The sequence below is a fragment of the Barnesiella sp. WM24 genome (genome assembly GCF_004570975.1).
In the GTDB taxonomy this organism is placed as follows: Bacteria; Bacteroidota; Bacteroidia; order Bacteroidales; family Muribaculaceae; genus Muribaculum.
Map to the genome: position 1 here is coordinate 1 of NZ_SPPC01000003.1, position 57,104 is coordinate 57,104.

Annotated in this window: 55 protein-coding genes and 2 pseudogenes (1 of these 57 running past the window's edge); 21 read left to right on the forward strand and 36 right to left on the reverse strand. The window is 48.2% G+C overall.

The window, feature by feature from the left end; translation table 11 throughout:
* Positions 1-593: phage integrase SAM-like domain-containing protein (locus E4T81_RS03195; protein WP_209308145.1), on the reverse strand; the 593-nt coding region annotated here is incomplete at its 3' end.
* Positions 594-1,198: 605 nt separating this feature from the next.
* Here E4T81_RS03195 and E4T81_RS03200 point away from each other — a divergent pair.
* Both E4T81_RS03200 and E4T81_RS03205 read left to right on the forward strand, forming a co-directional pair.
* On the forward strand, positions 1,199-1,546 hold the full coding sequence (locus E4T81_RS03200; RefSeq protein WP_135041346.1) for a hypothetical protein: 348 nt from the start codon (positions 1,199-1,201) through the stop codon (positions 1,544-1,546).
* Between the two features lie 57 nt (positions 1,547-1,603).
* Positions 1,604-1,840: a hypothetical protein gene (locus E4T81_RS03205; RefSeq protein ID WP_135041348.1), complete on the forward strand. Its 237-nt coding sequence runs from the start codon at positions 1,604-1,606 to the stop codon at positions 1,838-1,840.
* Here E4T81_RS03205 and gpmA read toward each other — a convergent pair.
* The 9 genes and pseudogenes from gpmA to E4T81_RS03250 form a co-directional block, all read right to left on the reverse strand.
* Positions 1,831-2,517 (reverse strand): 2,3-diphosphoglycerate-dependent phosphoglycerate mutase, encoded by a 687-nt coding sequence (gpmA, locus tag E4T81_RS03210; protein ID WP_135041350.1) that lies wholly within the window; start codon positions 2,515-2,517, stop codon positions 1,831-1,833. The genes E4T81_RS03205 and gpmA overlap by 10 nt on opposite strands.
* Before the next feature lie 5 nt (positions 2,518-2,522).
* On the reverse strand, positions 2,523-3,500 hold the full coding sequence (locus E4T81_RS03215) for an urea transporter (protein WP_135041352.1): 978 nt from the start codon (positions 3,498-3,500) through the stop codon (positions 2,523-2,525).
* A 28-nt stretch (positions 3,501-3,528) separates the two neighbouring features.
* Entirely contained in the window at positions 3,529-4,470 is a 942-nt protein-coding gene (locus tag E4T81_RS03220) for an urease accessory protein UreD (protein WP_245206999.1), read from the reverse strand.
* A gap of 26 nt (positions 4,471-4,496) precedes the next feature.
* Positions 4,497-5,126 (reverse strand): urease accessory protein UreG, encoded by a 630-nt coding sequence (ureG, locus tag E4T81_RS03225; protein ID WP_135041354.1) that lies wholly within the window; start codon positions 5,124-5,126, stop codon positions 4,497-4,499.
* A gap of 36 nt (positions 5,127-5,162) precedes the next feature.
* The gene (locus tag E4T81_RS03230) at positions 5,163-5,858 is read right to left on the reverse strand and encodes an urease accessory protein UreF (RefSeq protein WP_245207000.1); all 696 of its coding nucleotides are present in this window, start codon (positions 5,856-5,858) and stop codon (positions 5,163-5,165) included.
* 41 nt (positions 5,859-5,899) lie between these two features.
* The gene (ureE, locus tag E4T81_RS03235) at positions 5,900-6,526 is read right to left on the reverse strand and encodes an urease accessory protein UreE (RefSeq protein WP_135041356.1); all 627 of its coding nucleotides are present in this window, start codon (positions 6,524-6,526) and stop codon (positions 5,900-5,902) included.
* Between the two features lie 71 nt (positions 6,527-6,597).
* A complete protein-coding gene (locus E4T81_RS03240) occupies positions 6,598-8,316 on the reverse strand; it encodes an urease subunit alpha (RefSeq protein ID WP_135041358.1) in 1,719 nt (572 codons plus the stop codon).
* 143 nt (positions 8,317-8,459) lie between these two features.
* Positions 8,460-8,738: pseudogene (locus E4T81_RS16060) on the reverse strand (urease subunit beta); the annotation flags it as partial.
* Positions 8,739-8,966: 228 nt separating this feature from the next.
* The gene (locus E4T81_RS03250; protein WP_135041360.1) at positions 8,967-9,269 is read right to left on the reverse strand and encodes an urease subunit gamma; all 303 of its coding nucleotides are present in this window, start codon (positions 9,267-9,269) and stop codon (positions 8,967-8,969) included.
* Between the two features lie 99 nt (positions 9,270-9,368).
* Here E4T81_RS03250 and E4T81_RS03255 point away from each other — a divergent pair, with 99 nt between their 5' ends.
* Positions 9,369-10,262 carry a C40 family peptidase gene (locus E4T81_RS03255; RefSeq protein ID WP_167761622.1) on the forward strand — a complete coding sequence of 298 codons (894 nt, stop codon included), beginning with the start codon at positions 9,369-9,371 and terminating at the stop codon, positions 10,260-10,262.
* Here the strand turns inward: E4T81_RS03255 and E4T81_RS03260 are convergent.
* From E4T81_RS03260 to E4T81_RS03315, 12 genes are all read right to left on the reverse strand, one after another.
* On the reverse strand, positions 10,241-10,960 hold the full coding sequence (locus E4T81_RS03260) for a C40 family peptidase (RefSeq protein WP_135041364.1): 720 nt from the start codon (positions 10,958-10,960) through the stop codon (positions 10,241-10,243). The genes E4T81_RS03255 and E4T81_RS03260 overlap by 22 nt on opposite strands.
* A gap of 106 nt (positions 10,961-11,066) precedes the next feature.
* Complete coding sequence (locus E4T81_RS03265) at positions 11,067-11,681, reverse strand: DUF4923 family protein (protein ID WP_167761624.1); 615 nt, start codon at positions 11,679-11,681, stop codon at positions 11,067-11,069.
* Positions 11,682-11,772: 91 nt separating this feature from the next.
* Positions 11,773-12,435, reverse strand: a complete 663-nt coding sequence (locus tag E4T81_RS03270) for a carbohydrate-binding family 9-like protein (protein WP_135041368.1) — start codon at positions 12,433-12,435, stop codon at positions 11,773-11,775.
* Positions 12,436-12,447: 12 nt separating this feature from the next.
* Positions 12,448-13,092, reverse strand: coding sequence for a LysE family translocator (locus E4T81_RS03275; RefSeq protein ID WP_135041370.1), 645 nt, complete (start codon positions 13,090-13,092; stop codon positions 12,448-12,450).
* Between the two features lie 77 nt (positions 13,093-13,169).
* On the reverse strand, positions 13,170-14,639 hold the full coding sequence (gene rodA / locus E4T81_RS03280; protein ID WP_135041371.1) for a rod shape-determining protein RodA: 1,470 nt from the start codon (positions 14,637-14,639) through the stop codon (positions 13,170-13,172).
* On the reverse strand, positions 14,620-16,485 hold the full coding sequence (locus E4T81_RS03285; protein WP_135041373.1) for a penicillin-binding transpeptidase domain-containing protein: 1,866 nt from the start codon (positions 16,483-16,485) through the stop codon (positions 14,620-14,622). The genes rodA and E4T81_RS03285 overlap by 20 nt, the downstream gene beginning before the upstream one ends.
* A 15-nt stretch (positions 16,486-16,500) precedes the next feature.
* Positions 16,501-17,010 carry a rod shape-determining protein MreD gene (locus E4T81_RS03290; protein ID WP_135041375.1) on the reverse strand — a complete coding sequence of 170 codons (510 nt, stop codon included), beginning with the start codon at positions 17,008-17,010 and terminating at the stop codon, positions 16,501-16,503.
* An 11-nt stretch (positions 17,011-17,021) separates the two neighbouring features.
* Positions 17,022-17,867 carry a rod shape-determining protein MreC gene (mreC, locus tag E4T81_RS03295; protein WP_135041377.1) on the reverse strand — a complete coding sequence of 282 codons (846 nt, stop codon included), beginning with the start codon at positions 17,865-17,867 and terminating at the stop codon, positions 17,022-17,024.
* A gap of 121 nt (positions 17,868-17,988) precedes the next feature.
* Entirely contained in the window at positions 17,989-19,008 is a 1,020-nt protein-coding gene (locus E4T81_RS03300; RefSeq protein WP_135041380.1) for a rod shape-determining protein, read from the reverse strand.
* Between the two features lie 27 nt (positions 19,009-19,035).
* On the reverse strand, positions 19,036-20,562 hold the full coding sequence (purH, locus tag E4T81_RS03305; protein WP_135041382.1) for a bifunctional phosphoribosylaminoimidazolecarboxamide formyltransferase/IMP cyclohydrolase: 1,527 nt from the start codon (positions 20,560-20,562) through the stop codon (positions 19,036-19,038).
* Between the two features lie 104 nt (positions 20,563-20,666).
* A complete protein-coding gene (locus E4T81_RS03310; RefSeq protein WP_135041384.1) occupies positions 20,667-22,235 on the reverse strand; it encodes an NAD(P)/FAD-dependent oxidoreductase in 1,569 nt (522 codons plus the stop codon).
* A 7-nt stretch (positions 22,236-22,242) separates the two neighbouring features.
* Positions 22,243-23,631 (reverse strand): MATE family efflux transporter, encoded by a 1,389-nt coding sequence (locus E4T81_RS03315; protein WP_135041386.1) that lies wholly within the window; start codon positions 23,629-23,631, stop codon positions 22,243-22,245.
* A 169-nt stretch (positions 23,632-23,800) separates the two neighbouring features.
* Between E4T81_RS03315 and E4T81_RS03320 the strand changes: the two genes are divergently transcribed.
* Positions 23,801-24,454 carry an HAD family phosphatase gene (locus E4T81_RS03320; RefSeq protein WP_135041388.1) on the forward strand — a complete coding sequence of 218 codons (654 nt, stop codon included), beginning with the start codon at positions 23,801-23,803 and terminating at the stop codon, positions 24,452-24,454.
* Here the strand turns inward: E4T81_RS03320 and nadC are convergent.
* Positions 24,438-25,286 (reverse strand): carboxylating nicotinate-nucleotide diphosphorylase, encoded by an 849-nt coding sequence (gene nadC, locus E4T81_RS03325; protein ID WP_135041390.1) that lies wholly within the window; start codon positions 25,284-25,286, stop codon positions 24,438-24,440. The two genes, E4T81_RS03320 and nadC, sit on opposite strands and share 17 nt — an antisense overlap.
* Positions 25,287-25,375: 89 nt before the next feature.
* Between nadC and rlmH the strand changes: the two genes are divergently transcribed.
* Together rlmH and E4T81_RS03335 are read left to right on the forward strand one after the other, a co-directional pair.
* A complete protein-coding gene (gene rlmH, locus E4T81_RS03330) occupies positions 25,376-25,849 on the forward strand; it encodes a 23S rRNA (pseudouridine(1915)-N(3))-methyltransferase RlmH (RefSeq protein WP_135041392.1) in 474 nt (157 codons plus the stop codon).
* Positions 25,842-27,149, forward strand: coding sequence for a Na+/H+ antiporter NhaC family protein (locus tag E4T81_RS03335; protein WP_245207001.1), 1,308 nt, complete (start codon positions 25,842-25,844; stop codon positions 27,147-27,149). Before rlmH ends, E4T81_RS03335 begins: the two co-directional genes overlap by 8 nt.
* Before the next feature lie 81 nt (positions 27,150-27,230).
* Here E4T81_RS03335 and E4T81_RS03340 read toward each other — a convergent pair whose 3' ends face one another.
* The 6 genes from E4T81_RS03340 to E4T81_RS03365 form a co-directional block, all read right to left on the reverse strand.
* Positions 27,231-28,562, reverse strand: coding sequence for an NADP-specific glutamate dehydrogenase (locus E4T81_RS03340; protein ID WP_135041394.1), 1,332 nt, complete (start codon positions 28,560-28,562; stop codon positions 27,231-27,233).
* A 111-nt stretch (positions 28,563-28,673) separates the two neighbouring features.
* On the reverse strand, positions 28,674-31,643 hold the full coding sequence (locus tag E4T81_RS03345; RefSeq protein WP_135041396.1) for a glycoside hydrolase family 3 N-terminal domain-containing protein: 2,970 nt from the start codon (positions 31,641-31,643) through the stop codon (positions 28,674-28,676).
* A 25-nt stretch (positions 31,644-31,668) separates the two neighbouring features.
* On the reverse strand, positions 31,669-33,123 hold the full coding sequence (locus E4T81_RS03350) for a bifunctional UDP-sugar hydrolase/5'-nucleotidase (protein ID WP_135041398.1): 1,455 nt from the start codon (positions 33,121-33,123) through the stop codon (positions 31,669-31,671).
* 335 nt (positions 33,124-33,458) lie between these two features.
* A complete protein-coding gene (locus E4T81_RS03355) occupies positions 33,459-35,066 on the reverse strand; it encodes a tetratricopeptide repeat protein (RefSeq protein WP_135041400.1) in 1,608 nt (535 codons plus the stop codon).
* A 58-nt stretch (positions 35,067-35,124) separates the two neighbouring features.
* Positions 35,125-36,111, reverse strand: coding sequence for a PstS family phosphate ABC transporter substrate-binding protein (locus tag E4T81_RS03360; protein ID WP_135041403.1), 987 nt, complete (start codon positions 36,109-36,111; stop codon positions 35,125-35,127).
* Between the two features lie 18 nt (positions 36,112-36,129).
* Positions 36,130-36,369 (reverse strand): hypothetical protein, encoded by a 240-nt coding sequence (locus tag E4T81_RS03365; RefSeq protein WP_135041405.1) that lies wholly within the window; start codon positions 36,367-36,369, stop codon positions 36,130-36,132.
* Positions 36,370-36,644: 275 nt separating this feature from the next.
* On the opposite strand from E4T81_RS03365, the gene E4T81_RS03370 reads away from it, so the two are divergent.
* Genes E4T81_RS03370 through E4T81_RS03385 form a run of 4 tightly spaced genes read left to right on the forward strand, consistent with a single transcriptional unit; the run spans position 36,645 to position 39,464 of the window.
* Positions 36,645-37,922 (forward strand): replication-associated recombination protein A, encoded by a 1,278-nt coding sequence (locus E4T81_RS03370; RefSeq protein ID WP_135041407.1) that lies wholly within the window; start codon positions 36,645-36,647, stop codon positions 37,920-37,922.
* A 51-nt stretch (positions 37,923-37,973) separates the two neighbouring features.
* Positions 37,974-38,468 (forward strand): RNA polymerase sigma factor, encoded by a 495-nt coding sequence (locus tag E4T81_RS03375; RefSeq protein WP_135041409.1) that lies wholly within the window; start codon positions 37,974-37,976, stop codon positions 38,466-38,468.
* Positions 38,465-39,016 carry a hypothetical protein gene (locus E4T81_RS03380; RefSeq protein ID WP_135041411.1) on the forward strand — a complete coding sequence of 184 codons (552 nt, stop codon included), beginning with the start codon at positions 38,465-38,467 and terminating at the stop codon, positions 39,014-39,016. The genes E4T81_RS03375 and E4T81_RS03380 overlap by 4 nt, the downstream gene beginning before the upstream one ends.
* Positions 38,991-39,464, forward strand: a complete 474-nt coding sequence (locus E4T81_RS03385; RefSeq protein ID WP_167761626.1) for a DUF4252 domain-containing protein — start codon at positions 38,991-38,993, stop codon at positions 39,462-39,464. Before E4T81_RS03380 ends, E4T81_RS03385 begins: the two co-directional genes overlap by 26 nt.
* A 116-nt stretch (positions 39,465-39,580) precedes the next feature.
* On the opposite strand, the gene E4T81_RS03390 is transcribed toward E4T81_RS03385, so the two are convergent.
* The 5 genes from E4T81_RS03390 to E4T81_RS03410 form a co-directional block, all read right to left on the reverse strand.
* Positions 39,581-40,276 (reverse strand): LrgB family protein, encoded by a 696-nt coding sequence (locus tag E4T81_RS03390; RefSeq protein WP_135041415.1) that lies wholly within the window; start codon positions 40,274-40,276, stop codon positions 39,581-39,583.
* Complete coding sequence (locus E4T81_RS03395; protein WP_135041417.1) at positions 40,257-40,622, reverse strand: CidA/LrgA family protein; 366 nt, start codon at positions 40,620-40,622, stop codon at positions 40,257-40,259. Before E4T81_RS03395 ends, E4T81_RS03390 begins: the two co-directional genes overlap by 20 nt.
* A 90-nt stretch (positions 40,623-40,712) precedes the next feature.
* Positions 40,713-43,028, reverse strand: coding sequence for a patatin-like phospholipase family protein (locus E4T81_RS03400; protein ID WP_209308147.1), 2,316 nt, complete (start codon positions 43,026-43,028; stop codon positions 40,713-40,715).
* 4 nt (positions 43,029-43,032) lie between these two features.
* Positions 43,033-44,286, reverse strand: coding sequence for a phosphoserine phosphatase SerB (serB, locus tag E4T81_RS03405; RefSeq protein WP_135041423.1), 1,254 nt, complete (start codon positions 44,284-44,286; stop codon positions 43,033-43,035).
* Between the two features lie 7 nt (positions 44,287-44,293).
* A complete protein-coding gene (locus E4T81_RS03410; protein ID WP_135041425.1) occupies positions 44,294-45,142 on the reverse strand; it encodes an ATPase in 849 nt (282 codons plus the stop codon).
* Positions 45,143-45,610: 468 nt separating this feature from the next.
* On the opposite strand from E4T81_RS03410, the gene E4T81_RS03415 reads away from it, so the two are divergent.
* Positions 45,611-47,674: a TonB-dependent siderophore receptor gene (locus E4T81_RS03415; protein WP_167761629.1), complete on the forward strand. Its 2,064-nt coding sequence runs from the start codon at positions 45,611-45,613 to the stop codon at positions 47,672-47,674.
* Between the two features lie 66 nt (positions 47,675-47,740).
* Positions 47,741-48,547 (forward strand): DUF4249 family protein, encoded by an 807-nt coding sequence (locus E4T81_RS03420; protein WP_167761631.1) that lies wholly within the window; start codon positions 47,741-47,743, stop codon positions 48,545-48,547.
* Positions 48,548-48,565: 18 nt separating this feature from the next.
* On the opposite strand, the gene E4T81_RS03425 is transcribed toward E4T81_RS03420, so the two are convergent.
* On the reverse strand, positions 48,566-49,471 hold the full coding sequence (locus E4T81_RS03425) for an AraC family transcriptional regulator (RefSeq protein ID WP_135041430.1): 906 nt from the start codon (positions 49,469-49,471) through the stop codon (positions 48,566-48,568).
* Between the two features lie 145 nt (positions 49,472-49,616).
* Here E4T81_RS03425 and E4T81_RS03430 point away from each other — a divergent pair, with 145 nt between their 5' ends.
* The 7 genes and pseudogenes from E4T81_RS03430 to E4T81_RS03460 all read left to right on the forward strand — a co-directional run bounded on the left by E4T81_RS03430 (position 49,617) and on the right by E4T81_RS03460 (position 54,704).
* A complete protein-coding gene (locus E4T81_RS03430) occupies positions 49,617-49,847 on the forward strand; it encodes a hypothetical protein (protein ID WP_135041431.1) in 231 nt (76 codons plus the stop codon).
* Positions 49,848-49,944: 97 nt separating this feature from the next.
* Positions 49,945-50,295: pseudogene (locus E4T81_RS03435) on the forward strand (putative quinol monooxygenase); the annotation flags it as partial.
* A gap of 75 nt (positions 50,296-50,370) precedes the next feature.
* Positions 50,371-51,186 (forward strand): helix-turn-helix domain-containing protein, encoded by an 816-nt coding sequence (locus E4T81_RS03440; RefSeq protein WP_135041435.1) that lies wholly within the window; start codon positions 50,371-50,373, stop codon positions 51,184-51,186.
* A 94-nt stretch (positions 51,187-51,280) separates the two neighbouring features.
* Complete coding sequence (locus tag E4T81_RS03445; protein ID WP_135041437.1) at positions 51,281-51,847, forward strand: DapH/DapD/GlmU-related protein; 567 nt, start codon at positions 51,281-51,283, stop codon at positions 51,845-51,847.
* The gene (locus E4T81_RS03450) at positions 51,844-52,998 is read left to right on the forward strand and encodes an aldo/keto reductase (RefSeq protein WP_135041439.1); all 1,155 of its coding nucleotides are present in this window, start codon (positions 51,844-51,846) and stop codon (positions 52,996-52,998) included. Before E4T81_RS03445 ends, E4T81_RS03450 begins: the two co-directional genes overlap by 4 nt.
* Before the next feature lie 87 nt (positions 52,999-53,085).
* The gene (locus tag E4T81_RS03455; protein WP_135041441.1) at positions 53,086-53,808 is read left to right on the forward strand and encodes a flavodoxin; all 723 of its coding nucleotides are present in this window, start codon (positions 53,086-53,088) and stop codon (positions 53,806-53,808) included.
* Positions 53,805-54,704 (forward strand): carboxymuconolactone decarboxylase family protein, encoded by a 900-nt coding sequence (locus E4T81_RS03460; RefSeq protein WP_135041443.1) that lies wholly within the window; start codon positions 53,805-53,807, stop codon positions 54,702-54,704. Before E4T81_RS03455 ends, E4T81_RS03460 begins: the two co-directional genes overlap by 4 nt.
* A 20-nt stretch (positions 54,705-54,724) precedes the next feature.
* On the opposite strand, the gene E4T81_RS03465 is transcribed toward E4T81_RS03460, so the two are convergent.
* On the reverse strand, positions 54,725-55,621 hold the full coding sequence (locus E4T81_RS03465) for an AraC family transcriptional regulator (RefSeq protein ID WP_135041445.1): 897 nt from the start codon (positions 55,619-55,621) through the stop codon (positions 54,725-54,727).
* Positions 55,622-55,852: 231 nt separating this feature from the next.
* Between E4T81_RS03465 and E4T81_RS03470 the strand changes: the two genes are divergently transcribed.
* Both E4T81_RS03470 and E4T81_RS03475 read left to right on the forward strand, forming a co-directional pair.
* Positions 55,853-56,413: a DapH/DapD/GlmU-related protein gene (locus E4T81_RS03470; protein ID WP_135041447.1), complete on the forward strand. Its 561-nt coding sequence runs from the start codon at positions 55,853-55,855 to the stop codon at positions 56,411-56,413.
* Between the two features lie 4 nt (positions 56,414-56,417).
* A protein-coding gene (locus tag E4T81_RS03475) for a flavodoxin (RefSeq protein ID WP_135041449.1) crosses the window boundary here: on the forward strand, positions 56,418-57,104 show its 5' end (the start). 792 nt of this gene lie beyond the right edge of the window; 687 of the gene's 1,479 nt are visible here — the first part of the coding sequence; it begins with the start codon at positions 56,418-56,420; its stop codon lies off the right edge, out of view.

The following is a 57,104-nucleotide window of genomic DNA, read 5'->3' on the forward strand; positions in this document are numbered from 1 at the left end:
ATCACATTCTTTACACAGCGCACATAGCGGACAGCGGCATTGTTGGCACATCCTTTTCTCATGCGCAGAAAATGCTCGAAGTCGTCAATTATGCCGGAGGTCACATCCTTTATCGGAATATCATCCATTTTATGCGTCAGTTTGAAAAACTCCGCAAGGTAATCAACACAGCGCACCCAACGCTGATAAGTGGCTTTCACAATGTCGCCACGTTCCAGTTCCTCCTTGCGTTTCTCGTTGGTTTCATGGAACACATCGCAGAGCATTTTGGGCTTCTCGACAGTGCCGAGGAAATGGTCTCGCAGTATTTTCGGATTTACCATCTTCCCATCGCGCACAAGCATATTGTGGATTTCGAGGAAACGGGCTTTCACAACCTCGATATACTTGTTAAGTTCGAGGTCTCGGCGCGAGCGACCTTTGGACATGGCGCGCTTCTGATCCCAGTTCTCAGGGGCGACACTGCGTCCGAGGTTCATTTCCGAAATCTGACCGCTCACGGTGATGCGGACGAAGATTGGATATTCGCCGTTGCGGAGGGCGCGGGCTTTCCTTGCTATAAAAGACAAGGTGAAATAAGAATCATGTAACATAGTTTGAAATTGTGGTTTAATGGTTACATAAATATAATCATTTTTGCCCAATTTCACAACAGGCAAGAGCAAGGAAATCAACGCCGTATCGCAAATCCGGTGAACATTTCCGTGAACAGGAAGAAACTTCCGGACATTGTTCACGAATTAATGTTCGACAATTTCATGATAATTCACCGTTCTGCCACCTTGTTCACGATTGAACACAATCCCAAACTCGGCTGAACAGACAGAAAAGAGTTAAAAACAAGGCTATATTAACTGTCGCGTAGTTAAAAACTTCAATTGATGTTAAATTTTGCCCGAAATCAACTCATAATTCCCGAAAAGTGGGGTTTTGAACCCGGCGGAGAGTATGCGAACCCCACTTTCAAGTTGACAAATCGCAGAAAAGCGCAGAAGATTAGGATGTTATGTTCATCGGCGTTGTCATCGTGAACAAACTGTTCACGATTTTAGCTGTTCACGAATTGTACACCGCCATACCTCACAATGTTCACGATTCTGCCGGATAGGGGTATTACAAAAATCGCTGAAACTGTCTTAGTTTCAGCGATTTGCAGCGTTTTACCGCTTTGTCTTGTGACCTCGGAGAGGTCAGAATTTTGGAATGTTACCGTCTGCCGAATGTGCAGGTTGGTATTGGGGGGAATGAAGTCGTTATCCCACACATCACCGTTAATACCGAATTAAACCCTCTTGCAAGTGATTACGAGTGTAATCTTGGGCTAAAATCACTGATGCAATTCGGAAAAATCCGCTTTAACATGATTGATTTTACCCTTACAACATATCCTGTGGAATTGTCGGCTATCGTTTCATCAAGGCGTAGTGTTCCAACATTTAAGTTTACCCAAGTGAAACCATTATTTTTAGATTATACCGGAATTGTGGCAATGTCAATAGCTAACGGTTTGCTCAATGTGAATGCTCCAAATGCTCCTGACCTATAACACGTCTTTTCGCTAACCTCATAAGGTCCATAACTTTGCCGAAAAATCAGCATTGTTATGGACTTTCTTAATTATAACTCCGTTGAGACGCTGCCGGGCTATGAAGCCCGCGCCGCGTTCACCGTCAACTCGGCTTCCGTGTTCAAGGAGGACGTGGATATTATGCCGACCATCGTAGATGATACGCTCTCTTATGTGCCAGGGGGCGGCGACAATCAGATGCCTTTCGACTTGCTCGCGCTCGTCGAGAAAGACGAAACGGCGGGATTAACCCGCCGTTTTTATTATAGGTAATAGTTCTTCAGGACGCTGAACCTGTCATCAAGTTCAAATACCCAGGGCGACCCGGTAGGTATCTCCACCTCCATTATCTCTTCAGGAGAGAGATGCAGCAGCATCATGGCGAGTGCCCGCAGGCTGTTGCCGTGGGCGGCAACAAGTACAGTCCCGTATAGATGAATCTTTGGCGAGATAATCTCTTCCCAGCATGCCCTCACGCGTTCAATCGTGTCTTTCAATGACTCAGTGAGCGGAATGTCTTCATATGCGAGATTCATGTAGCGGTCGTCATTGCCGGGATATCTCGGGTCGTCAAGTGACAGCGCCGGTGGCTGTACGTCGTAGCTGCGGCGCCATATGTGTACTTGCTCGTCGCCATACTCCTTTGCTGTCTCCGCTTTATTTAATCCCTGCAAAGCCCCGTAGTGGCGCTCATTAAGGTGCCAGTCCTTTTCGACAGGTACCCAGTCGCGGTCAAGAGCCTCTGCTGCTATCTGCAGAGTGTGGATTGCCCTTTTCAGATAAGAAGTGAAGTAATATTCAGGTAAAATGCCTGCATTAAGCATTTTTTCTCCGGCATTGCGTGCCTCCTCCTTTCCCTTGTCGGTAAGATCCACATCAGTCCATCCGGTAAATCTGTTTTCCAGATTCCACTGGCTCTCTCCATGTCTTAGAAGAACAACTTTTTTCATAATGGTCATGATTTGGAATTGAGTTTATACATCGGAAGCATGAAAATCCATGTCGCTATACAGAAGGGCGCTGTCAGTGTAGCTATTCCTACAGGTGACAGGAACACGTCCAGTCCGGCCTGTACAAATACGGTAAAGACAACTGCGGCAAGCGCGTAGAAGAAAGATTTTACACTCGGTTTATAGAATGTGCATCCTATGGCTATACCTGTCAGTACAGGTGAAAATCCGAATAGTCCGTTTACGATGTCGGCGTGGTCGGCATTGAATATGATGGCGACAGCGAGTGACACGGCTGATGCAATCATCGCCCAAGCTGCCGCCCAGCGGCTGCATAGGGCAAGAGCAACTATGAAGAATATTCCGGTAACCCATGAATTTACCAGAAACACCTGTGAGATGCCTTTAAGCCAGTATATGATAAGGTCGCCGAAAGTGTAGGTGAAATGTTCGGGTGACACTGATGTCGGCAGAGAGGCTATGGACTCTGACACAGGAGGGAGCTGTCCCATCATACGCGCCGACAGCAGTATGAACCACGAGATTACGATGAACGGGAATGTGTAGGATGTGGTATTGAACGGGGCAAACACATTGTTTAACCCTCTTCGGGCTATTACCGTTAGTGCCGAGCCGAGAATCATTGCCACCCATGCCCACACGGTGTTGCCGAGAAACGTGAAAACGGCGCATCCTACAAGGATGCCGTTAAAGCCCCATAATCCCTGGTCGCCGTCGCTCTTTGACTCAAAGATGTAGCCTGTTGCCGTCGACACGATTAGACCGGTGAGTGCGCCCCATGCCACAAGAGGCATGCTTTCCCCGTCAGGACCGTAACAACCCCAGAATATTCCGGCAAGTATCAGCAGACCTGTCCAGGCACTTCCCTGAAACATCACCTGTCCTGCTCCCTTGAGAGTCCCCGAGATATAAGTCATCAGGGTGCGCTGTTGAGTGCTTCCTGATCTAACATTAGTTGCCATATCATTATTTTTTATTATTAGTTAAACATTATCGCCATGGGAAATCAGGAAGCACCGGTTTGCCCTTTACAGCCTGCCTTACGGCGGAGCAAAATTCTCTTACCCGTGTCTTGACCGGTTGAGTCTCCATTCCGAGAACCTTATATAATAGTCCGGAATTATTGGGCAGCCGTGTTAGTCCTGTAGCAACTTTCCCGTTTTCAAAAAATCCCACCTCCGTGGCTTCATATATCTTTTCGGCTTTATCAGGCGGTGTAAGCACTATCACGTTGGCATACATGTCATACTTGCCCATAAGACCAAGATTGCGCAGCGGGTAGTCGTGGGGCTCGATTATGAATTTTTCTCTAAACAGGCGTTGCCCGTCGGGGCGTCGTGCATCACACGTGACCGAGAGGATGTCGTATTTAAATATCTCGTTGTCGCGGTGTTTCCTGCCACACATGAACAGCTCGCTGTAAAACATCGTTGCCGTAGGATGACAGATTATGTCAGTATATGTGATATAGCGCGAATTCAGACACGGGATGGTTGCCTCCGGCATAAATTCAAGATAACTGTCCTCTTCCAGCGTAATTTTCTGATACAGTGCGGAAAAATTATCTTTCATTTCCGCAATCTTTGTCGCGGCGCCTGTAGTGACATGTCCGATTGAGCCGCGTCGCATTTCGATTTCCTGCTCGTAGCGGTCACCGTCGACATTCGGTCCTCCTGATGAAAGGATATAGACGACCGGCATCTCCGGCATTGCCTCGTCGCAGTAAAGTTCCTGCTGTACAATCAACGGCGCGATACGTTCATGATCTCTAAGTATGCTCTTTCCGTCGGAGTCTAATTCAAAGCCAAGACGCAGGTATCCTACCTTTCCCGGCGCGCCAAGATACATGGCGCGCGTAGGATTGTTATATGGCTGCATCTCGCGCATTGCAACGATGCGTTGCATTTCCGGTGCGTTATATACATCTTTCATCAGGGATTCCGTTTAGTCAGTTATGTTCAGTCCTGTGCCTTCTCGTGGTCGAAGAGCGCCATAGCCTTGATTAAGGCGACAAGTTCTTCGATGCCTTCTCCGGTCATGCAGTTGGTAAATACAAACGGTTTGCCGGGACGCATCAGTTTTGAATCGTGATCCATTACTTCCAGTGAGGCATGGACATATGGCGCAAGGTCGGTCTTGTTGATTACAAGTATATCGCTTTGCGAGATACCGGGCCCGTCTTTACGTGGAATCTTGTCGCCAGCCGCGACATCAATTACATAAATGAAGAAGTCCACAAGGGCGGGGGAGAATGTCAGTGTCAGATTATCGCCGCCCGATTCTATCAGTACAATGTCAGTGTCAGGGAATTTCGCTTCCATCTCTTCCACCGCCGCTATGTTCATGGACGGGTCCTCTCTGACCGCTGTGTGAGGGCATGCCCCTGTCTCGACACCGATTATGCGGTCTTCAAGCAGCACTCCTTTCAACATTCGGCGCACATGTTTGGCGTCTTCAGTGGTTACAATATCATTGGTTATGATAAGGACTTTGAATCCTTCTTTAAGCAAGTGGGGGGTTATCGCCTCGATTAAGGCGGTTTTTCCCGACCCTACGGGTCCTCCTATTCCAATTCTGCAGGTGCTCATATAATAAAGAGTTTTTTTGTTGAAATTTTTTTGTTGTCAATTCATGAACATACGCATATTTCCTTTCTCATGAAGCGACGCCATTATGTCCATTCCGGGAACAAAGGCTCTCATGTCCTCGTAGCCCATTTCTTTTACGTGCATGTAGTCGTCGGCGATGCGCGGGGCAAGGTCATATGCTATTTTCTGGGTGTCATAGTGTGACACGCGCACACATCGCAAAGCGGCTCCGAGTATCATGTTCACCACTCCGAATTGCTGTGATGTAAACATCTCCTCCTCCGATATGCCGGCGTGTTGCATCGCTATCGCCTGTGCTATAGGATATGTACCGGCCGTGACCCCCTGGTTGATGTCTTTTAAGAAGCGTGTCATCATAGGGCAATCCGTTATGTGGACCATGAGTTCAGCCATTTTCTTACCCATGCGTAATACCATCTGGCGTGCCTCGTCGTTCATTTTGCAAAGTATGACTTCCTCGTCGGCATGAAGCACTTCTTCGTAGTTGCCGGCTGCCGCCGCGCGGTAGGCAAGTATTGACGCGATTCCGTCGCTGAACGCTGATTGTATTGAAGCCGCTTCTACATATTGCCGCAAGGTGTCGGCGTTGTGAACGATTTTTTCATAAGACGCAGTCTCCAGTCCGTTGGAAAATGAGAAGTTTCCGACAGGAAATTGCGAGTCACTCATCTCAAGAAGCCGCATGGTTGATATAATGGATGTCAAACTCATACTGATGACGTAGAAATATGGTGTTTATGTATGGTGATATATCAGTGGCAGTGGGTAGTGCCGTCAGGATGGGTGTGCATGTGCCCGTGTTCGTGGTGATGCATCGGGTCGGCATGTACATGAGAGTGGCTTTCCTGAGCGGTGCCACCAAACAGGTTGCGTATCTCATGAGGCGCGAGATAGGGTATCACCTCTTTGCCGGCTTGAAATTCATAGGTCACCCCGGGAATGGAGTGGGTGTACATGACGCTTTCCATCACCTTTTTGTCAACGGTGAGCGGTATGTATACCTTGGTGCCTTTTATGACTGCAGGCCAGTGCTGATTGCCGATTGCATGCCCGAGTTCTATACAAGTCTCTATGATTTTCAGCTTGTCTTCTTTTTCTACGGCGGCAAGGTCAATCACAAATACTGGGCTGAGTTCGATGCGTGCCACGATGGCTCTTTTTGTCTCCGGGTCATATTCAAGCACGTCGCCTTCGATAAGCTGATGATTGCGCTTGAGGGCGACTGCACATTGTGTGCCTTTGTCGCCGGTCACGATAAATCGGCTTTTCTGGGCAGTCCATTGGTCAAGATCCAGATACTCTATATCGGCATCCGATAGTTTTTTTGCAAGTTCGGCGTTGCCGTGAATGTTACCGATTACCTCACTGAATATTTTCATAAATAAGAGTTGTTTGTATGGGTTAAATATTCACTGCACGCCTATAAAGAGCGTGCAGTGAGTATAATAATTTAGCTGAACCAATATAATTGGGCGAGTGAGAAGCTTGGTGCCGGTGGAACGTAGGCGAGCTCTCCGTCGACATAGACATAGAATGTTTCAGGATTTATCTCTATGTGCGGCATGGCTGTGTTACGTACCATGTCATACTTGGAAATCTGACGGGTTCCGTGGACAGCATAACATTGACGCTGAAGCCCGAGCTTATCAGGCACACCTGCCTCGATGGAACAACGTGACATAAGATTTACGCAAGTTGCACCGATTGCTTTTCCGAAAGCGCCATACATAGGTCTCATGTAAATAGGCTGCGGGGTTGGCAGTGACGCGTTCGGGTCGCCCATCTGTGCCCAGTTGATAAAGCCTCCCTTTATGACCATCTTGGGCTTTGTTCCGAAGAATGCCGGTTCCCAGAGCACGAGGTCGGCAATTTTGCCTTTTTCAATAGAACCGAGTATGTCGGAACATCCGTAGGTGATAGCCGGGTTTATGGTCACCTTGGCGAGATATCGCAATACACGGAAGTTATCGTTGCTGTCGCTGTCTTCGCGGAGCTTACCGCGTACATCCTTCATGTAGCTTGCCATCTGGAATGAGCGCATAAACGATTCGCCGACACGACCCATTGCCTGAGAGTCACTTGACACCATTGAAAGCACACCGAGGTCGTGAAGAATATTTTCGGCTGATTGTGTCTCCGGGCGCACACGGCTCTCGGCAAATGCGACATCACTTGGAATATTGGGATTCAAGTTGTGGCACACCATAATCATGTCAAACAACTCTGCCTTTGAATTAATACCGAATGGCAGGGTGGGGTTGGTTGATGAAGGCAGTACATTTGCCATTGACGCCACTTTCAGAAGGTCGGGTGCGTGACCTCCGCCGGCACCTTCAGTGTGGTAGGTGTGGATTGTACGTCCGTCCATAGCCGCGATGGTGTCTTCCACATATCCGGCTTCGTTCAGTGTATCAGTGTGGATTGCCACCTGTACGTCAAGACGGTCGGCTGAATCAAGGCAGGCTCTGATGGCTGCAGGGGTTGAGCCCCAGTCTTCGTGAATCTTATATCCGCAGCTTCCTGCATAAATCTGCTCGTCAAGTGTCTCTTTTACCGAACTGTTACCCTTTGCGAGACATCCGTAGTTGATAGGTATTCCCTCAAATGATTCCAGCATCTTATACATGTTCCATACACCGGAAGTGATGGTGGTGCCGTTGGTTCCGTCGGTCGGACCGATACCACCGCCGATAAGTGTGGTTATACCATTGGACAGGCAGTCATATGCCTGCTGCGGGGAGATATGGTGAACGTGACCGTCAATAGCGGCTGCTGTAAGGATTAGATGCTCGCCTGAAATGGCATCGGTCGACGGACCTGTCACCAGGTCGGGAGATACACCGTCCATCACATCAGGGTTACCTGCCTTGCCTATGCCTGCGATTTTGCCGTCCTTGATGCCGACATCGGCTTTGACGACTCCTAAGATAGGGTCAAGGATGGTGACATTGGTTATCACGAGGTCAAGAGATCCACCCTTGACCGAGTAGCGGTTGGCAAGTCCCATGCCGTCGCGAAGGGTTTTACCGCCACCATAAACAGCCTCGTCACCGTAGACGCGAAGATCCTTTTCAATCTCGACATACAAGTGAGTGTTGCCAAGACGTATTTTATCACCTACAGTAGGTCCGAAGAGGTTGTTATTTTCTTGTCTGGAAATAGTTGCCATAATTTAAAAATTTGAGAGATTTACTTGGATGTTTCAGCCTCAGCCTCATCTTCGCTTACGTTTTTGAATCCATACTCCTGCATACGGCGTATCGCACGTATTCTTTCAGGGAAGTAGGTCGGGGTGTCTTCACCGCCTGTGTATCCGTCAACAAGTCCATTGAAGCCAAACACCTTTCTCTTGCCGCCGTAGCTTACTACTTCGACCACCTTTTCATCACCGGGTTCAAATCGGATGGCGGTTGTCGCAGGGATATTCAGGTGGCATCCGAAAGTCTTCTCTCTGTCAAATTCCAGATAACGGTTTACTTCAAAGAAGTGGAAGTGAGAGCCTACCTGTATAGGTCGGTCGCCTGTATTGTGTACTGTCACTGTCGCTGTGTACCGGTCGGTGTTATATTCAATCGGGTCGGCGGCAAGGATAACGCCGCCTACCGGAGGTTCTGTAGCCGGGGTGAATCCCGGAGTGACAGGGTCATAGATAGGGGGCACTCCATTGTACACTGCCATAGGGGTGTCACTTGACTTTGGGGGATTGGATTTGCTGAATCCCTCATTATTCATAGGCGGGTTGCCCGGTGCCTGTGCATCGGTAGCTTGAATTTTGGTTTTGTCTGTAGCCATGATTTTCTACTTTTATGAGGGGGTGGGTTACTTGATAGGATGATGGATGCTGACCAATCGTGAGCCGTCGGTAAATACCGCTTCTACCTGAAGAAGGTGAATCATGTCGGCAACGCCTTCCATGACATCCTCTTTCTTCAGCACATTGGCTGCCTCTACCATCACTTCTTCTACTGTCTTACCGGCACGGGCTTCTTCAAGGGCTGCCGATGTGATGTAAGCCACAGCTTCCGGATAATTAAGCTTCAGCCCTTTGTTTTTGCGGCGTTCGGCTATGATACCCAAGTTGAGCAACATCAGTTTGTCGATTTCTTTAGGAGTAAGATGCATAACTAAATATGTTTATGTTATAATTTTAACATCTTCTATATTCAAAAGTTCATCTTTAATCAGTAAATATTTATAAATTTACAGGACAAAAATATGCTTATGGAAAAGGTCTGGTTATCAATATTGTTTTTTCTTTTCTGTTGTCCGGTTTACGGGCAATGGGCGTTACCCCACATCTCGGTTGCTCACGTAAGGACCGAGCCTCGCCACGGTGCGGAAATGTCGACTCAGGCGTTGATGGGCAATCCTCTCAGGGTTGATTCGCTGACCGTAAATGGCTGGGCTGCGGTGACAATGCCCGACGGATATACGGGATATATCATCGAAAATTCTCTTACTTTGCTTGATGATAGATCGCTGGATGATTGGCGTAAGTCAGACAGAGGGATTATAGCCTCTCTACATGAGGTATGTGGCTACGCTGACTCTTTAAAGTGTAGTCCGGTCACTGACTTTGTCGCCGGCGACATTGTCGTGTTTACCGGTGCTGTCGCACACGGATGCTCCAAAGTGCTCCTTCCCGACAGTAGAGAGTGCTGGGTGGACGACGGTTATATAATGAGTCTTGATGAGCTTGCATTTACCGGAATGGATGCCGTGCTTGAAATGGCATATGCTCAGATGGGAGTGCCTTATCTTTGGGGCGGACTCTCGACAAAGGGCATGGACTGCTCGGGGCTTACCAAGCTTGCGTTCTTCTCTTCGGGAATTATTTTGCCGAGGGACGCTTCGCAGCAGGTATCTGTCGGCTTGCCGGTCAGGATTGCTGAACTTATTCCGGGCGACCTTGTGTTTTATGGAAATCAGTCGACCGGGCGCGTGAACCATGTCGCGCTATATGAAGGCGAAGGCATGGTAATCGAGGCGGCGGGAAGAGTGCGCCGGAATAAAGTTGAGGCTGCCGGTGCTGTTATCACTGCCCGCAGGCTTGATGTGGGGTCATTGCCTTCCGTTGCCTCTCATCCGTGGTATTATTCTAAAAATGTAGAGTAGATTGAGTCTATTTTTGATTCGATAGCTTCATCAAGCTCAATGCTGATGGGCTCGGTTTCGAGACGTTTTGGAGCCTCTTGTCTTACCGGTGATGGGCTTGGCGATGATTTCTTTGTCTCTTCCGGTGCTTGCCGGCTCTTGCTTTTATTGCGGTTTTTATCGCTTTTCCTTGACACATGCCCCGACGAGTGATAATTGGATGTGTAATATCGCTCGTTTACGTTGCTTATAATTACTCCCCGGCTTGCCGAAGCATGGATAAATTGCCCGTCACCGAGATATAGCCCGACATGTGACACCTTTTTCTTGTCTTTACCCGTCGCAAAGAAAAGTAGGTCACCTGTAGTCAGCGCCCCCTTCTTTATCGCCTTACAGAATTTCTGCTGTTGGGCTGAGTTGCGCGGAATGGAGAGTCCGAGGGCTTTAAAATATACTTTCATAGTAAGTCCGGAGCAGTCAGTGCCTGAATAGTCGGAGCCACCATATCGGTAAGGTGTGCCAAGCCAGGTCAAGGCTTCTTCAACAATGCGCTTGTCCTCTCCTTTAAGATGCTCGGGGTTGAATGTCAGTCCACCGAGATATTCCGACTTGTCTTTACGTTTTGTTGCAGACTTTGATGACTTACAGCCGCTTAACATGGATGTAGCAGCTATAAGCATAATCATTATGATGTTTAGATACCGGACGCTTTTTCTCATGTCTGCAAATTTAATAATTAAATCATCGTCCTATCCCTATTTTAACATCATATAATAAAAAAGCCGGATGTCAATCCGGCTTTAGATATTGAAACGTGATTAACGGCTACTTGCCCTCCTTTTTCAATCTGAATCCTGCTTGAAGTCCGTCGTAACTCTGTAAGAGAGAGTTTACGCCTTTCAGGGTTGAATTTCCGGAAATGGACGAGATTGTATTTACGAGAGTCATAAGCTTTGACACATCGAAGGTTATCGACAGCTGATTGCCGGCTTTGCTCACTGCCGCGTTAAGACTGCCCATATTCATCTTGCCCATGGCCTTGAACTGGAATTTCATGAATCCTGCCTCTTCCCCCTGGGAAAGGGTGCCTGAGAGGGAGCCACGGTTAAACTTCATTGTAAAGGTGCTGTCGGCATTTACCGTGAGCACGAGTTTGTCAAGACCCGCGCGCTGATAATATGGCGCAATCTTGTTTTCGATAGTTGCTGATGCAGCTGCACCGCCCGCTTTTTTTAGCAGGTCGTCGCTTTTGAAGGTTACCGCAGGAGCTGTGTAATTCCACGTTCCGGTCAAGTCGGCAGGCGTGAGCTTGCTTGTGCCCAATACGTTGCCTAAAACCGAGCCTAACACGTCACCGAGTCCCGAACCGCTGTTGCCTGATTCTGTTGATTCGGTTGTTTCGCCTGACTTACCACCGATGCCTTTAAGTATATCTTTCAAGTCAAAAGATTGAGCCGATACCGTGCAAGTGCAAAGAAAGGCTAAAATTAAAGAATAGATTGTCTTCATTTATACATTGTATTGGTTATTGTTATTCAAGTATAATGTCGCCGAAGCAGTCGGGACGTTCAAAGTCAGGTGATGGAGAGTCAATCGGCATCCATGACAGGAAGTGGGGCTGAGACGTTCCCGATGCACACTTGAAGAAGTTTCCTTTCATGCTGAGAGGAAATGCGGGTGTCGCGATGCCGAGAACGTCAAGCGGTATCTCGGCAAGTATATTCCAGGTGAAAAGTCCCTCAAGCTCACGGAAAGGGCGGTTGCCGCATGATGCAAAGCATGCGATTCTGTTAAGCTTGTCCTCGGGAATCATTGTCACTGAACCGTCGGCGGCATGTATCTTGCCACACAATGTGCCGATGCAATTAATCATCAGTGATATGTAGGTCGGACTGTCGGTGGACGGCCGGATGCACATGCCTACACATGAATCTTCGTACACAGGGCTGTTGGGCTTGTCGTTGATGGCGCGGAGATAGTTGCAACGCACGAAGAAGTCGACAAAGAGTGTATCGGCGGAATGTGCGACAGAAAACGTGGTGAGCGGATGGTAAGGGTATCTGTCTTTCCATCCGAGAGAGTCAATGGTGCGTCTCACGCCGTTTTCCTCAAGCGAGTTGATTAGTGAGTCGGCATCCGAGATGTCGGAATTTCCGAGCGCGGGCACATGTAGAATCTGTGTATTACTGTCCATTTTTTGAAGTCGTTATAAAGAAATATAATCTTTTATGCCCATTATTAACCCTACTGCCGACATGATTAACAGCACGCTTCCGATTATGCGGTTTATGAGCCATAATGACCTTACGTTGAAGTGGGAACGCACCTTGTTGACAAAGTAGGTGATGGTAAACCACCATAGTAGCGCTCCACAGAATATAGCCGTATAGCCGGAAATGTAGTGATAGTAACGGAATTCAGGCAACAGGAAATTAAATCGGGCAAAGAGTCCGATGATAAAAAAGAGTATGAGAGGGTTGGAAAATGTCAGTATGAATCCTGTGACAAAGTCTTTCCAATAGGTGTTTGGAGAGTCATTGGGGGTGGTGAGCCTGCGAGTCGGATTCTTGCGGAAAAGATAGAAGGCAAATCCTGCAAGCACTACCGAACCTATAATCTGCAGCAAGAGCTGGTTTGCTTCGATGAAATCGGTGATAAATGATAGTCCCAGACCGGTCAGAAGGCAATATATGAGGTCGCTTAGCGCAGCTCCCATTCCGGTGAAAAATGCCGGCCACCGACCCTTGTTCAGGGTGCGTTGGATACATAACATTCCTATCGGCCCCATCGGTGCCGATATGAGTATGCCTATGGCGATACCGCGGATGACTATGTATAACAGAGATTCCATGGTCAGCAATTACATTCAAAGTTACAGCAATTGTCGGTAAATAAAAAGTTTTAACAAAAAATTAAGACTTTGGCGGGTCAATAACTGTGATGCTCACGTCGTGCCGCATCAATACGCAACATTATAAATACCAGAAATGTAAATCCCCAGAGTGATGATCCGCCATAGCTTAGGAACGGTAACGGAATACCGATTACCGGACATAGCCCTATGACCATTCCTACATTGATTGCAAGGTGGAAAATGAAAAAGGAGGCGACACAGTAGGCATATACTCTTCCGAAAATGGTAGGTTGGCGCTCGGCTATTGTGAGTACGCGCAATATTAGTCCGAGAAACAGTAAAAGGACTACCGTGGTGCCTATGAATCCTTCTTCTTCGCCGATTGTGCAGAAGATGAAGTCGGTGTGCTGTTCCGGCACGTATTTTAGTTTGGTCTGAGTGCCGTTGAGAAATCCTTTTCCGGCAAAGCCTCCTGAGCCTATCGCAATCTTTGACTGGTTGACGTTGTAGCCGGCGCCGCGCAAATCCTCTACTATGCCGAGGGACACCTTAATACGCTGTTGCTGGTGGGGCTGAAGCACATCGTTGAATACTTTGTTGACGGAAAAAAGAAACACGATAGCAGCTATTGCGCCACCCACAGTGACGAGCAACGGTTTTGCCGGACTCTTGAATGAAAGGAGAAGGGTATAGATTAATGCCACTCCGATAACCGGCAAAAAGAATGCAAGTCCCGGTATATTCACACTGCATAAACCGAGTATCCAGGCTATAATGCCGGTGCCGAGAAACCATAGCAGCACATTGCGCGCGCCGATCAGCTGTTTGCAGTAAGTGGCAAGCATCGCCACAATCAGCATCTCTATCATAATAAACACGGATACCTCTCCTGATGGAATGCCCATAATCATTGTCTCCGTGTATTTTACAGTCGTCACAAAGAACACTACTGCGCATAATGCCGCCGCCAGTACAAGTCCGCTCATTCCCTCGCGGTACAACACAAAAAACAGTGCCATATAGGCAAGTGCGGAGCCTGTCTCTTTCTGGGCGAGAATAAGCCCGATAGGCAGCATTATTATGATAAGCGCCTTCAGGTAGCTTGACGCTGAGGAGTTAAGCGAGAAGTTATAGGACGAGAAAAGCTTGGCAAGTGCAAGCGCCGTCGCGAATTTGGCAAATTCGGCCGGTTGCAGGCTCATGGGTCCCAATACGAGCCACGAGCGTGAACCCTTTATATCAGGCGCCACAAAGATTGTGACGATAAGCAGCAGTATGAGTATTCCGTAGATAGGATAGGCATATGCTTCATATATGCGGAAATCTATAAGTATTATTACAAGTCCGGCGAGCAGGGCAAGACCTACCCATCGCAATTGTTTGCCCGAAAACTCGTCAAAAGAAAAAATGGACGCGTTGTCGAAGTCATAGCTTGCGGCATATACTGAGATTATACCGCCTATGACAAGCAATAGATATATTATTACAGTAATCCAGTCAAGATTACGGAATACGGATGTAGTATTAGTGCTTTTTAACTCCACTGCTTATAATTGTATTTGATTCAAACATCCTGGTCTCCAGGTATTGACGCTCAGGAGCGATAGTGTCGGTAAGATACTTCTCAATCATCAGTGAGCCGATGGGTACTCCATATGTGGCACCGAATCCGGCATTCTCTACATATACGCATATCGCTATCTTGGGGTCGTTGTAAGGTGCAAATCCGATAAATGCCGAATGGTCCTTTCCGTGGGGGTTCTGTGCGGTTCCTGTTTTTCCACACACCTCGATGTCTCTGAGATTGGCAAGACGGCATGTACCACCGGTGACAGCCATTCTCATGCCTTCGGCGACATCTTCAAAATGCTGCCGGTCTATTGTCGGGTAGCGGCGCTCTGTAAGTTCGACAGGCAGGATGGTATCCTGAATCTCCTTTACCACATGAGGCGTTATAAACCACCCGCGGTTAGCGATTGTCGCGCATAGATTGGCGATTTGCAATGGTGTGGCGAGAATCTCGCCTTGTCCTATGGCGATTGAAATTATCGTGTTGGCGCTCCAGTGACCTTCGCCATATATCTTGTTGTAAAATTGTGCGTTAGGTATAAATCCTCGACTTTCACCCGGCAGGTCGACACCGAGCTTATAGCCATAACCGAGCGATACAAGATGACGCTTCCACACCTCGAATGCTTCTGCTACCGACCCGTATTTTGCTCGTTTACCGTCAAGCATCGCTTTTAATCCCCAGCAAAAAAATGCGTTACATGATGTCTGAAGCGCAGGTTTAAGGGCGATAGGGGAGCCGTGTCCGTGGCAGCCTACACGCAATCCTCCGTTGATGAAGCCGTGATAGCAGGGGTAGGCTGTGGTGAGCGAAATTATGTCTTCCTGGCGAAGTATCAATCCCTGACTCGGCTTGAATGTCGAGCCGGGGGGGTAGGCTCCCATCAGCGAGCGGTCATAAAGGGGCTTGTAAAAGTTGTTTACAAGTTCTTTGTAATTTTTGCCGCGTTCTCTGCCGACGAGCAGTTTGGGGTCATAGGTGGGACTGCTCACCATGGCAAGTATCTCCCCGGTCGATGGCTCGATTGCCACTATCGCACCGATTTTATTCTGCATCAGTTTCTCCCCATACATCTGCAGGTCTATGTCGATGCTGAGCTTTATGTCACGACCTGACACTGGCGCCACATCATGAGCCCCGTCATCATATTTGCCCTTGATTCTGCCGTAAGCGTCTCTTATCAGTATCTCGACTCCTTTTTCTCCGCGAAGGTATTCCTCATAACTTTTCTCCACGCCAAGGTCGCCGCAATAGTCGCCTGCGGCATAATAATTGTCGCGCTCGATATCGCGCTGTGATACTTCCCTGATGTTGCCAAGCACATTTGCCGCGGCTGAATGCATGTATTGGCGAAGTATTCGCTGCTGGATGAAGAAGCCTGGAAAGCGGTAAAGTTTCTCTTGAAGTCTGCCGTAGTCCTGGGCCGATATGTGGGTTATGAATTTTTGAGGTGTATAGGACGAGTAGCCGGGATTAAGACGCTTGTCTTTCATGTCGGCTATACGTTTTAGAAACTGGTCTTTTGTGATATTCAGGGTGCTGCAGAAGTCGAGGGTGTCAAATTCCTGTACATTTTTAGGAATCATCATCACATCATAGGCAGGTTGATTGTACACCACCAGTTTGTCATTCCTGTCGCGCATCATTCCGCGTGATGGGTAGAGCGTTTTGCGCATGAACGCGTTGGAGTCGGCAAATATCTTATAATTGCTATCCATGACCTGCAGGTTGAAAAGCCTGACGAGGTAAATGGCGACAATCAGGATAATGAAGCCGCCTATTATGTATTTACGTTTTTCAAGATTGTAGTCTTTTCTCATAGTAAAGGATTATTGTCAATCATGACGTGAAACCACACTGTCAAGACCGAGCAGCAAAAGGAATGTGAGCAGTGTGCTGCAGAATATCCGTAACAGCATGCGCCAGATGTCAAAAAACGAAAATGCCTCGATTATGAATATCGTGGTGCAGTAAAGCAGCACTACGGTAAAGAGGTATTTCATATAGATTTCCTGTCCTAATGAACGTATCGACGGTTCCGGAATGGAAAGCTCGTCTTCACGAGGAAAGAAAAAGTGCAATAATGAGTGGCGTGACATCGCTATGATCGTACATGCAAGTGAGTTCATGCCTTGGGTGTTGGCAAAAATATCTACGCTCAGTCCTGCAATGAAGGATAGGGTAAGCACCCAGTTGGCTGAAAGAGTGAGCGGCAGATAAACGATAAAATAAATGAATACAAACGGCACCGCTACGTTAAAAAGGCATATGTTGTTAAACACCATTGCCTGTAGCAGCACAAGCACGATGAACAGTATGGAGAATTGTATTATTGTCTTAGTCATAGAGGTCTGTATCAATCATTTTCTTCTCCCTCCTGGAGCTGCATCAGTTCATCCTTCATGTTATTGCGGATAACCCTGACTGTGCTAAGGGTGGTAAAGTCAGTGAATAGTTTTATTCGCAGCGCATAGAAATTGTCGTCATGCTCCTTTTCGTGGCTTATGATGGTGCCCACCGGGATCCCTTCCGGAAATACGGCAGAGTATCCGCTGGTCACTATTGTGTCGCCTTTCTTGAACTTTTCGTGGCGCGGCATCTCTTCAAGAATTGCCTCATGGGGACTCTTGCCGTCCCACACGAGGGAGCCGAAATATTCTCTGCCTTTGACCTTGCAGGAAAGGCGCATCTTCGGATTCAGCAACGAGATTATGCGCGCCGAGTGGTCGCCTACAACATTTATTATGCCTACGACTCCATTCTGGTCCACCACGCCCATTTCAGGCTTAATCGAGTCAAGACGCCCTTTCTCTATGGTTATGTAGTTGTTGGCTCTCGATACGCTGTTGCTTATTACGTGGGCTATGATGAAGTCAAACTGTACGAGCGACGAGTCGCGGGAGAGCGAGTCGGCTATTGCCTCTTCCCGGTAACGTGCAAGCTCCTTGTTCAGACAGATTACTTCTGATTCAAGACTTGCGTTACGTCGCTGGAGGTCCTCGTTGATGTCGTGCAGGTGAAAATATGAAGTCACCATGCTTGAGGTCTTGAATACAAGCGAGCTTACCTTATTTGCCGACGTAAGGTAGATATAGTGCTGATAAGGATTGCCGTTAAAGAGCAGCATGCAACTTATAATCACGTATATGATGAATATAAACCACTTGCTGTACTTTAGAAAAAAATCAAGCAGATTGCGCATCGATTACCGTTTATGGGTGGTGACTATGTGAACGTAAGGACACACCCTATGGTGTGTCCCTACATCAGGGCGCTAATCACGCCCTGTAGAAATCTCGGTAAATGACATAAGTCAGGATTGTTTACCGTATGAGGAATTTGAACTTGTTTATATTCTTCAGGGCGACTCCCGTACCGCGTGCCACTGCAAGAAGGGGATCTTCGGCGATATGGAACGGAATGCCGATTTTGTCAACGAGACGCTTGTCAAGACCGCGCAGCAACGCGCCGCCTCCGGCAAGCCAGATGCCGTTGCGTACAATGTCGGCATACAATTCGGGCGGTGTCTGCTCGAGGGCGCTTAACACAGCCGCCTCGATTTTTGATATCGATTTTTCGATACAATGAGAAATCTCCTGATAGCTTACCGGAACTTCCATAGGCAGTGCGGTCATGTGGTTGGGACCGTGTACGATATAGTCTTCCGGCGGGTTTTCAAGTTCGGTAAGGGCTGAGCCTACATTCATTTTGATCAGTTCGGCAGTGCGTTCGCCTACTTTGATATTGTGGGCGCGGCGCATGTGTTGCTGGATGTCATCGGTAAGGTCATCGCCTGCAATCTGGATGCTTTTGTTACTTACGATGCCTCCCAGCGAGATTACCGCGATTTCAGAGCTACCGCCGCCTATGTCGACAATCATGTTTCCTTCCGGAGCCTGGACGTCAAGACCTATTCCAAGCGCTGCAGCCATAGGCTCGTAAATCATGTATACGTCACGTCCGCCGGCGTGTTCCGACGAGTCTCTTACGGCACGTATCTCTACTTCTGTCGAGCCTGACGGGATGCCGACCACCATGCGTAGCGAGGGTGAAAACCAGTTGCTCTTGGTGCTTACTTTCTTGATTAGTCCGCGTATCATGAGTTCCGCCGCGTTAAAGTCGGCGATCACTCCCTTGCGGAGCGGGCGTACGGTACGGATGCCTTCCGGCTCTTTTCCCTGCATCTGCTGTGCCTCGGTGCCGACAGCGATAAGCTTGCCGGTTTTTGTGTCAAGTGCCACTATTGACGGTTCGTCAATCACAATCTTATCATTGTGGATGATGATGGTGTTTGCCGTTCCGAGGTCAATGGCTATTTCTTTGGTAAACGAGAAAAGTCCCATTTTTTAATTTCTGAATATTGATGTTAATTAGTGCTTGAAGTGGCGTATGCCGGTCATTACCATAGCTATGCCGTTCTTGTTGCAGTATTCGACAGTCTCGTTGTCGCGGATTGAGCCGCCGGGCTGGATTACTGCGTTTATTCCTTCGTTGTGGGCGATTTCAACGCAGTCGGCAAAGGGGAAGAACGCGTCTGATGCCATAACTGCGCCGTTAAGGTCAAATCCGAATGACTTCGCCTTTTCGATTGCATGTTTCAGAGCGTCTACTCGTGAAGTCTGTCCTACGCCGCTTGCATATAACTGTTCGCCTTTTGCAAGCACGATTGCGTTGCTCTTTGAATTTTTCACAATCTTGTTGGCAAAGAGCAGGTCCTTTACCTGTTCGGGGGTTACCGCAAGGTCGGTAGCCTGTTTAAGGTCGTCGGCAACTTCAATCTTGAGGTCGCGTTCCTGTCCAAGCGCACCGTTAAGGCAAGAGCGGAACTGCATCTTCTCTGTAATCGGGGCTTTCTGAACGAGGATTATGCGGTTTTTCTTTTGCTTGAGGATTTCAAGTGCATCGTCGTCATAGGCGGGGGCTATGATTACCTCAAAGAAAATCTTGTTGATTTCTTCAGCTGCTTTCGCGTCAACTGTACCGTTGGTGATAAGCACTCCGCCAAATGCCGATACCGGGTCGCCGGCGAGAGCGTCGGCCCACGCCTCGGCGATAGTGGGGCGGGTGGCAAGACCACACGCGTTGTTGTGTTTCAGCACAGCGAAAGTGGGGTCGCTGAACTCTGAAATCAGAGTGACTGCAGCATCGATGTCAAGCAGGTTGTTGTAAGAGATTTCTTTGCCGTGAAGCTGAGTGAAGATTTTGTCGAAGTCGCCGAAGAAATAACCCTTCTGGTGGGGATTTTCTCCATAACGCATCGTCTTTGCTCCGTCGATAGCGACGCGGAGAGCCGACGGACCTTCCTCCTGATCAAAGTAATTGAAGATAGAGCTGTCGTAGCCGGAGCTTACAGCGAAAGCCTCTTTTGCAAACCAGCGGCGCTCGCTCAATGACGATTGTGCGCCATTGTTGCGCAGAAGCTCTGCGAGGGGTGAATACTGGTCTTTTGAAGCGACGATGATAACGTCGTTATAGTTTTTGGCTGCAGCGCGTATAAGCGAGATGCCGCCTATGTCAATCTTTTCTATGATGTCTTCATGAGAAGCACCTGAAGCAACTGTGTCGACAAACGGATACAGGTCGACAATCACGAGGTCGATTTCAGGTATTTCGTATTGTTTTATCTGTGACTGGTCTCCTTCGTGGTCGCGACGGTTGAGTATGCCGCCAAACACTTTGGGGTGGAGTGTCTTTACGCGGCCGCCAAGTATTGAGGGGTATCCGGTGAGGTCTTCTACGAGGGCACACGGATAGCCAAGGCTCTCGATAAATGATTGTGTACCACCTGTTGACAGGAACTGTACGCCTTCTTTATTTAATAACGCGAGTATTTCATCTAAGCCGTCTTTGTGATAAACGGAGACCAGTGCGGTCTTGATCTTTTTAATGTCAGACATTCTCTTATTCTTTATTTTGCGGTTCAGGATGCAAAATTATTAAAAATCCGCGTAATCACCTATCTTATTACATTTTTATTTACAAAATATTCACAATAATTCCTCTATTGTATTTTTTGCAGCTGCGAGGCGAGTGCTTCTGCACACCTTTCTCCGTCTATTGCTGCTGACACTATTCCCCCTGCGTAGCCTGCTCCTTCTCCACATGGATATATGCCGCTGACGCATGTGTGTGACAATGTTTCGGGATTACGGGTTATTCTTACCGGAGATGAAGTGCGTGTCTCACATCCTATAAGTACAGCCTCGTTGGTAAGAAACCCTTTGGCTTTCTTGCCAAACTCAATGAACCCTTTTTGTAGACGCGACGCAATCTCTCTCGGCAACAGCATGTCGATTCTTGCAGGATGTATGCCTGGTGCATAGGATGTGGTGGGGAGGTCTTTTGACCTTCGGCTTTCGGTGAAGTCAATCATGCGCTGGGCGGGGGCATTGTGGGTATGGTCGGCGTCGTCATAAAACCGTGCCTCGATCTCTTCCTGATATTTCATCATTTTAAGCGGGTCATCGGGGGTTTCAGTTTTGACATCATCAGGGAGCACCTCCACGACCATGCCGGAGTTGGCCCATCTTGTACCGCGTGACGACGGTGACATGCCGTTGACTACAAGCTGTCCCGGTCCGCTCGCCGCCGGAATTATAAATCCTCCCGGACACATGCAGAACGAGTAGACTCCACGGTCATTTACGCGGGTCAGCATCGAGTATTCAGCCGCCGGCAGATACCTGCCTCTGCCTTCCGGTGAGTGATACTGGATTCTGTCGATAAGCGACTGAGGGTGTTCGAGCCTTACTCCTACCGCGATGCCTTTTGGCTCAAGGCTTATGCCGTGGTTTAGCAGCATTTCGTAGGTGTCACGCGCCGAGTGACCTGTAGCGAGTATCACAGGTCCGGTAAACTCTTTTCCGTCAGCTGTCACAGCGCCGGTCACTGTGTCGGCATTGACAATCAGTCCGGTCACCCTGCGGTTGAAATGCACCTCACCTCCATATCGGATAATCGTCAGTCGCATAGCCTTGATTACTTCCGGCAACCGGTCAGTGCCTATGTGGGGATGGGCATCAATCAAAATGTCTTCAGAGGCGCCATGACGGTAGAGTGTGTTAAGGATGCGGTCAATCGAACCTCTTTTTTTACTGCGTGTATATAGCTTTCCGTCGGAGTAGGCACCCGCGCCGCCTTCTCCGAAGCAATAGTTGGAATCCGGGTCGACACGGTTTTCCCTGGCGATAGCCGCCATGTCTTTGCGCCGGCTGTCGACATCTTTTCCGCGCTCAAGTATTATCGGTTTTATGCCAAGCTCAATCAGCCTTAGCGCTGCAAATAGTCCGGCGGGACCCGCTCCTATTATAATAGCCTGCGGGGCATTGCTCACATCTTTATATTCGGGAGTTATGTCGGCTCCCGGCTCCGGCAGGCGCTCCCCTGTCGCAATCCTCAGGGTGATGTTGACCATCACCCGGCGCTGTCGAGCGTCGATTGAGCGCTTTATGATGCGTGATTCTGTAATCTGCTTGCTGTCACATCCCGTCTGTTTTGCGGCGATTTTGTTTAGTGAGGCTAAATCCGATGCCTCTTTGGGTGTCACCCTCAGTTGAATATCTGTTATCATTATAATTTCAGGGGGTTTGGTTGATTGGTCTTATGTCGGCAAATCTCTTGTTCAGCCGACGTATCATTATTATTAATGTGACTACCGCTACAATGAAGGCGATAAGGTCGGAACCTGTCATGCTTGCCCACACTCCGTCGGTGCCGAAGTATCGCGGCAGAATGATGAGAAACGGTATTAAAAATAATAATTGTCGGGTAAGCGACAGGAATATTGAGATCTGGGGCTTGCCGATTGACTGGAAGAAATTCTGGATTACAATCTGACAACCTACTACCGGATAGCATATGAAATAGATGCGGAATCCGTTGCGGGCGATGTCAATGAGAGTCTCGTCGGTGGTAAACAGAGAGCTGATTGTGTCGGGAAAAGATTCGGTCAATATGAATCCGAGCGTGGTGATTGACACTCCGGCTACAATTCCTATTTTCAGTGTGCGCTTCACGCGGTCCCATTTGTTGGCTCCGTAATTGAATCCAAGTATCGGTTGCATGCCTTGCGTGACTCCAAACACGACCATCACAAAAAACATTGTCGTGCGGTTGACGATTCCATATGCGCCGACAGCGAGATTGCCGTCGCCCTGCGCGTAATCAAGCAAAGCCTTGTTGATGAAGACGACCACGACACACGCACACACATTCATCAGGAATGGTGACAGTCCGATAGAATATATGCGCATGATTATCGAGGGTGTAAACCATCGGTTGTCACGCTTGAAGTGGATGAAGCTGCTTTTTGAAAAGAAGTGGATGAGTACCCAGACAAAGGCTGCAAACTGTCCGCATATGGTCGCAAGCGCCGCTCCGGCTATTCCCCATTTAAAGGTGAATATAAACAACGGTGCAAGCACGACATTGACGGCAACAGAAAGCAGAGCTGAAATCATCGCTTTTTTGGGGTAGCCGGTGGCTCGCATCAGGTTGTTCAGCCCGATGAATACATAGGATATAGGCGTCCCGTAAAGGATTATTGTCATAAATTCCCGAGCATACTTTATCGTCTCTTTTGTCGCACCGAAAAAGTAAAGTATGTCATCAAGAAAGAGTAGGGTAAGCCCTCCGAACACGACGGAGTGAATGAGACAAAGCACCATCACGTTGTTGACCACGTCGGTGGCGCGTGATTCATTTTTCTGACCGATGAAAATGGAGCTTATCGTGGCTCCGCCCATTGCAATTAGCGTACAAAACGCTACGACAAGATTCATCAGCGGAAAGGTGATTGCAAGTCCTGAAATTGCCATCGGTCCCACGCCTCTGCCTATGAATATGCTGTCGACTATATTGTATAGCGAAGTGGCGACACTTGCTATGATAGCGGGCACGGAATATTGGACCAGTAGTTTGCTTACCGATTCCGTGCCGAGGGTGAGTGGACTGTCTGTTTTTGCCATATTACAATTCTATTTTACAAAATTAACAGCTAATTATGCAATATTGAGACTGAAACAATGTAAATTTGCTGAAATTTTAATTTTTTTAATACGCGGCTTGCGGATGTCAGCGGTTATGTGACGATGTGATATTTGCAGGCAATTTTTAACCTATTGATGAAAATTACTTATGGCAAAGACCGGAGTTTTATTTGACCTTGACGGTGTACTCATAGACAGTGAGCGCATTTATAGCGGTTTTTATGATAACCTTGGCGAATTGTATAATATTGAGGAAGAGAATTTCTCTATGGCGATAAAAGGGTCTACGATTGAGCAGATCCTGAGTAAATATTTCCCGTCGCCCGAGGCAAGCGCCGATGTGTTGCGACGCATTAATGAGTTTGAGTCAGACATGGAGTACCCGATATGTGATGGCGTCCTTGATTTTCTTGCCGAGCTGAAGTCGAGAGGCATACCGATGGCTATCGTTACAAGTTCAAGCGACAATAAGATGGTTAAGCTTTGGAGCCAGCATGGCGACTTGAAAAAGTATTTTGACACCATAGTCACCGGCAGTGATATATCCAGGTCAAAGCCTGATCCCGAGGGCTATCTTCTTGCTGCGGAGAGAATCGGTTGTAAGCCGGAAGACTGCTATGTGTTTGAAGACTCGATTTCAGGCCTTGCCGCCGGCATGGCTGCCGGAAGTGTGGTGATAGGGCTTGCAACGACTCTGCCCGCCGAGAGATTACAAGGAAAAGCCCACAAACTGATTGACGGGTTTGCAGGCTTTTCGGTTGATGAGATGTTGTCGGTAAGTCGCGTCACTGACAAGCTTTAAAACTCATGTCAAGTCCCTTGACGGAGTGGGTCAGTGCGCCGACTGATATGAAGTCGACACCACACTCGGCGTAGTCGCGCAGAGTGTCGTAGGTGATGCCGCCTGATGATTCGATTTCGGTCCGTCCATTTATAAGCTCGACGGCTTCTTTCGTGCGTTCCGGCGAGAAGTTGTCGAGCATTATGCGGTCAACGCCGGCCTCAAGCGCGCGATTTATCTCGTCGGTGTTTCTTACTTCCACCTCGATTTTAAGGTCGCGACCGGTCTCTTTCAGATACTTTTTGGCGGCTGCGACAGCTTCTTTTATGCCTCCGGCAAAGTCGACATGGTTGTCCTTTATGAGAATCATGTCAAAAAGTCCTATACGGTGATTGTGTCCTCCTCCGATTTTGACAGCCTCTTTCTCAAGCATTCTCATGCCGGGAGTTGTCTTTCTCGTGTCAAGCACCTTTGTTTTAAGACCTTTCAGCCTGTCTTGATAACGGGCTGTGGTGGTGGCGATTCCGCTCATGCGCTGCATGATGTTGAGCATCACGCGTTCAGTCTGAAGCAGAGAGCGCACAGGCCCTTCAACGACAAAGGCTATGTCGCCCGGCTTTACATGAGAGCCGTCGTTGATAAACACTGTCATTTTCAATGACGGGTCAAACTTTTCAAAGACTTTGCAGGCGATTTCCACCCCGGCAAGTGTGCCTTCCTCCTTTACGATGAGTTGTTGTTTACCCATCTCGTCGGCGGGTATGGTGCTTAAAGTGGTGTGGTCGCCGTCACCGACATCCTCGGCAAAAGCAAGATCGAGCAGCTTGTCGATCAGTTCATCTCTTGTGTCCATAATTAAATAGCTTTGTGGTGCAAATTTACTATTTTTAGATATTAAATCAGTAATTTTGCCGTTTAAAAAGTAAGTAACCCTCTTATAAGATGAAGATAGAATTAATGGCAATCGGGCGCACATCTACCCGGTATCTGCAGGATGGCATTGATGTATATTTGAAGCGACTCTCTCATTATGTGCCGTTTGAGATTAAATGCCTTCCCGACGTAAAGACCTCCAGGTCGCTCACTGAAGAGCGGCAGAAAGAGATGGAAGGGGAGCAGTTTCTCGCCCAGTTGCAGCCGGGCGATTTCCTCGTCTTGCTTGATGAGCGCGGCAAGGAGATGACTTCGCGCGATTTTTCCGTCTATATCGACCGCAAGATGTCGAGTGTCCCCAAGAGGATGCTTTTTGTCATCGGAGGTCCTTACGGATTTTCCAAGGCTATGTATGAGCGTGCCGATGACAAGATTTCACTTTCAAAGATGACTTTTTCCCATGAGATGGTGAGGTTGTTTTTCACAGAGCAGCTTTATCGCGCTATGACGATACTCCGTGGCGAGCCTTACCATCATGACTGAATTACCTATGGCTTCAATATCTTCCCGCAAGGGATTGCTTGCGATTTCTCCTATTCTTGTGTTTCTGGTGTTTTATGTAGTCGTGTCAGTTATTGTCAACGATTTTTATAAGATGCCTCTTGCAGTCGCGCTCCTTATGGCTTCGGCTTGGGGAGTGGTCATATTACGCGGTAAGCCGCTTGCCCGGCGTGTCGATATATTCAGCCGTGAGGCAGGTTCGTCGGGGGTGATGTATATGATATGGATTTTCCTGCTTGCCGGCGCTTTTGCGGCTCTTGCCAAGGAGATAGGGTCGGTTGAGGCTACGGTTAACCTGGCATTGAAATGGTTGCCGGGGGAGATGCTTATCCCGGGACTGTTTCTTGCGTCATGTTTCATCTCGCTCGCGATAGGCACCTCTGTGGGCACTGTCGTCGCGCTGACGCCTCTTGCCGTGGAGCTTGCCCAGACTGAAGCCGGTTCCGTGCCGTTTTTTGTCGCCGTTGTGCTTGGCGGTGCTTTCTTCGGTGATAATCTCTCATTTATTTCCGACACGACCATAGCGGCTACCCGCACCCAGGGATGTAAGATGAATGACAAGTTCAAGGCTAATCTATGGATTGTGCTTCCTGCCGCACTTGCGTCACTTGTGTTTTATATCATTCTCGGTGCGAAAGTTCCGGAGACTGAGATTTCAGAGGTCGGCAATCCCTGGCTTGTGCTTCCTTATCTTATTATCATTGCCACAGCCATAGCCGGTATAAATGTAACGGTGGTGCTTTCCATCGGCATAGTCGCCACCCTTTTAATCGCCGTGTCTTCAGGCTATGACCTGTTGCAGTTGTTTGGGTTCATGGGCGCGGGAATCGATTCGGTCGGAAATCTGGTGATTGTGACATTGCTTGCGGCCGGGATGCTCGGGCTGATAAAGGCTGCCGGTGGAATCGACTATATTCTGCAGGTCCTTACACGACGCATCAACGGAGCGAGGGGAGCTATGGCAAGCATAGCGTTTCTTGTCAGCATCGTTAATCTGTGTACGGCAAACAATACTGTCGCCATTCTTACCGTAGGGTCGCTGGCGAAGGAGATATCCGATCGTTTTGGCATTGACCCCCGTAAGGCGGCATCGGTTCTTGACACATGTTCATGTATAGTGCAGAGTCTTATCCCTTACGGAGCGCAGACTCTTCTTGCTACCGGGCTTGCCGGAATATCTCCGGCGGCTCCGTGGGGTTACATGTATTACTCATGGTCGCTTATTGTCGCTGTGGCGTTGTCAATTATCTTCCGTTATCCTCGTCGTCTAAACCGCCGGTAGGGAGTGAGTTTACAGCTTAAAAACAGAAGTGGCAGCACCAAAACCGGGGCTGCCACTTATATTATTATATGGTGCCTATGATTAGAGCACGCCTTGTGCCATCATCGCGCGAGCGACTTTCATAAAGCCGGCGACATTGGCTCCCTTCACATAGTTGATAAAGTCACCTTCTTTACCATATTTCTCACACTGTCCGTGGATGTTTGCCATGATGTCCTTGAGCTTCTGGTCAACCTCTTCAGCGCTCCAAGAGAGCTTCTGTGAGTTCTGAGCCATCTCAAGTCCTGATACTGACACACCGCCTGCATTTGCAGCTTTTCCGGGTGCATAGAGAATCTTGGCGTTAAGGAATTCCTTGATTGCTTCCGGGGTAGAAGGCATGTTTGCTCCTTCGCTGACTGCGATACATCCGTTGGCAAGGAGTGTGCGGGCGTCGTCACCGTCAAGCTCATTCTGGGTAGCCGACGGCATTGCGATGTCACACTTGTAAACCCAGGGACGTCCGCCCTCTACATATTCGCAGCCATACTCTTCAGCAAACTCACGGATGCGTCCGCGATACTCGTTCTTGAGCTTGAAGATATAGTCAAGCTGCTCCGAGGTGATGCCTTCCGGCACGTAGATGCAGCCATCGGAGTCGCTCATGGTGATTACCTTTGCTCCGAGTTCAAGAAGCTTCTTTGCAGTATAGGTCGCCACGTTACCTGAGCCGGAGATTGCCACTACCTTGTCCTTGATGTCGATGCCCTTGGTCTTCAGCATATTGAGCAGGAAGTAAACATTGCCGTAGCCGGTTGCCTCGGGGCGGATGAGTGAACCGCCGAATTCAAGACCCTTTCCGGTGAAAGTTCCGGTAAATTCGCGTGCCATCTTCTTATACATTCCATACATGTAGCCTACTTCGCGTCCGCCTACACCTATGTCACCTGCGGGAACGTCGGTGTCAGGACCGATGTGACGCCACAACTCGGCTATGAACGCCTGGCAGAAGCGCATTACCTCCATGTCGCTCTTTCCGCGCGGAGAGAAGTCGCTACCGCCCTTTCCTCCACCCATCGGAAGGGTGGTGAGGGAGTTTTTGAATGTCTGCTCGAATGCGAGGAATTTTAATATAGACTGGTTTACCGAAGAGTGGAAACGGATACCTCCCTTGTACGGACCGATGGCATTGTTGTGCTGGATGCGGTAGCCCATGTTGTTCTGTACCTTACCCTTGTCATCGACCCAGGATACGCGGAATGAGAATATACGGTCGGGCAGACAAAGACGTTCGATGAGGTTGTAGCGTTCAAACTCGGGGTGCTTGTTATATTCATCCTCGATGGTGGTGATTACCTCTTCTACTGCCTGAAGATACTCGGGTTCGTTGGGGAAGCGACGTTTCAAGTCGTCCAATACTTCGGTTGCTTTCATTTTTTATTGATTGAAATTAATATGATTTTATGATTTTGCGACAAAGTTACAATGTTTTTCGCAAAATACATAACATTTTTCAATCTTTTTGCGCTTTTTGGTCGCATTTAGCTATTTTATCGCGTCATAGACAGCATCCATGATAGTCGGTCGTATATTAAGGCGGGTGAACGCGCTGTTATCGCGTGTAGGGTGTACGCGATTGCTTAAAAATATATATATCAGTTCATTTTTAGGGTCAACCCATATGCATGTGCCGGTAAATCCTATATGACCGAATGTCGACGGGTCGGCTGATTTTGATGTCGGCGTCTTGTCGGGATTTTCTGTGTCGGGACCGTCAAAACCGAGTTTTCTGCGCGACTTGGAGCTTTTGGTGCCGATAAACGTGTTGACTGTTGCCGGCGAGATGATTTGCCGTCCGGCGTAGCTGCCTCCGTTAAGCCACATCTGACAGAGGCGCGCAAGGTCACCGGCTGTGGAGAAGAGTCCGGCATTGCCCTGTACACCTCCTGAAAAGGCGGCAAGTTCGTCGTGGACATAACCTTTTATAGACTGTTTTCTCATGAATTTGTCATTTTCGGTGGAGGCTATGTTTGCGGCCTTGAATCGTGACAGCGGGCGGTAGAGCGTATGTGTCGCGCCAAGAGGGCGGAATATGCCTTCTTCAACAAATGTGTCATGGGGTTGTCCGCTGACGTTCTGTTCCATATCCATGAGCAACGCGAAATTGAGATCGGAATACAGATAGTTTTTGTTTGCTCGGGGGTTAACGGCGTAAATCTGCTCCATGATGGAGTCGACTGTGGCGTCACTTACATAGATTCCTTCGGCGACCGGCTTGTCAAATCCGGCTGAAGCGGTCTTGGACACGATGTCGGTGCGTAGCCTGGCATTGCGGTTGGCATACACGCCTTTGCCTATTTTCAGCGTGTTGTCGCCTTTCGGACGATAGGCAATGAGCTTGCCTGTGTAAGATGCGGTGTCCATCATGAACTTAGACAGGTTGATAGCCGCCGGCAATCCGCTTTCGTGCAGCAGCAATTGCTTCACGGTGATGTTGTCTTTGCCCCGGTTTTTGAGCTCCGGGATGTATTTGCTTACCGGGTCGTCAAGGCGGTATAGGCTCTCGTCATATGCAAGCATCAGGCCGGAAAGTGTGCCGGCAATCTTGCTTACAGAGGCGAGGTCGTAGAGGGTGGAGTCATTTACCTTATGAGTCTTTGTCTGGTCGGTGTATCCGTAATTCTTGTCGATTATTATGTCGCCTGACTTTGCAACGAGCACCTGACATCCCGGGAAGGCTCCCGTACGGAGTCCGGTGTTTACGAGAGAGTCTATTACCCTGTCTACGTCAGGGTCAAGACCTGAGGCTGCCGGACTGCTGTATCCGAGGCGCGTTTTCATTAGGCCGACACACTTTCCGAGAGGTGCCACTCCCTTCACGTTGACCGGCAGCGAGCCGTTTACGCGTATGCCTCCAAACACGGCTTGCGCTCCATACTCCTGGATGAGCGGGGTGTTGTCGCCGGCAAGTATTACCGATGATGATTTCAGCGGTGCAAACGCCGACAGCTTATAAGGATTCATGAAAAATACGGTCACAAGGCTGCCGCAATCTTCCAGTTGTCGCAGTGTTTCCACCGATGCCGCCTTATTGTTGTAAACCCCGGCAATCACAATGTCGCTTGATTTAATCGCCTTTAGTTGGGCGGGGGTAAGTGATGCCGATGAGCTGTAACATTTTGCATCGGCATATTTCAGGCAGTATCTTGAAAAGTTATTGTCGCTTCCTTCTCCTATGTTGACTATCGAGATTTTTTTATTATATGTGTCGCCTATCGGCAGGAGTCCGTCCTTGTTTTCAAGGCAGGTAATCATTGCGGCAGCGAGGCGGCGGTTGACTGCGTCGGCTTCAGGTGAGTTCAACTGTTTTTTCAAAGAGGCGCTGCTTACAGGGCGGTAGCCGGTAGACAGGCCGAGCGCATATTTGTAGGCAAGCATCTTCTTGCATCGGGTTTCAATGACCGACTTCGGGATTGTACCGTTTTCTACCGCCGCGATTACCGCCACGATGTCGCCGCGCGGTGCAGCCGATTCGAGCAGAACGTCGGCGCCCGCCTTTAGAGCCGATACACAGTTGTTTTCTGTGCCTGACGACGCTCCCTTCATCGCGAGTCCGTCGGTCCACACAAGACCGTCAAATCCGATTTCCTCTTTTAGCAGTCCGGTGGTGGCTTTGTAAGAGAGGGATGTCGGAGTCCCTGACGGGTCGATTGCGGGTACGTTAAGATGAGCGACCATTATTCCTGACAATCCGGCATTCACAAAGCTGCGAAACGGAAGCAGGTCTATCTCGTCAAGCTGTTGGCGGGAGTGGTCGACTGTCGGCAGCTCTTTGTGGGAATCTTTGCTTGTGTCTCCATGACCCGGAAAGTGCTTGCCTACAGCCATGACGCCGCCATCCTCAAGCCCCCGGGAATAGGCGGTGCCGAGTCTCGCCACACGCTGCGGGTCTTCTCCGAATGACCTGTAGCCGATGACCGGATTGGACGGATTGGAGTTGACATCAAGCACCGGCGCGAAATTGACATTTATGCCAAGCAGGCGACATTCGCGCGCTACCTCCCTGCCATACCGGTAAAGAAGCTCTTCGTCTTCGATGGCGCCGAGCCCCATGTTGTAGGGGAAGCGCGTTGTTCCGGTGACGCGCATTGCCGGTCCCCACTCGCCGTCAAGGGTCATTATGAGTGGCACGGCGGCGATTGACTGAGCGTAGTCGGTGAGTTGGGCATACTGCTCTATTGTGCCTTTGCTGAACAACAGTCCGCCTACACCGAGATTTTTTACATATGCGGCAATAGTCTGTTTCGCGGAGGTCACATTGGCGGGGTTTACCTTGGGGACAAACAACTGGGCTACGCGCTGGCGCATGGTCAGCGTTTCATACACCGAATCGACCCATTGCCGGCAACGGTCGGTCTTCGTCAGGTCATTTATCGATGTGGCGGCATTTGCCGAAATCAGCATGGCTCCGATGTACAGAGCCATGAATATAAGTGAGAATGTCTTTTTCATCATGTAAATGTTTTATCAGGCTTGTTAATCACATGCGCCGTGAGTTGTCGTCATATTTTATCGGTTTGCCCCGGAGACGCTCGATATATTCAATCATAGTCTCGTCAAGACGCGCTTTGCTGCGCGTGATAATCTTGCCTCTTGTGAGGGGGTCCATATAATCGCCGCCATTGGCGAGATAATCGATGGTTATTATGGTATAGGTGCTGTCGGGATTGATTGACTTCGGATCAAATCCGGAGCTTAGTCCGTCGCCTCCGCGTCGTGCCATGACGTCAAACGCTTCTTTCAGGTCATTGCCTTTGATTTCCATCACCACCAGCTTGTTGTCAAAGGGCAGCATTGTCATGATTGTCTCCTTCGTTATGTGACCGGCGGGCAGACTGCGGCGTATGCCGCCCTTGTTGACAATCGCCACGTCGACAGGTGAGGCACACAGTTCCTGCCCCATGTCACGCATGACATCGGCAACCCAGTTGACAAGTATCTGGCTGCCTGCGGGAAATTCCTGCGCCGACTTTCCGATCTTGCGGCTTTTTAACGAGTCTACGCTTGTGCGGTATCTTGACAGCAGCGCGGCTGCTTCCGGGTCGATGCGATTGTCAAGACGCTTGTTGACCGGGATAAGGCTGTAGGTTGACGCGAGGGTGGGGAGGTCGACGGTTATTTTCCCGAGATTCACTCCGCGGCTTCCGGTCTGTGCGACAATTACTGTGTCGCCTTTGGCATTTGCAACTTTCCACGCGAGAGCATCGGGGGCGTCAGGGTCGACTGTCGTGTGGGAGTGTCCGCCTATGATTATGTCTATGTCCTTAGAGTTGCAGGCTATGTCCAGGTCGCTTGGTGTGGGCGGATTTGCCGAGTCATATCCTACATGGGTAAGGGCGATGACCATATCGGTGTGTTTGACATTCTTTAGATACCATGCGAGCGAGTTGGCTGCCTCTATTCCGTCAAGATATCTGACACCTTCAGCATTGTCGTCGGCAATCATGCCCTTAGGGTCAAGATTTATGGCTAAAAAGCCTATTTTCCTGTCGCCGAAGCTGCTGATTGTATATGGTTCAAATATGCTGTCAAGCGCAGTCCCGCGCAGGTCATAGTTGGATGTAATCTTCTTTGCATTAAGCTGCGACCATTCACGGGCAAGTTCTTCAACCCCGTTGTCAAACTCGTGGTTGCCGAGTATCTGGATGTCATATCCGAGATTGTTCATCATGACACGTTCTGCCTCGCCGCGAAAAAGCGTATAATATAATGTGCCTTGCACGGCGTCGCCGCAGTCAATCAGAAGCACGTTTGGCTCCACATCCCGGATGCTGTCGACAAGCACTTTGCGCCGCAATATGCCACCTTCGTTTTTATCATTGGGGTCAAGCTGGCTGTGGGTGTCGTTGGTGTGCAGGATTACGAGCCTGTCGGCTAATGATGTAGCCGGCAGAAGAGTCGCGGCTGAAATGATTATGATGTTTTTTAGATTCATTTTTGATGACTTGGATGATTTCTTTCTACGAAAGTACAGATTTTTGATGAATTATACAAGGTAACTTGCTCGTTTCATTCTCTCGTAAATTTACCAAAGGGCTGCGCAAAAAAATGCGCGGCCCTTTGTGTGTGTTTACGTAGTGGTTTGCCATGTCTTGGAGGCTGACACTCGAACCCGGCATCCGGCATTGACAACGTTGCCCTGAACACAAACCTTGCACCGGCAATCAACCACGTTGTCAACCCTTACAGCTATGCGGCTGATGGATGCAGACATAATAAAAAGGAGCTGTGCATTTGCACAGCTCCTTTTTATTGGTATGGGAAAACTTTTTACTTCATCTTGTCGATATAGTCGCGGAGAGCCTGGTTGGTCGGATCAAGCTCATATACCTTCTCATAGTACATCTTTGCGGTAGGTATGTCCTTCTGAGAGATGTAATATGATGCAATCTGGCTGTATGCCTCGTTGTACATGTCAGCACGTTTTGTCTTGTTTTCGGGATCCTTGTCAAGAAGTGCCACTACCTGCTGGTAGGTTGCCTCCATCTCTTCAGAGGGTTTGTTGTCATACTTCACAAGCATCATGCGCGCTTTGTTTCGCACAGGTATAGGATTGTCGGGCACCTTTGCGATAACCTGTTCGATAGTCTCGATTGCTTTTGCGATCGCTGCCTGCTTTTCGGGAGAACCTTCTTCCGATGTTGCGGCTACGTTCTGGTAACGGCTTGAAAGGGTCACAAGGTCATTGGTCACATAGTCACCCTTGTCGATGAAGTTCTGGAATACTTCAAGAGCCTTCTTGTAATTCTTTGCTCCGCTGTAAGCCGAGCTGAGTGCCTTGTAAAGGTCAAGCTTGTCAGGGTTTACCTCAATCGCTTTTTCATACTCGAAGATTGCAAGTGAGTCCTTGCCAAGTTCCTGGAGCACTTCTGCGTAAGTAGAGTAGTCATTGGAAGTGAACTTTGCATTCTTGAGCGCGAAAAGGCTCTTTGCAGCAGCCTCGGCACCTGCATAATCCTTCATCGCAGCCTTGTCAAGAAACGCGATGCGCTGTAGCTGAAGGTTGTTGGGGTCAGAAGCAAGAAGGCGGTTGGCTATTTCAAGGCTCTGCTCATAGTGCTGTCCGTAGTAGAGTAGCACTGAGTAGCGCACTTCGTCTTCTACAAAGTGGTTGGGGTTGTTGATATAGTCGCCGTAAGCGGCAGCCGCTTTTGACCACTGGTCGTTTTCATAATATTTCTCGGCGAGTTCGCGCTGTCCAAGAGCTGAGCTGGGGTTTTCCTGAAGAAGTTCCTGGAGCTTTGCGATAGCATAGTCGGGATTCACGTTGAAATAAGCGTTGGCATATTTTACATACGCTTCAGGCAGACCTTTAGAGTAAAGAATTGCATTCTCATAGTTGGCTGCTGCGTCGCCCCATTCTTTCACAGCCGCCTTGCGGTCACCGCGAAGTACAAAGATTGACGGATCCTTTTTGTCAGCCTTGATAGCCTGAGCGTCATACTTCTCAATCTCCTTGGCATACTTTACCGGGTCAGCATTGAAATAAGCGCGACCTATCGCAGAAAACACACCGGCATCCTTTTTGTTAACCTTCTTTGCTTCATCAAAGTAATTTTCAGCTTCCTTGACATTGCCGTTCATAAGAGCGACTTCGCCAAGTCCCACCTTGTTATAAGCGTTGTCGGGATTAGCAGCAAGACCCTTCTCGAAATTTGCCTTTGCCGCAGCAAGATCCTTTTCGTGAATAGCGATGGCACCGAGATAGTAGTAAGCTACCGCTTTGTCGGTTGATGCATCGTTAAGATTGCGCTCAAGGAGAGTCTTGGCGTTGGCAAACTGGTCGGCCTTGAAATACTCGACTCCATCCTTATATCCCTGAGCTGAAGCTGTCAACGCTCCTGCAAGGCAAAGGGATAATAAAAACTTAAATTTCATGTTTTTAAACCTGTTTTGTTATTAATATACTTATTTGATTGTTTTTGCTTTTTATAGTTTAATTCAGATTTACCATTCTCGGCTGTACACGAGCCGGGAGTATGCCGGTGCGCTGAATGATTTTCTGTCCTATCGTACCTGTGACGAAAGAGTAGAAACCATGGGAAAGGCTGCCGTTGGCAGCGGTGGAAATCATGTACATTGAGCGGTGGAGCGGATAGCTTCCGTCATAGATGTAGCCCTGATAAGGCTTGTAAGCCCTGAAATCGTCTTTGCCGCTTACTTTAAGCACTTTTACCGAGGTGTCAAATTCCGAAACGGTGGTGTCTTGCTGATTGAGCGACTTTATGCGCTCTTCCCTCGGAAGGTCGCGTGTGCGCATGTCGGCGCTAATCCAGCTTACACCTATTATGCCTATGGCGTTTTTACGGTTCTGCACCTGGGTGAACACTTCCTGGTTGGTGTTTTGGGCAAACACGTTGTCGGCAAACTTCTCTCCGTTCATCACCGAGTCACGCATGTATTGCACGGTGCTTGAGCCTTCATTGTCAAACACCACCTGTATGTCGCCTTTCAACATTCCCGGACCAAGCTGTGACCACTCTGTGGTCTTTCCCGTCAGGATGTCGGCAATCTCGCTTACCGACAGTTGCTCGATAGGATTGTCGGGGTTTACAATCAAGGCTATGGCGTCCACCGCTATGCGGTTGGATCTTACGTTACGGTTTTTTGCCTTTATATACTCTTTTTCTTTCTCGTTAAGGTCGCGGGTGATTACAATCAGTTTTGTCTTGAAGTCGAGAAGCGAGTCGATACACGCTTTTTCCGACTCATAGTAAGGGATGATGCTTGCTTTCCCCTTTGTGTTGTACTCAAAAACATCAATCTCCTGATCCATGATGTTTTCAAAACTTGCGTCACAAACGATCGTGGCTATGCCTGACGTGCTTGTGTTGGTCGGTGCTTTACGACAAGAAATCGCGCCGGCGATTAAAAGTGACGTCAGCGCAATTCTTGTATACTTGATTATGCCTTTCTTTATCATGATGATGTCTTTCTTCTGTTAGTACTCGTCGCCGATATTGCGGTCGATACCTTTAAACTGACGATAACCGCGCCATATTCCATAAACTATAAGAAGGATACCGCCTGCCCAGCGAAGCCATTCCCAGGGTCCGCTTTCCCACTGGAAGAAGTTGATAAGCAGTAATATGCCCATGCCTACATATATAACAATCATGAAAATACCGAAAATGGTTCTTGCGGTATTGGCGCCCTTGTTTGCATTACCTTCCTGGCTCATAATAAAAAGTTTTTAGTGTTGTCAATCAATATACGGGACGGTTATGATGTCCTGTTATAAAATTAACACTTTCCTTCATTAATAGTTCGAAAAATACATGGTTAGATGTCTGTCTCGGAATCTTTGTTAATTCCGAGTTGTAAAGTTAAGTAAAATTTTAGATATGGCATAATGATAATTTCACATATTAAACACAATTAACATCAGACACTCTTTTTTTACTACCGACATTTGTTAATTTTGTATCAATATTAATCAGTAGAAAGATATTTTTTATGCAGGCTCCACTTGCTGAAAGACTAAGACCGCATACAATAGACGAATATATAGGACAGACACATCTTGTCGGCCCGGGGTCGGTGTTGCGCCGCATGATTGACTCGGGAAATGTAACCTCTTTTATACTCTGGGGTCCTCCGGGAGTAGGGAAGACCACGCTTGCCAAAATCATTGCCAACACTACGGAATCGCCGTTCTATACGCTCAGCGCCGTCCATTCGGGAGTGAAGGAGGTGAGAGAGGTGATGGACAGGTGTAAATCAGACGCCGCGAGCATGTTCTCCAAGGGACGCCCTATATTGTTTATCGATGAGATACACCGTTTTAACAAGGCTCAGCAAGACAGCCTTCTCGGTGCCGTGGAGAGTGGTATCGTGACACTGATAGGCGCTACTACCGAAAATCCTTCCTTTGAAGTCATACGCCCGTTGCTTTCGCGCGCCCAGGTCTATGTGTTGAAACCGCTTGAAGAAGAGGAACTGATGACTCTGCTTACGCGCGCCATAACTACCGACGTGGTGCTGCAGAAGCGTAAATTCCGTATTGACAGCACTAAGGCTCTGTTCCGTTTTGCCGGCGGCGACGGGCGAAAACTGCTTAATATACTTGACCTGATTGAACAGTCGGCGATGCCCGATGAAGAAATTGTCATTGACGACATGACAGTCACCGAGCGTCTTCAGGAAAACCCGCTTGCCTACGACAAGACGGGAGAGATGCACTACGATATAATATCGGCATTCATCAAGAGCATTCGCGGAAGTGATCCTGATGCTGCTGTCTACTGGCTCGCGAGAATGATTGCAGGAGGCGAGGCTCCCGAATTCATAGCGCGGCGACTCGTGATTCTTGCCGCCGAGGATATCGGCCTTGCCAATCCTAACGCACTGTTGCTTGCCAACGCGACCTTTGATGTAATCCATAAGATAGGCTGGCCCGAGGGAAGGATTCCTCTTGCGGAATGTGCGGTATATCTTGCCACATCACCCAAAAGCAACTCTGCGTATCTGTCAATTGACGCGGCGCTTGCGGCAGTCAACGAGACGGGCAACCTTCCCGTGCCGCTGCATCTGCGCAATGCACCGACAAAGCTGATGAAAAGCCTCGATTATGGGAAAAATTACCTTTATGCCCATAATTATCCCGGAAATTTTGTGCGTCAGCAATTTTTACCCGACGCTCTGGAAAATGCAATGTTCTGGAAACCATGTGCCAACGCTTCCGAAGACCGCATGAAAGCGACACAAGAAAGCCGCTGGGGTAAAAAATATTGATTTTTCTTGTCACATTTTTCTCGGGTCTCCGTCTACATAGTGTAGAACAATATGGCGACTGAAAATTTCAAACATCTCGTATTGGCTCATTACGGGTCAATGTATCGCGTGGCATATTCAATATTGCGCGATAGCGATGATGCGCAGGATGCTGTTCAGGATGCTGTAGCTGCAATGTGGGCAAGGCGCTCGATGCTTTCCGGTATCGACAATTATGAGTCGTTTTGTGTCAAGGCTGTCAAAAACCGTTGCATTGACATGCTCCGGACACGCGCTTCCAGAATGGAGATGACCGACGTGGAGCCCGGCGAGGAGGAGACAGGGTGCCTGTCGGCGGAAATCGAGGCGCGTGACACCCTCTCTGTTGTCAGGACGCTTGTAGAGAAGCTTCCGCCGTTGCAGCAGGAGGTAATCAGACTGCGTTCGGAAGCCGATTGTGACCTACAGGAAATTGCCGCGATAACGGGCGTGTCACATGAAAATGCGCGCACACTGCTGTCAAGGGCAAGGCGACGTTTAAAAGAATTATACAATAATATAAAATGAAGTCAGAACATTACGAACTTAGGCAATTACTCAATCTATATTACGGCGGATTGACCACTCCCGACGATGAAAAGAGGCTTGTCAGGATGTTTGAAGAAGCTGAAAATCTTCCTGAGGAGCTGGCTGCCGACCGCGACATTGTTGCCGCTTTGTCGGAAGGTGTCTCAGTGGATGTTCCGGACGACGCTTTAGGCAACATAAGCCTCATGATTGATAAACTTGACCGCCAGGAGCGCCGTAATGCGGCAGGACGCCGGTTTGTGGCTTTTGCCGGTGTGGCGGCGAGTCTTGCGATTGTTGTGACGCTTGTATTGTTTATCGTCAAAGGCAGCACTCATAATCCAAATGAGATTACCGACCCGCAGACCGCCTACAACGAGACGGAGCGCGCGTTGCTTATGGTTTCGGAAAGCCTTAACAAGACCGGTGAATTCATGGACGAGGCGACAAGGGTGTTGTCAAAGATAACATTCCCCGACGACTCTTTATATGAAGACGACTTTTACGGTGATTCAATCAATAATGAACTGGACAATGATCGGATATAAGAAATTTGCATTAGGGATTTTAATGGCGGCCGCAGCTGTTTCCGGCTCGGCTCAGAATAAGAGCTTTGAAAAGATTTCAAAGCTTCCCGAGGCTCAGTATGCCTACATCTCCGAGTCGATGCTGTCATCAATGGGCGCTATGGCAGACTCTACAAGATTCAGCCCGTCGACCATTGACAGATTGAAGAGTGTGGAAATTCTTACATGTGAGACTCCGGAGACATTTGACCGTATAATAGAGATGCTTGACCCGTGTATAAATGAGCTTCAGCTCCTTTCAAGACTTCGTGATGACAATGACAACATCACGATTTATGGAAAGCGTAACGGCGACAAGCTGTCGAGCCTGCTGCTTATAGAGATTAAGGAATCGCCAGAAATATTGTCGGCTATTTTTATGACCGGCGACATAGACCCCGATTCACTCAAATCGATTACAAGACCCTAAATCAACGATTACATGATTTAATAATAAACTATCATATACAATTTATAACTTCAAAAACGTGACAGGACAACCCGCGACGGATTGTCCTGTTTTTTTGTTATCTTTCAAGGCTGCTGTCATGCGTAGCCGAGAAGCGACAGTATCAATGGAGTGAGCAGGGCGGTGAACAGACCGTTCAGCGTCAGTCCGAGTGAAGAGAAGGCTCCGTAGCGGTAGCCTACATCCATCGCTGCCGATGTGCCGACGGCATGGGCAGCCGTTCCCATCGAAAGCCCCTGGGCGATAGGACTTTTTACCCTCGAATATTTCATCATTTTGAATCCTGCCATTCCACCGAAAATACCGGTACACACGACTACTGCCGCTGTGAGGGCTGGAATGCCGCCTACGGTCTGAGCTATCTCCATGGCTATAGGCGTGGTGACTGACTTTGGCGCAAGCGAAAGTATCACTTCCTTTGACGCTCCGAGTAGTTGCGCTACCACTACTACCGACACGACTCCGGCTATGCAGCCTGCAAGTTCGGCAAGAAGTATAGGCAGCAGCTGCTTTTTTATAGCCTCAAGCTGGCGGTAGAGGGGAACCCCGAGTGCCACCACAGCCGGTTTCAGCCAGAAGTCAATATAGTCGCCTCCTGCGGCATAGGTCTGATAATCGACCCCCGCCGACATAAGTATGCAGATAAGCACTGCGATAGTCACCAATATCGGGTTCAGAAACGACATTCCCGTGCGCTTCTGAATAATCTGCGCTGTCACATAAACGACAAATGTCAGCGCTATTAAAAAGTATTTATTCTCGAGATAGCTCATGACGTGAAGATGTAATGCGACGCACAGCCTGATGTACCCAGCCTGTCACCGCGAGAATGAAAAATGTACTGATGACAGAGGCTCCGATAATCGGCAGCCACTGTGCTTTTATGAGCCCGAGGCAGTTCATCAGTCCTACTCCTGCCGGGACAAAGAAAAATCCGAGGTTCTTTACCAGAAAGTCAGAAACTTTGTCGACCCACATCACCCTTACTATCCCGGCTTTAAGACTGCCGGCAAGCAACAGCATTCCGATAATGCTCGACGGAATGGGTATCCCGGTGAGCCATACGATTAGTTCGCCCAATGCAAGAAATGCAAAGAGCACTGCACATTGAAAAATCATAATACAAAACTAAAAAACAATCTTTCCTATAACGATTGATGATTAAATAATATTGTTACGTAACTTATGTTTATCTTATATTGCCGGCTGTTAATGCAGGAATTTAGGTGCAAGGAAGAAAAGTCCGAATGAAAGCCCTACATTCCATTTCGTGCCGGGTGTATTGCAATAATTTATATAGGCAGTGAGGTGGGCGAAGGGGAGGGCATAGACAGCCGCCAGCTCACTGAAGAATACAGGGTCGGCAAACCAATCGCCATATTTTGCTTTCACAGAAGTGGCATCGGTGATGTCGGCGGGAATTTCCGGCAGTACCTTCCGCCAGGGCATGAAGCAGTGAAACTCGCCTCTGAGCTGAAGCATGTTGGTGATTTTCCATATGGGCTGGAATCCCAGGGTTACATATTGGGGGGCTCTTAGCGAGGCGTTAAATGAATTGTAGGTCGATGCCGTAGGATGAAACACCGGAAGCATCACCATCGTGGCGGCATAATTGTCAAGCAGCCGGCGGGTCGAAATCTCAAGATTGCTCTCCAGCCCGATTGAGAAATGTCGGTTCAGCGACCAGAAGCGTTCATAATTCAGTGCTATTTGCAGCCAGTTTACACCTTTCTGTTCCTGCTTGCGCGATTTGTCGTTTTCGGGGAAGAAGCTGTGATTGCCGTAAACTCCAAATGCCGATGCATGTATCATCATGCCGTTTGTGGCATAATTCAGGTCGTTAAGTGTATTGTATTCATATATGGCGCGGAGCTGTCCGAGAATATAAGTCGAGCGGTCGCGTTCTTTGCCGTTTAATATGAGCCCGTCAAAGAATCGGCTGCTTAATCTTCCGGTACCTCCGTCAATTTCAAGTTTGCCGCTTCGACCCACCGCCATGCCGTAGCGAAGTCGGCCAAACAGCTCTGTATCTGTGACAAGCGTGTTGCCGTCATCATAAAATATCCTGTCGCTGTCAAACATTTTTTCTCTCGAAATCACTGCCTGGGCTTTTATATAGGAGGGATTGGCTGAGCGCAGATTCATCTTGATGTCAAGCATTCCTGCCATGTAACTTTGTCCCACCCATCCGTTTATCGAAGTGTTGAGCGAGTTGAAGCTCAAAGTGTTGTATCCTGCCGACATGAACAGCATTGAATTTGTCGACGAGCTTATATATCCGCCAAGACCTACATTGAAATTGTTTTTTACGTCGGCGCTGAGGTCGAGTTCAAACCGGCGGGTGGTGTCATTCCATATGGCGCGTGGCACAAAGTTACGAAGTTTACCGGGAGTTATGGCGCGGTAATATGCGTCTTTTGCCTGGGTGAGCCCGAATGTGTCGCGCTTTCCTTTGGTAAAGATATATTTCAGGTAGGCGTCCTGGGCGGGTGTCCCTCCATGTACATTAACGGAGTCAAATACTACGTAGGGAGTCTCTGACTTGAACACGGCTCGACGCAGGCGGCGTGTCTCTGCCGGGATGCGCGATGATACACGGCTCTTGATGGAGTCCATCATCTCTATCGCGCAGTCATAACCTATCTGGTATATCTGTCGGCACGCAGGAAAGTCAAGAAGGCCGAACTGTTGCACAGGTATCTTCAACTTGATTCCTTCATCGTCGGGCAGCGAATAGTCATTATTCTGAATCACCATGTCTTCTATTTGCTGCATGATATTGTTGGGGTCGGGCTTTTTATCGGGCGATGACACGTCGACACCTATCATTATGTCGGGTGCGAAATCCTCTCTCATCACGTCGACAGGAAAGTTGTCGTAAATGCCGCCGTCGTAGACCAGCACCCCGTCCATCTCAATCGGGCGGAACACTATGGGAAATGACATTGACGCGCGTATGGCATCGCCGAGCGACCCGTCGCGACACACTATCTTGTGCTTGTGGTAAATGTCTGACGTTACGCATCGGAAAGGCACAAACAAGTTGTTGAAATTGCCATTGCACTGAGCCGTATAGCGGGCAAACAGCTCCATGAACGCAAAGTTCATGGGGAGGGGGTTTATGAGGCTCGTGGGCAGTATATTATTGTTTTTGGTGCTGTCGTTGAGACTCAGGTTGATGTTGGCAAGCTTAGGCGTCGGTTCTTCCCTCGCGTAATAATACACCCATGAAGGGTCGATTGTGCCGGTCGACCAATAGCTGAAGCCTTTTGACTCAATCAGCGCCATCATCTCTTCAGGAGTATAGCCGGAGGCATACAGTCCACCTACTATGGCACCCATAGATGTCCCGGCGATGTAATCAATCGGGATGTTGTTTTCCTCAAGAGCCTTGATTACACCGATATGGGCTATGCCTTTTGCACCGCCGCCGCTTAACACCAGTCCTACGGATTGCTGGGCGTTGACAGTGATTGTCCCTAACATCGCCGCAATAGTGATGATTATGTGCGGCAGCTTTTTCATCTTCTCAATAGTTGACAGGTTTCGAGCCATCTGAAATGAATGAGTCTTTAAATCCTATAAAGTACAACACTCCATCAAGCCCGATTGTTGAGATGCTCTGTCCGGCGGTGGCCTTTACTTTCGGTTTGGCATGGAAAGCAATGCCAAGTCCGGCGGTAGTCAGCATCGGAAGGTCGTTGGCTCCGTCGCCTACGGCAATTGTCTGAGCGATGTCGATATTCTCGACCTGAGCGAGCAGACGCAGCAGCTCGGCTTTGCGTTTACCGTTTACGATGTCGCCTACATATCGGCCGGTAAGCTTTCCGTCGACGATTTCAAGTTCGTTGGCATACACATAGTCGATTCCAAACTTCTGTTTGAGATAATTTCCGAAGTAAGTGAATCCGCCCGAAAGTATGGCGGTCTTGAATCCGGCGCGTTTGAGCACCTCCATCATCCTGCTCACTCCTTCAGTGACGGGCAGTTTCTCGGCGATTTCCTTCATCACGCTCTCGTCAAGTCCTTTCAGTAGAGCCACACGCTCGCGGAAACTCTCGTCAAAATCGATTTCGCCTCTCATCGCGCGCTCTGTTATCGCCTTGACTTTGGCTCCTACACCGGCGCGCTCCGCAAGCTCGTCGATTACCTCGGTCTCGATAAGCGTTGAGTCCATGTCGAAACATACCAGGCGGCGACAGCGGCGATACATGGTGTCCTGCTGCAGCGAGATGTCAAATTCCTCTTCAGCCGAAAGCTTCATGAACAGCGATTGCATCTCATTGGCATCGTTGGGGTTACCTCTCACTGAAAATTCAACACATGCCTTTGTCTTTGCCTCTTCACCTTCCGAGAGCGGCACTCGGCCTGTCAGACGCTGGATGCTGTCTATGTTCAGGTTCTGGTCAGAGATGATGCGCGTTACCGAGGCTATCTGACGCGCGGTGAGGCGGCGTCCGAGTATAGTGACAATCCATCGGTTTTTGCCTTGTCGTCCTACCCATGCCTCATATTCTTTCACAGTCACAGGCGTGAAACGTATCTGTACATTCAGCTCCGATGCCTTAAACAGCAGGTCTTTCATTATATTGCCTGAAAGATTGCTGGTGGTCTTTATCAGGATGCCTAAAGAGAGTGTATGATGTATGTCAGCCTGACCTATGTCAAGGATTGTTGCGTCATATTCGGCAAGAATTTCAGTAAGTGCCGATGTCACGCCGGGGCGGTCATGTCCTGAGATGTTTACCAGGATAAGCTCCAGTTTCGGTATTTTATTGTTCATGAGTCGTTTAAAGTGATGAATGGTAGCGTACTAATCCCTCCATCGGGGTTTTGATCACTGTGTCGATTTTTGCATCGAGCGCTGCCGCCGCTTCATCAAGCACGGCACGGTAGTGGTAGGCTATGGAGCCTACAAAGCTTACTGGAAGCGAGCGATAGCGGTCATATTGGGCTACATTGCGCACAAAAAAAGATTTGAACTCGTTTAGCACAAGACGGTGTATCGCCGGTTCCTCGATGTTTTTAAGCAGGAATGGCGTGACTGACGCCAGGAATCGGTTGGGCGACTGCTCCTTATAAACGCGGCGTATGATTGCTGCGCGTTCAAGGTTATACTCGTCAAGAAAACGGTCACACAGCTCTCTTGGCAACTGATGTTTTAACACGTCGCCTATAAGATGGCGTCCAAGCACCGCCCCGCTGCCCTCGTCGCCTAGAATGAAGCCGAGCGGACTTACATGGTCCTTTATCTCGTGACCGTTGTAGTAGCATGAATTTGAGCCTGTGCCGAGTATACATGCGATGCCCTCGTTATGACCGAACAGTGCCCTTGCCGCACCCAGAAGGTCGGAATGAGCCTCGATAGTGGCTACATTGAGATTCTGACGGATGGCACGGCGTACATTGCGGCAAACATCCTCGTCGATACATCCTGCTCCGTAGAAATATACTTCTGTCACCTTTTCGGCAAGGTCGCCGAGCTGAAACATCAGCTCATCGTCAAGATACTGCGCGATTTCCTCTTCAGTGAGCATCAGTGCGTTGAATCCGGAGGTGAATATCTGCTTCACCGGCTTATCATAATCAAGAAGACACCATTCAACCTTGGTGCTTCCGCTGTCAGCAATCAGTTTCATTACTTTTAGTCTCTTTTTCTTAATGGACTGCAAATTTAATAAATATTTATAGCGTGTCATCCATAACTCCCGATTTTTTCGTTGCCACGCCGGTATCTGTCCGGTATGTATTATGTCCGGTACATGTCCTGACTTTACATAATAATATGTTATAAATGATAGTTCTTACGGAGATTATCTGTATGCCTGAAACATGTTGTCGGGGTCGGTGGTTTTGAAATAAATTGAATAATTGTTAACTTTGTTGCGTGTTACGGATGGAAACACATGATTTTGTGATGGAATATTTTAATAAAGAGATTAAAATGGATAATAAAGGTAGGAAAGTTGATTTCACATTATGCTTTGCGTTATTGTTGATAGCAATTTCCGTAGGACTGATGTGGTTTGTAATATTTTAAACTAATGGACCGGCTTATTGCCGAGTGCATTTTATTTTTTGTGAACGACAAGAAACAGCTCTTGATAATGTTAAAGAAGATATATTTGCTGGGACTTCAGTTGACAGGCTCGGCTTGCTGTTTGACGGCTGATGTATTGCCCGACAGCATTGCTGACCAACAGCTGATGGAAGTTGTGGTCAATGGCACTTCCGTCAGTCGTCGGGTCGGAAATCCGCGTCTTGGCGCTGAGAGGCTCGAACTGTCAAAACTCTCCCAAGTGCCGTCGTTTGGGGGCGAAAACGACATAATAAAGTCAATAGCGCTTCTCCCCGGAGTTCATGGTGAGGGTGATGGCGGTGGCGGATTTGAAGTGCGTGGCGGCAATGCCTCGCAGAATCTTGTCATGCTTGACGGCATCACTCTTTATAACCCATCTCATGTGATGGGCATATTTTCTACATTCAATGATGATGCATTGGGGAGCGCGACTTTATACAAGGGACCTATTCCTGCGATGTATGGCGGTGCAACGTCATCGGTGCTTGAGACGTCACTTGCGGCAGGTGATATGGAACAGTGGCACGGGAAGGCTTCGATAGGTATTCTTGCCGCCAAAATTATGGCTGGCGGCCCGATTGAGAAGGACAAGCTCTCACTTGCCGTTACCGCACGCCGTTCTTATGTCGACGCGTTTCTTAAACTTGTGCCGCAGTATAGAAGCACGATTATGAATTTTTATGACGTTACGGCGAAACTGCGTTATCGCCCTGCTCATGCCCATCTTGTCGACTGTTCATTTTTTATAAGCCATGACAATATGGCGATAAGCGGCCTTATGGGTATGTATTGGGGAAATCTCGGGGCTTCTGTCAACTGGACTGCCCATGCCGCCGACCGACTTACATTCATTTCCACTTTGTCGTTGACCCATTTTGACCCGAAGATGGAGGCGTCGGTAATGGATATCGACCAGGCCATGAAAAGTTATGTTCACGATTATTCTTTTAATGAGAGAGTGCGCTTTAGTGTGACCGACAGTCATGGCGTCGAGGTGGGTTTGCGGTCAGAACTGTTCAGGGTTAATTCGGCAGAATGGCTTCTGAACGCTGCGAAGGAGCGGGAAGTGAGGTCGCTTTGGGAAAACTCGGTGTGGATTGACTATTCCGGGTCATTCCGGGAGAAGATTGAAGTTTCGGCAGGTATGCGCATTGATGTCTCGTCAGTAATGTCAGGCAGCAGGTTTCATGAATTTATATCATCGTCAGGTGAGGGCAATCAGTTTGATGGAAAGACTTACGTTGATTTGCAGCCACGCATAAGCTTGAAATATAACATTTCCGGCTGTCACAACATAAAAGCCGGATTTGCCGTGGCAACGCAGAATCTCCATTCGATACGTTCAAGCGCCACTTCTTTCCCTTTTGACCGTTATGCGTTGACATCGGCGGTAGTAAAGCCGGAGCGTGTGTTGCAATATGGATTGGGTTATGCCGGCATGACAGTGACCGGTGACTATGACTGGTCGGCAGAGGGCTATTTTAAGTCTATCGATAATGTCTACGATTATAAAGATGGCAGAAGCTCCTTTTCCAATATTGTGCTTGAAGATATAATTCTTGGAGGAAAAGGACGCAGTTATGGCGCTGAGTTTATGTTTAGAAAGAATACGGGGAGACTTACGGGATGGCTCTCATACACGATTTCACATACGGAAACCCGTATTCCGGGCATAAATGACGGAGAGTGGTATGACGCCGGCAATGACCGCCGTCATGACTTTTCTGTAACTGCCATATATCACCTGTCGCGGAAATGGGATTTTTCCGGCTCATGGATATACTCGTCGGGTCAGCCGCTCACAGCGCCTGATGCGAAATATGAAGTTGCCGGCGAGACCTGCTATTACTATTCTCGCCGTAATGCTTACATGACTCCTGCCACCCATCGTCTTGACCTGTCGGCGACTTACACACATGCCGGTCCGCGGTTCACTTATCAGTGGGCTTTCGGTGTTTATAACGCATATTGCCGTTATAATCCCTATGTGATATATTTTGAGGATGACCCGTCAAAGCCTTCCGGCACAAGGGCTGTCCAGCAGTCCATGTATGGTCTTGTGCCGTCGGTTTCCTATATTCTGAAATTCTGAATCCTAAGATTCCCGGAGTTGCGTTATATAAAATAGACATAGCCTGTCATGAAAATTTACTTAATAATGAATAGATTATTGCATATTCTTGTCGTGACGATTGTCTCTGTTCTGGCGACGTCATGTGAGAAGGAGCTTGACTTCAAATATCATTATATCGAGCCTCTGACTGTCATAGAGGGCGAACTTACGCCTCTCGGCGTGAAAGTAGGGATAACCCTTACTACTCCCATGGATGAGCCGATGAACCGCACGCGGCTTACTGACGCCGTTGTGACATTGGAAGACATCACATCAGGCGAGACGACTGTCCTCACGCCCGATGATGAAGGCTTTTTCTATGACCCGTCGCCTGGTGTTGCGGGGCATGATTATCGCCTTGTTGTAGAGCGTGACGGATGCCATTATGAGGCAGAGACCACAATGTTTCCTCCTGTCAGCATTGTCGGTCTTGAATTTAACTGGATAAAGATGCCTTACGACCATGTGGCTGTGTTGCAAGGTCAGTTCATTGACAACAGTGATGGAAATGATTATTATTGGGTCAAGCTTTATCGCAATGGAGAGATATATCAATGGGGAGAGATGGATGACCGTGGCGCGGTCGACGGGATTCTGACTTACTTCACGATGACGACGCGCATGGACACCGATGAGGAAGAAGACGACTCTGTGCTTTTTGACGGCGATGTCATGACTGCCGTCGTCAGTCAGATTACACGTCCTATGCATGACTATCTTGAAGCGCTGCAAAATGACAGCAATGGCCCGGCAATGTTTTCGGGCGATAGATGTCTGGGCTATTTTATTGCGTCTTCGCCTGTGTCTGACTCAATCGTCTTTCACCCCGACGAGATTCCCTATTACAATTGACCGTAGTTCAGATTAGACTTACATGTTTTTGTTCAGTGACGCGAGGTATTGCTTAGGCGTATGTCCTGTTTCTTTTTTGAACAGGCGGCTAAGATGCTGCGGGTATTCAAGTCCTAACCTATAGGCTACTTCCGAGACCGACAATCCGGAGGCAAGCCCGTTTTTTGCTTGCCTGACTATAAATCTCCTGATTGTGGAACTGGCATTCTCTCCTGTGGTTTTCTTTATGAGGTCGCTGAAATAACTCGGTGACATACATAGCTGTTCGGCGCAGTAATTGACCGTAGGGATACCGAGGTTGCCCTGGCGGTTTTCAGCATAATATTCATGCAATAGTGTCTCGAATTTAGAGAGGATACCTGCATTTGCCAGTTTACGGGTGAGAAACTGGCGGTTGTAAAACCTGTTACAAAATTTTAAAAGCAATGATATATAGCTTACAAGAATTTCATCCTGAAAACTATCTCTCGGCAAGTTAATCTCCTCTTCCATCTTTTGGAAGATGGATGCAATGGTTTTATGCTCATCGTCATTCATGTGCAGAGCCTCATTTATTCGGTAGTCAAAGAATGAGTACCCTTTAATCTCGTTTTGGAGGCTTGTGCCATGTAATAGATCCGGGTGAAACAGCATTGCCCATCCTCCTATTGAAGTAAGTTCGCCGTTATCTTCTTTGCCTCCTATCTGTCCCGGTGCAACACATATCAACGACCCATTTCTGTAATCATATTTTCCACATCCATACGTAAGGTCATTGTCATTATTATCCTGAAGAAATATGCCATATACGCCATAACTGTTCAGACTATGACGTATCGGAGATATGCGGGAATAGTCGATAATACTGACAAGCGGATGCCGGTCTATGATGCCATGGTATCTACTATAATCTGATGGAGTGTTGACTTTCAGGATTTTGGGCATAATACACTGATTGGTTGTACAAAATTAACGATAAAACCGGCATATATAGTATTCTTTCTAAAATATTGATACAACTTCAAAAGAATTCGGCACTTTTATAAAGATGACTGTCAGTAATTTTGCATCAGGAACAAGTATTAACAACATGGAAAGTAAAGTAATTCTTCCACTGACGGTCTGCGAAGATGATGTCATAGGCTATATCGCAAGCCGGTATTCTTCATCACCGGTTGAAATAATTACCCGATATATGGAGCAAGAAGGGATAATCCCTGGCAATGATATAAGGAGTTGCCGTCTTGAAGATAATGAAATGGCAATATTGAGAGACTTGGGTTTGCGCCCATCTTCAGTAGAGTTTGTAACAAATCAATAATGAAATGATGACACGTTTTATAAATTATATTTACATTATTATGCTAATAACCGCAGTCGCATGCAATAGTGATAACGACACTTTCGATAAGGAGTCGGGAATGTGTGCCAAAGAAGAGATGACCACAGATGGTATCGTGCGCCTCTCAAAAATAGAGGTTTATCCGCAGTATCTTGATGAGTATATGGAATGTGCCATAGAGGTTGGAGAAATCTCGATACGAACAGAACCCGGCGTACTTACAATGTATGCTGTAAGCGAAAAGAACAATCCTTGCAGGGTGACAATCCTTGAAATCTATGCAAGTAAAGAAGCCTATGAGAAGCATATTGCCTCTGCTCATTTTCAAAAGTATAAGCAGGGTACTCTCAGAATGGTGAAATCGCTTGAACTTGTCGATCAGAATCCTCTGAATCCTGCCAATAAGGTAGTTAATTTTATTGAGTGAAGTCAAAAAATGAGCCCCACAACAAAGTGTATGAAGATTTTTGGAGCTATCTTTGCTGTCTAAACTCAGACTGATATGGAAAAACTGGAAGTGTTGGATTGCTCAAACACCTTTATAGCGAGTTATTTCACTGATGACCGTGGCTGTGCTCACTGCAATCGTGAACATACTCTCATATTCATTCATTCGGGCGAACTGGAAATTACCGACAATGGGCGTAAGACCATACTTCATCCCGGCGACTGCGCTTTCATGAGGCGTGACAACAGGATGTGGCTTCAGAAGCGAGTCAAAGACGGCAAGTCCTATCGCTCGGTTGTGATGAAGTTCTCCCGAGATTATCTGAAAGAGTTTTTCCACACTCTTAACCGCAGGGACATTCCGGCTGATGCGCGGCGTGAGAAAGCGAGTCTTGTGAAATTTCCGGCAAATCGTCCGGATGTGCGAAGTCTCTTTGATTCGCTGATTCCTTACTTCGATGCAGGAGTATCTCCTGATGAGGAGATATTAAAAATGAAAATGGCAGAAGGGATGTTTGCCATTCTTAAAACCGATGAAAACCTGTATGCCTTGCTGTTTGATTTTGTCGAGCCGTGGAAAATCGACATCGCGGATTTCATGGAGAAAAACTACATGAACGACCTTACGATGGAAGAAATGGCATATTATACGGGCAGAAGTCTTGCCACGTTCAAGCGCGATTTTAAAAAGATAAGCACTCTGACTCCGCAGAAGTGGCTGATTCGCCGACGGCTTGAAGCGGCACGCGAACTTATACGCAAAGGTGGCAAAAAGGTGTCTGAAATATGCTTCGATGTCGGATTCAAAAACCTGTCTCATTTCTCAAAACTATATAAGGAAACCTACGGTATGGCACCGACTTTCACATAATGAGCCGCAGGACAAAATGAATTGAGCCACGTAACAAAGCCGTTGCGTGGCTTTCGCTGTAATTTTGCGATATGAAATCAAAACCATTCCGTATATGAACGACATATTTGCAAAAGACCTCAGCGGCAAACTTGTATCGCCCTGCGAACCGGGCTATGAGCTTCTGATAGATGATATATTCTCGACTATGGAGACTGCGCAGGAGCTTGCCTCGGTCAGTGTTCGCGACCAAATAAGAGTGCATGAACTGATGGAGAAAATCCTCGGCAAACCGCTTGACGACAGTACCACGGTATTGCCTCCGTTTTATATCGATTACGGCAAACCGGTGAAAATAGGCAAAGACTGTTTCATCCAGCAGTGTTGCACATTCTTTGGCAGGGGAGGCATAACAATCGGTGACGGAGTGTTTATCGGTCCGAAGTGCAATCTCATCACCATCAACCATGACCCGAACCCCGACAATCGCAGTGCTACATATGGACGACCGATTGTCATAGAGGATAAGGTCTGGATTGGTATAAATTCCACAATTCTTTCGGGAGTCAGAATCGGCTATGGCTCGATTGTCGGAGCGCAAAGCGTGGTGACTAAGGATGTTCCCCCGATGACAGTTGTCGCCGGCAATCCGGCAAGAATAATCAAGAAGATAGAATCATGAAAGAGGAAAAGGGAGTCAGCCGCAGGGGTTTTCTGAAGACCGCGGCAGTAATCGGTGCGGCATTGTCGATAAATCCTGTGCTTGACAAAGTGCATGCGGCTGAAGCCGTGTTGTCGGGCAAAGATTCGACAAAACTGAAATCCGGCAATATGCAATATCGCACACTTGGCTCGGGAAACGCAGCAATGAAAGTGTCGGCACTCGGATTTGGAGTGATGGGGATGAACTACAACCGCTCGCAGTCGCCCGACCGAAAGGAGTGCATACGGCTTATACATGAGGCTGTTGACCGAGGTGTGACATTGTTTGACACGGCTATAATATATGGTCCGCTTAAAAATGAACTGCTTGTCGGTGAGGCTCTTGAACCATATAAGGGGCGCGTTAACGTGACTACTAAATTCGGTCATGAGGTGATTGATGGCAAAGGCACCGGTCGGCAGGACAGTAGCCGTGCTACTGTACGACGGTATTGCGAGGAATCATTGAGGCGACTGCGCATTGATTCTATTCCATTGTTTTATCAGCACCGATATGACCGCAATACTCCAATCGAGGAAGTTGCCGAAACGATAAGCGAGCTTATCAGGGAAGGTAAGGTGCGGCGCTGGGGATTATGCGAGGTGAGTGCCGACACAATACGCAAGGCTCATGCAGTATGCCCGCTGACGGCTATCCAGAGTGAATATCATCTGATGCATCGCGACGTGGAGATTAACGGAGTGCTTGATACCTGCCGTGAGCTCGGCATAGGGTTTGTGCCTTGCAGTCCGCTCAACCGCGGTTTTCTCGGCGGCTGCATAAATGAGTACACTCGTTTTGACACCGACAACGACAACCGCCACATATTGCCGCGTTTCCGGCCGGAGGCAATACGCGCCAATACACGGATAGTCAACGAACTCCGGCAATTCGGGAGGGAAAGGGGTATGACCTCCTCGCAGGTGGCACTCGGATGGCTGTTGCACAAAGCCCCGTGGATAGTACCAATCCCCGGCACAACCAAACACTCTCATCTCGAAGAGAATCTTCACACACTCACATTTAGTGTCTCTGACGAAGAATGGCGCACACTTGAGACCGCTGTAGCCGCTATCCCTGTAGTCGGTGACAGGTATAATGCCGAACAGCAAAAGCCGGTAGGATACTGATTACAGCAAATCGGGTATATTTACAGATGATTCGGGTAGGGACAATTATAATGTTGATTATTAATTTTGCATTATACATTAAATAAAATGAGAATAGTTTTTATCGCAATTTTTACACTGCTTGCAATTGTAGGCGTGCAGGCAAAAACACTCGTAGTCTACTATAGCTATACCAATAATGTAGAGCGGATAGTGGATGAACTCAGTAAGAAAATAGATGCTGATGTGCTGGAGGTCGAACCGGCGCAAAAAGGTCTTGATTATGCTGCCGACAACTATGCCATCGGCAGCGCGCAGATAGCTTCCATTCGCAATAATCCCGCTGACGCGGCTTCATATCCTGCGATTGATCCTGTAAATGTGAATCTGTCGGAATATGACTGCATTATCATCGGTGCTCCGCTTTGGTGGAGTAATATGGCAGCCCCTTTGCAGACATTTCTGTTTCAATATGGCAGGGAGATGGCAGGGAAGAAAATCGGACTCATCGGTTCAAGTGCAAGCAGTGGCATAAGCGGTGTTGAAGCCGATGCAAAGCGACTGATACCCGGCGGTGATTTCCTCTCCCCGTCACTTTGGATAAGGTCTACCCAGACTTCAAATGCCGGCGCTATGCTTGATGACTGGCTGAAGGATATAAATTACGACAACCTGACAGCAGGTGTCGGACATATTTCGACTGACTCTGACGAAAGATATACAGTATATGTACTCTCCGGCGCAAGGCTTCTTTCTGAAGCCGGCTCTGTTGCAGGATTATCAGCGGGGATATATATCATAAACGGAAAGAAAACAATTATATCGAAATGAAAAGAATAACAATAATATTGCTGGCAATATCGGCAATGACATCAAATCTTATTATGGCACAGCAGAAAATAGCTCAACATTCAGCTCGCGAGACGAAAGTCGTGCAAACCGCAGGGCGCGACCAGCTTGGCGATTTCGCTCCGGAGTTCGCCCGTCTTAACGACGACATCCTTTTCGGAGAAGTATGGAGCCGCAATGACCTTCTTTCATTGCGCGACCGCAGTCTTGTGACAATCACATCTCTTATCTCGCAGGGAATTACCGACAGTTCGCTGACCTATCATCTTCAGGAGGCGAAGAAAAATGGGATAACCCGCACAGAGATTGCCGAGATACTGACTCACGTAGCTTTTTACGCCGGATGGCCGAAGGCATGGGCGGCTTTCCGCCTTGCAAAATATGTATGGAATGACGGTATCAAGGGTGATGATGCAATGGCAGCCAACGACTCTGTCGCTTCGCAGCGCGAAGAATTCGCGCGTTCGATGATATTCCCGATAGGCGAGCCTAACGCGGCTTACGCGAAGTATTTCACAGGCAACAGCTATCTTGCACCGATTTCCGACGCGCAGATTCCGTTTGCCAATGTCACGTTTGAGCCTGGCTGTCGCAATAACTGGCATATCCACAAGGCTGACAAGGGCGGGGGACAGATGCTCGTCGGTGTCGCAGGACGAGGATGGTATCAGGAAGAAGGAAAGCCTGCTGTCGAGATACTCCCGGGCACAGTAATACACATCCCAGCCAACGTCAAGCACTGGCACGGGGCGGCAAAAGACTCATGGTTTGCGCATCTCGCATTCAGTGTGCCAGGTGAAAACTCAGAAAATATCTGGCTTGAACCGGTGACCGATGAAGAATATGATGCTCTAAGCAATACTAAGACCCGGCGTTAACTAATATTGTGGAACGGGGTCTAATTAAGCTGCAGCCGGTATTCTCTTGGAGTGCTTCCGGTTTGTTTTTTAAAGAAGCGGATGAAGTGCTGCGGGTGCTGGAAGCCAAGCAGCTCGGCAATCTGTTTGGTACTTAGTGCGGGATTCAATAACGAGTTTTTAGCGTAGTTTATCATTTTCAGCTGTATATATTCCTGTGCGGTCTTGCCCGTTTCCTGCTTTACAAGATCGCCGAAATAGTTGGATGAAAGGCATATCTTGTCGGCGAAATACTTTACTGTGGGTATCCCGTCGGTCACTCCGCGTCCACTGTCAAGATATTCGTCAATAAGCTGCTCGAATTTGCCGAGGGCGTTATGATTAAGTTCTTCACGAGTGACAAACTGACGCTCATAGAAGCGCATGCAGTAATTGAGCATTACCTCTATGTTGGATATTATAAGAGACTTGGAAAACTTGTCGATGGGATGTTGCAGCTCACGGGCTATCTTGTCCATATAGTCCTGCAAGATCAGGCGTTCTTCTGTAGACAGGTGCAACGCTTCGTTTGAGGCGTAGGAAAAAAATGTGTATTGCTTGATTTTCTGAGCTAAAGGAGTCCGCAGAAGAAAATCGGGATGAAACAGCAGCCCGATCGCTTCCGGTGCCGGCCCGTCCTCAAAACGATGCACTCCTACCGTCTGACCGGGAGCGAAACTGACTACCGTTTCGTCATCAAAGTCATACGATGTCTTTCCATAGTTTATCTTGCACCCGGTGGTCTTTTTAATGAAAAGCGAATAGAACCCGAAGTGCATGCAATGGGTCGGCTGCTCCACGGTATCGTCAAAATGAACTATACCGACAAGCGGATGTCGCGTCTCAAAACCGAAATAGCGGTTGTATTTTTCAATAGTGTCTGCCTCGTATATTTCCATATAAGATTTCTTTTTTGCAAAGATAGCTATAATCAACTGTCGCGCAATGCGGAAAACTTACCTATATGTAATCGGGGTACATAATTCCGTAAGATTGGTACATTTTGCGAATCAGTGATTTAAGGCAGATGTGTAATTCCGTAATCGAGGTACATTCATGCGTAATATTGGTTATTCCTGCCATTTGTTTTGAAGCTAATTTTGCACTGTGAAAACAAATAAATAAACGATATGGTAAATGATATTATTGAACGTATGAGAAACGGCGAGCGCATATCCGAGACTGCTCCCGAACTTCTCTGTGACGAGATTGAGAATACCCGTCGGCTTATCGCCGAGTTGAACACCGGCTACCATACACCCGATGAGATACACGCCATTCTGGAACGCATCTGGGGGCAGCGGCTTGACAGCACAGTGAGGATGTTCCCGCCGTTTTATACCGCTCTCGGCAAAATGACAACGGTAGGCAAAGAGGTTTTTATAAACTTCGGCTGCACCTTTCTTGATCAGGGCGGCATAACGCTGGAGGACGGAGTGTTTGTCGGCCCCGGTGTGAAAATCGCGACCGAAGGACATCCAGAAGAACCTGAAAGACGACATTCACTGATTACATCCCCGGTTGTGATTCGCCGTAACGCATGGATCGGAGCAGGAGCGATAATACTGCCCGGTGTCACGGTCGGTGAAAATGCCATAGTGGCCGCAGGGGCTATTGTAAAAAATGATGTCGCCGATAATACAATTGTCGCTGGAATACCCGCCAAGTATATACGACATATAAATACATGAATATATGAAAATCAAAATTCTTTCAATGATAATGTCTATGCTTTCTCTGACAGCGTGTGCATCATGCACCACAACGGATGATGACCCGATAACTGAAAATCCGGTTCCTGATTCGACACCCGGCACTGAACCCGGCAAAAATGGCAGCGTACTGGTAGCATACTTCTCATGTACGGGCACCACGGAAGGTATTGCCGAGGGTATAGCGGACATAACCGGGGCATCCACATTCAGAATCGAAGCGGAAGAGCCTTACACTGCCGCCGACCTCGACTATAACAGCGACTGCCGCGCCAACAGGGAGCAGAACAATCCTAAGGCTCGTCCGGCAATAAAAAGTATGCCTGACGGTCTTGACCGATACGATGTGGTTTTCCTCGGTTATCCGATATGGTGGGGAGAAGCTCCGCGTATAATCAGCACCTTCCTTGAGAGCGGAGATTTCAAAGGGAAAACGATAGTACCGTTCTGCACCTCACACTCCAGCGGTCTTGGGAGCAGCGACCGCAATCTGCATTCTCTCGTCCCGGATGCTGTCTGGATTCCCGGACGACGCTTTGTGGGAAACACTGCCAAAACAGGGCTTGAAAAGTGGATTTCAGGACTTGATATAAAATTTGACACAGATTCTGACTCAGATATGGATTACTCTAAATTTCCTCTTTCAGAGGGTAAAAACGGTCAGGCACCC

What these genes read in the sequence shown, in the direction of transcription:
- E4T81_RS03215 (WP_135041352.1), bottom strand. Translation starts at nt 3,500, where the DNA reads ATGGCAACTAATGTTAGATCAGGAAGCACTCAACAGCGCACCCTGATG.
- E4T81_RS03420 (WP_167761631.1), top strand. Translation starts at nt 47,741, where the DNA reads ATGAATAGATTATTGCATATTCTTGTCGTGACGATTGTCTCTGTTCTG.
- E4T81_RS03220 (WP_245206999.1), bottom strand. Translation starts at nt 4,470, where the DNA reads ATGAAAGATGTATATAACGCACCGGAAATGCAACGCATCGTTGCAATG.
- rlmH (WP_135041392.1), top strand. Translation starts at nt 25,376, where the DNA reads ATGAAGATAGAATTAATGGCAATCGGGCGCACATCTACCCGGTATCTG.
- E4T81_RS03285 (WP_135041373.1), bottom strand. Translation starts at nt 16,485, where the DNA reads ATGAGAAAAGACTACAATCTTGAAAAACGTAAATACATAATAGGCGGC.
- purH (WP_135041382.1), bottom strand. Translation starts at nt 20,562, where the DNA reads ATGTCTGACATTAAAAAGATCAAGACCGCACTGGTCTCCGTTTATCAC.
- E4T81_RS03460 (WP_135041443.1), top strand. Translation starts at nt 53,805, where the DNA reads ATGAAAAGAATAACAATAATATTGCTGGCAATATCGGCAATGACATCA.
- E4T81_RS03260 (WP_135041364.1), bottom strand. Translation starts at nt 10,960, where the DNA reads ATGAGAAAAAGCGTCCGGTATCTAAACATCATAATGATTATGCTTATA.
- serB (WP_135041423.1), bottom strand. Translation starts at nt 44,286, where the DNA reads ATGAACAATAAAATACCGAAACTGGAGCTTATCCTGGTAAACATCTCA.
- E4T81_RS03255 (WP_167761622.1), top strand. Translation starts at nt 9,369, where the DNA reads ATGGAAAAGGTCTGGTTATCAATATTGTTTTTTCTTTTCTGTTGTCCG.
- E4T81_RS03300 (WP_135041380.1), bottom strand. Translation starts at nt 19,008, where the DNA reads ATGGGACTTTTCTCGTTTACCAAAGAAATAGCCATTGACCTCGGAACG.
- E4T81_RS03385 (WP_167761626.1), top strand. Translation starts at nt 38,991, where the DNA reads ATGAACTGGACAATGATCGGATATAAGAAATTTGCATTAGGGATTTTA.
- E4T81_RS03470 (WP_135041447.1), top strand. Translation starts at nt 55,853, where the DNA reads ATGGTAAATGATATTATTGAACGTATGAGAAACGGCGAGCGCATATCC.
- nadC (WP_135041390.1), bottom strand. Translation starts at nt 25,286, where the DNA reads ATGGACACAAGAGATGAACTGATCGACAAGCTGCTCGATCTTGCTTTT.
- E4T81_RS03270 (WP_135041368.1), bottom strand. Translation starts at nt 12,435, where the DNA reads ATGGACAGTAATACACAGATTCTACATGTGCCCGCGCTCGGAAATTCC.
- E4T81_RS03425 (WP_135041430.1), bottom strand. Translation starts at nt 49,471, where the DNA reads ATGCCCAAAATCCTGAAAGTCAACACTCCATCAGATTATAGTAGATAC.
- E4T81_RS03315 (WP_135041386.1), bottom strand. Translation starts at nt 23,631, where the DNA reads ATGGCAAAAACAGACAGTCCACTCACCCTCGGCACGGAATCGGTAAGC.
- E4T81_RS03375 (WP_135041409.1), top strand. Translation starts at nt 37,974, where the DNA reads ATGGCGACTGAAAATTTCAAACATCTCGTATTGGCTCATTACGGGTCA.
- E4T81_RS03465 (WP_135041445.1), bottom strand. Translation starts at nt 55,621, where the DNA reads ATGGAAATATACGAGGCAGACACTATTGAAAAATACAACCGCTATTTC.
- E4T81_RS03340 (WP_135041394.1), bottom strand. Translation starts at nt 28,562, where the DNA reads ATGAAAGCAACCGAAGTATTGGACGACTTGAAACGTCGCTTCCCCAAC.
- E4T81_RS03310 (WP_135041384.1), bottom strand. Translation starts at nt 22,235, where the DNA reads ATGATAACAGATATTCAACTGAGGGTGACACCCAAAGAGGCATCGGAT.
- E4T81_RS03370 (WP_135041407.1), top strand. Translation starts at nt 36,645, where the DNA reads ATGCAGGCTCCACTTGCTGAAAGACTAAGACCGCATACAATAGACGAA.
- mreC (WP_135041377.1), bottom strand. Translation starts at nt 17,867, where the DNA reads ATGCGCAATCTGCTTGATTTTTTTCTAAAGTACAGCAAGTGGTTTATA.
- E4T81_RS03450 (WP_135041439.1), top strand. Translation starts at nt 51,844, where the DNA reads ATGAAAGAGGAAAAGGGAGTCAGCCGCAGGGGTTTTCTGAAGACCGCG.
- gpmA (WP_135041350.1), bottom strand. Translation starts at nt 2,517, where the DNA reads ATGAAAAAAGTTGTTCTTCTAAGACATGGAGAGAGCCAGTGGAATCTG.
- E4T81_RS03410 (WP_135041425.1), bottom strand. Translation starts at nt 45,142, where the DNA reads ATGAAACTGATTGCTGACAGCGGAAGCACCAAGGTTGAATGGTGTCTT.
- E4T81_RS03250 (WP_135041360.1), bottom strand. Translation starts at nt 9,269, where the DNA reads ATGCATCTTACTCCTAAAGAAATCGACAAACTGATGTTGCTCAACTTG.
- E4T81_RS03360 (WP_135041403.1), bottom strand. Translation starts at nt 36,111, where the DNA reads ATGATAAAGAAAGGCATAATCAAGTATACAAGAATTGCGCTGACGTCA.
- E4T81_RS03400 (WP_209308147.1), bottom strand. Translation starts at nt 43,028, where the DNA reads ATGAAAAAGCTGCCGCACATAATCATCACTATTGCGGCGATGTTAGGG.
- E4T81_RS03350 (WP_135041398.1), bottom strand. Translation starts at nt 33,123, where the DNA reads ATGAATCTAAAAAACATCATAATCATTTCAGCCGCGACTCTTCTGCCG.
- ureE (WP_135041356.1), bottom strand. Translation starts at nt 6,526, where the DNA reads ATGAAAATATTCAGTGAGGTAATCGGTAACATTCACGGCAACGCCGAA.
- E4T81_RS03290 (WP_135041375.1), bottom strand. Translation starts at nt 17,010, where the DNA reads ATGACTAAGACAATAATACAATTCTCCATACTGTTCATCGTGCTTGTG.
- E4T81_RS03415 (WP_167761629.1), top strand. Translation starts at nt 45,611, where the DNA reads ATGTTAAAGAAGATATATTTGCTGGGACTTCAGTTGACAGGCTCGGCT.
- E4T81_RS03230 (WP_245207000.1), bottom strand. Translation starts at nt 5,858, where the DNA reads ATGAGTTTGACATCCATTATATCAACCATGCGGCTTCTTGAGATGAGT.
- ureG (WP_135041354.1), bottom strand. Translation starts at nt 5,126, where the DNA reads ATGAGCACCTGCAGAATTGGAATAGGAGGACCCGTAGGGTCGGGAAAA.
- E4T81_RS03240 (WP_135041358.1), bottom strand. Translation starts at nt 8,316, where the DNA reads ATGGCAACTATTTCCAGACAAGAAAATAACAACCTCTTCGGACCTACT.
- E4T81_RS03205 (WP_135041348.1), top strand. Translation starts at nt 1,604, where the DNA reads ATGGACTTTCTTAATTATAACTCCGTTGAGACGCTGCCGGGCTATGAA.
- E4T81_RS03445 (WP_135041437.1), top strand. Translation starts at nt 51,281, where the DNA reads ATGAACGACATATTTGCAAAAGACCTCAGCGGCAAACTTGTATCGCCC.
- E4T81_RS03455 (WP_135041441.1), top strand. Translation starts at nt 53,086, where the DNA reads ATGAGAATAGTTTTTATCGCAATTTTTACACTGCTTGCAATTGTAGGC.
- E4T81_RS03395 (WP_135041417.1), bottom strand. Translation starts at nt 40,622, where the DNA reads ATGATTTTTCAATGTGCAGTGCTCTTTGCATTTCTTGCATTGGGCGAA.
- E4T81_RS03365 (WP_135041405.1), bottom strand. Translation starts at nt 36,369, where the DNA reads ATGAGCCAGGAAGGTAATGCAAACAAGGGCGCCAATACCGCAAGAACC.
- E4T81_RS03275 (WP_135041370.1), bottom strand. Translation starts at nt 13,092, where the DNA reads ATGGAATCTCTGTTATACATAGTCATCCGCGGTATCGCCATAGGCATA.
- E4T81_RS03430 (WP_135041431.1), top strand. Translation starts at nt 49,617, where the DNA reads ATGGAAAGTAAAGTAATTCTTCCACTGACGGTCTGCGAAGATGATGTC.
- E4T81_RS03335 (WP_245207001.1), top strand. Translation starts at nt 25,842, where the DNA reads ATGACTGAATTACCTATGGCTTCAATATCTTCCCGCAAGGGATTGCTT.
- E4T81_RS03380 (WP_135041411.1), top strand. Translation starts at nt 38,465, where the DNA reads ATGAAGTCAGAACATTACGAACTTAGGCAATTACTCAATCTATATTAC.
- E4T81_RS03355 (WP_135041400.1), bottom strand. Translation starts at nt 35,066, where the DNA reads ATGAAATTTAAGTTTTTATTATCCCTTTGCCTTGCAGGAGCGTTGACA.
- E4T81_RS03440 (WP_135041435.1), top strand. Translation starts at nt 50,371, where the DNA reads ATGGAAAAACTGGAAGTGTTGGATTGCTCAAACACCTTTATAGCGAGT.
- E4T81_RS03320 (WP_135041388.1), top strand. Translation starts at nt 23,801, where the DNA reads ATGGCAAAGACCGGAGTTTTATTTGACCTTGACGGTGTACTCATAGAC.
- E4T81_RS03345 (WP_135041396.1), bottom strand. Translation starts at nt 31,643, where the DNA reads ATGATGAAAAAGACATTCTCACTTATATTCATGGCTCTGTACATCGGA.
- E4T81_RS03390 (WP_135041415.1), bottom strand. Translation starts at nt 40,276, where the DNA reads ATGAGCTATCTCGAGAATAAATACTTTTTAATAGCGCTGACATTTGTC.